Source organism: Variovorax sp. VaC1, from assembly GCF_043658315.1.
Lineage (GTDB): Bacteria > Pseudomonadota > Gammaproteobacteria > Burkholderiales > Burkholderiaceae_C > Variovorax.
Map to the genome: position 1 here is coordinate 1 of NZ_JBIGLT010000002.1, position 56,931 is coordinate 56,931.

Consider the following 56,931-nt stretch of genomic DNA (forward strand, 5'->3'; position numbering starts at 1 on the left):
GCTTGCGACCACGCTGGCACAGGCCGGCTGCAAGGGCGACCTATACGAAGCGGGCAGCGCCTGGCCCACATCGTGCCGGGTGCGTCGCGCGCCGGGCAGGAAGCCGCCCTGCGCCCTGGCGTGCCCGCGCTGTCGCACTTCCCCATGGCCGCATGGCGGCGCTCGCTCGACCGCGCGATGCGCGGCGCCAGCCCCGCCACGCTCGGCTATGGCGATCCGCTGGGCGAGCCGCCGTTGCGTGCCGCCATCGCGCGGCACCTGGCCATTGCACGCGGCGTGCGCTGCGAGCCGCACCAGGTCGTCATTGCCGAAGGCGCGCAAGAGGCCATCACGCTGTGCGTGCGGCTGCTGTCGAACCCCGGCGAGATCGGTTGGGTCGAAGACCCGGGCTACCGCGGCGCGAAGGCGGCCATGCACGCGGGCGACCTGCGCATCGTGCCGCTGCGGCTCGATGCCGAAGGCCTGTGCGTGAGCGAGCGCGACTGGCAGAAGCACCCGCCCCGGCTGATCTACACCACGCCCTCGCACCAGTACCCGGCCGGCACGGTGCTGAGCATCGCGCGCCGGCTGGCGCTGATCGCGCAGGCGCGCCACCACGGCGCCTGGATCATCGAGGACGACTACGACAGCGAGTTCCGCCACAACGGCGAGCCCATCGGCGCGATGCAGGGGCTGGTGCCGCAGGCGCCGGTGCTCTACGTCGGCACCTTCAGCAAGACCATGTTTCCGTCGCTGCGCCTGGGCTTCCTGGTGCTGCCCGAACAGCTCGCGGCCGCCGTGCGCGCGCCGCTGGAAGAAATGCTGCGCGGCGGCCACCGCCACGAGCAGCTGGCCATGGCCGACTTCATCGAAAGCGGCCAGTTCAGCCGGCACCTGGGCCGCATGCGGCGGCTGTACCGCGACCGGCAGCAGGCCTTGCGGCTCGCGCTGGGCAAGCACTTCAAGGTGCCGCACGAGATCGACGGCGGCCATTGCGGCCTGCACCTGACCGTGCGCCTGCCAGAGCGCTTCGACGACCGGCGGATCGCCGCCGATGCGCTGCGCCATCGCATCGCGCCATCGCCGCTGTCGGGCTTCGCGATGCAGCCCACACCATCGGACAACGGGCTGGTGCTGGGCTACGGCAACACGCCGGCCGAGCTGTTCGAGCCGCTGGTCAAGCGGCTGTCGCAGCTGGCGCGCGCGGCGGCCTCTTGAGGCAGGAATTTCTTCGTTCAGGGAAAGAAGAAGCCAGCCCATCGCTGACTGCAACCGTCGCGGCAGTACCCCTCGATCCGGCCGTAAAAAACTGCCGCGACGCAAAACCGTAACCCTTCCGACACGCGTCGGTCACGCCCGATCACTAACGTCCTCCCCGTGCAAAGACCTCCACGGGCAAAAGGATATTCATGAAGATGAAGGTTTGGTCTGCTTGCTTTGCGCTGTCGATCAGCGCATTGCTCGCTTCGTGCGGAGGCTCCGCAAGCAACGACTTCCGCCCGGGCCCGATTCCGGTCGTTCCAGACCCCACCCCGGCCCCGCCCCCGGCGGACCCGCATCCCAACAACCCCGTCAACGCATGTGGCGCCACCACGGCCGTCAAGATGAGTTGCCCGCCGACGGCCTCGTCGTCCTGAGTACCGCCCGATCATGATGAACAACCGTCGCAAATTCCTGAAGGTGTCCGCCAGCATGGCCGGCGCCGCCGCGGCCATGACCGTGTTTCCGGACGCCATTCGCAAGGCGCTGGCCGTCGAACCCAACTCGGTGACCGGCACGATCCAGGACGTCGAGCACATCGTGGTCTTCATGCAGGAGAACCGCTCCTTCGACCATTACCTGGGGCACCTGAAGGGCGTGCGCGGCTACAACGACCGCTTTCCGCTGGCCCTGCCCAATGGCCTGCCGGTGTGGTTCCAGCCGCGCAAGGAAGACCCGACCAAGACCGTGCTGCCGTTTCGCTACGACACCACCCAGCCCGGCGTCAACGCGCAATGCATCGGCGGCCTGCCGCACACCTGGGGCACGACGCAGGCAGCCCTGCACGGCGGGCGGGCGGACCAGTGGGCGGTACAGAAGACCAACATGACGATGGGCTACCACGTCCGCGAAGACATCCCCTTTCACTACGCGCTCGCCGACGCCTTCACCGTTTGCGACAACTACTTCTGCTCGATCCCGGGCAACACCCATCCGAATCGCATGTACCTGATGACGGGCATGGTCGATCCCAAGGGCACCGGCGGCGGGCCGCTGATGGACAACATCGACTACATCGACAACCAGTTCGATACCCAGAAGATGGCGCCCTTCACCTGGACGACCTACCCGGAGCGGCTCGAAGCCGCCGGGATTTCCTGGCAGATCTACCAGCAAGGCACGGACTTCGACGCGTTCACGGGCAACTACGGCACCAACATGCTGGCCTGCTTTGCCAACTTCGTGAATGCACCGGCAGGCTCTTCCCTGCAGCAGCGGGGCATGTCGACGCGGACCGTCCAGCAACTCAAGCTCGACGTGCAGGCCAATCAGCTGCCGCAGGTTTCGTGGCTGCTGCCGCCGGCGGCCTATTCGGAGCACCCCAAGTACACGCCGCTGTACGGTGCCGAATACATCGCGAGCATCCTGGATGCGCTGACGTCGAATCCGGCGGTGTGGAGCAAGACGGTGCTGTTCATCACGTACGACGAGAACGACGGCTTCTTCGATCACATCATGCCGCCGCAGGCGCCGACCGTGGCCGGCACCGGCATGAGCACGGTGAACATCGACCTGGAGCGCCACGACCTGGTGAATCAGTTCCAGACCTCGACCTACACCGCGGACAACCTGCCCTACGGCTTCGGCCCGCGGGTGCCGATGACGGTGGTGTCGCCGTGGAGCAAGGGTGGCTTCGTGTGTTCGCAGGTCTTCGATCACACGTCGGTGATCCGCTTCATCGAACAGCGATTCGGCGTGAAGGAACCTAACCTCTCGCCATGGCGCCGCGCCATCTCCGGCGACCTGACGTCGGCGTTCAATTTCGCGGCGTCCGACGCGGCGGTTCCCAAGCTGCCGAACACCTCGGGCTATATCGCGTCGGCCGATGCGCAGTGCGCGCGAACCACCGCGTAAGCGGCACCCGCGGCGGGCACGGCGCAAACACTGCTGGCGCAGGAGGCAGGCACGCGCCCGGCGCGGGCGCTGCCTTATGAATTGCACGTCAATGGCCAGCAGGACCCGAAGGGTGCGAGCTACGCGATCACCTTTGCCAACACCGGCACGCAGGGCGCGCACTTCTGGGTGTATTCGAGCGATGCCTCGGTCGCGCCGCGCAGCTACAGCGTCGAGGCCGGCAAGCAGTTGACGGACGCATGGCCCCTCAATGCGCAAACGCCCTACCAGCTGAGCGTTCATGGGCCGAACGGTTTCTTCCGGCGCTTTGCAGGTGCCGCGACCACCGACGGCACGGCCGGGCCGGAGGTTGTCACCTGCTATGACGTGTCCAACGGCAACGTCTACCTGACGCTGAAGAACAACCGGTCTACCGCCGTCACGCTCACGGTGACCGACCAGGCCTACGGGCTCGGTACCCGCACCTACACCCTGCAGGCCGGGGCGAGCCAGGACGACCGGTGGGATCTTTCATGCTGCGGCGGCTGGTACGACCTGGTGGTCGGCGTGAGCGATACCGCCAGCTACCAGCGCCGCATTGCGGGGCACGTCGAGACCGGACAGCCCAGCATCAGCGACCCCGCGGCGACCGCCCCTGTGCTCACGGTGACCTGAATCGACCCACGGCCTCACCCACCCCGGCAACGGCGAATCAGCCAGCCACGCCGAAGCCGGTGTCGAAGGTACTCTTCACATCGAGCGGCTGCCTGATGAGCCCGACCTGCCGATAGAAGTCCGCCGTGCCCTGCTGGTCGGCGATGACCTGCGCGTCGATGGCCACCCACTTCTGCTGGCGGCGCTCGAACTGCAGTTTGGCGGCTTCTGGCGGGATGCCGATGATGCGTGCGAGCGCGGCCGAGTAGGCATCGACGTTGCGGTACGACCAGAGCTGCGCCTTCACCACGCGCTGCAGAAAGTCCTGCAGCACCGGCCGCTTGGCGGCAATGGCCGCATCGGTCGCCGCAAGGTAGCTCAGCCCCGGCAGCAGGCCGCGCCCGCTGACCAGCACGCGCGCATGGTGGCTGACCTCGGCCAGCGCGGTGTAGGGCTCCCAGGTGGCCCACGCATCGACCGAGCCCTGCGTCAGCGCGAGCTTGGCATCGGCCGGCGCAAGAAAGCGGATGTTCACGTCCTCGGGCTTGAGCCCCGCTGCGGTGATGGCCTTGAGCGTGACGTAGTGGCCGATGGAGCCGCGGTTGGTCGCCACGCTCTTGCCCCTGAGGTCGGCCGCGCTCTTCAGCGGTGAATCGGGGCGCACCAGCACGGCCGTGCCGTACGAGTCGGACCGGTTCGCACCGATGGCCTTGACCCGCGTGCCCGCCGCGAGCGCGAAGATCAGCGGCGCGTCGCCGATGGGGCCGGAATCGACCGCCGCCGCATTCAGCGCCTCGGCCAATGGCGCGGCGGCGGGGAACTCGGACCACTGGATGTCGTAGCCCAGGCCTTCGAGTCCGTTGGCCGCTTCGAGCAGCGCGCGCAGGCCGCCTTTCTGGTCGCCGGCCTTGAGCACGGGCCGCGCCTGCGCACGAGCCTGCAGCGAGAAGGCGGGCAACGCTGCCGTGGCTGCGGCAAGGCCGTGGGTGATGAGTTGCCTGCGCGATCTGTCGAGGTGTTTGTTCATGGGTTCTCCGGTGTCGTTCGATGGAAAGAAAATCAGTGGATGAAGCCGCCCTTGACGAAGCGCACGGGCTCGGCGTCCATGCGGGCGATCAGTGCGCCCAGTCCGTCGCCGGTGCCGGCAATGGCCTTCGTCGATGGCACAGGCAGACGCTCGCTGCGGCACAGCAGGTCGTCGTCGGACCAGCCCGCCTTGCCGGGCTCGCCGCGCGCACGCAACCAGCCGTCGCGGTCGGCGATGAGTTGCGTGCCGTCGAGCTGGTCGGTGCCGGCGATCAGGGCCAACGCCTCCCATGCGGCGGACGAATCGGCCACGCAATCGGCAGAAGTGGATGCGTGTGATGACGGCGGCCTCAACATCACGGTGACCACCCTCGGGTCTTCCGGCGGTGCAAAGTTGCCGGCCACGATGCGCAGCCGCTGCCCGCGCCAGCTCGCGAGTTGACGCGGTGGCTTGATGCCGCATCGCACCGCCATGTCGGGCAGGCCGATGGGCTGCGGCCAGTTGCCCAGCGCACGCAGGCTCTGGCCCGCGCCCTGCGCCTTCATGAAATCGATCAGGGCCCAGGCGTCGGCTTCGTCCAGCTTGCCGCCGAAGCTGGGCATCGTGAACTTGCCTTGCTGCGCATCGCGCGTGCCGTGAAGAATGCGCCAGAGCAGATCGCCATCGGCACGCCGCCACAGCAGTGGGCCGCTGAGATTGGGCGGCCACATGGCCAGCGACGCTGCGAGCGGGCCTTCGCCCTTGCCATCTGCTCCGTGGCAGGCAACGCAATGCTGGTCGTAGAGCGCCCGGCCCTGCGCGATGGATGCTGCCGTGAAGCCCGTGGGCGATTGCTGAAAGCTCGTGGGCGTCGCGGGCACCAGCACCACGTTCGCGTCGGGCCAGGGCGCCGCGATCAACAGCATCGGCACCAGCGCAAAAAGGTAGTAGCGCGGGCGCCGCCAAAGCAGCGCAAGCAGCAACGCGACCACCGCCACGGCGACGAACACCAGCGTCCACGCGAGGCTGCGCGCCTGCCCCAGGTCGATCAGCAGGTTCTCGCCCGACAGCCGATGCGCCCACGGCCATGCGGGCTGGCCATGCACCCGCGTCGCAAGCCCCAGCGCATCGAGCACGCGCAGCAACTGCAGTTGAGCGCCCTGAAGCAGGCCGATCAGCAGGTTGAGCCAATCGGCCTCGGGCTTGCTGTTCATGTCACCAGGTCGCGTCGAGCCCCAGGTGGCGCAGCGCTTCGTGGCGCAACTCGGCCAGCCGCGCATGGCCGCGATGGCGCGGGTACGGCAGGTCGACCACGATCTCGGCCGCAATGCGTGCCGGCCGGTCGCTCAGCACGATCACGCGGTTGGCCAGGAACAGCGCCTCTTCCACATCGTGCGTGACCAGCAGCGCCGAGAAGCCCGCGCGCTGCCACAGGTTGACCAGCTCGCTCTGCATCGCGATGCGCGTGAGCGAGTCGAGCTTGCCGAGCGGCTCGTCGAGCACCAGCAGTTGCGGGTCGTTGACCAGCGCACGCGCCAGCGCCACGCGCTGCGCCATGCCGCCCGAGAGCTGGTGCGGAAAGGCCTTTGCGAAGTCGGTGAGGCCCACGAGCCTCAGCGCTTCGTCCACACGCCCGCGCTGCGCCTTGAGCACGCCGCGCGCCTGCAGGCCCAGCGCCACGTTGTCCCACACGCTGCGCCAGGGATAGAGCGTCGGGTCCTGGAAGACGACGATGCGCGACGGATCGGGCCGCGTGATCGGAGCGTCGTCCTGCGTGATGCGGCCGGCCGTGGCGGGCTCGAGACCGGCCACCAGCCGCAGCAAGGTCGATTTGCCGCAGCCGCTCGGGCCCAGGAGCGCGACGAACTCACCGGGCTTCACGGTGAGATCGATGTCGTCGAGCACCTGCAATGGCCCCGCCGGCACATCGAACCAGTGGCTCACGCCGCGAATGTCGATGTGCGCGCCGGGCTTGCGAACGCCCGGCTCGGCGGCGGCGGTGCTACTGGTGACGGCCTCTACCATTTCACAGTCCCTTTCTGCCACGACAGAACGCGGTCGCGCACCTTGAAGAGCAGCGTGATGAGACCCGAGCACAGCACAGCCATGACGATCAGCGCCGCGTACATGTTCGAGTACGAGGCCCAGCCCTGCGCCCACGACAGATAGAAGCCCAACCCGGCCTTCACGCCCATCATCTCGGCCGTGACCAACACCGAGAAGGCCGCGCCCAAGCCCATGAAGAGGCCGACGAACACTTGCGGCAGCGCGGCAGGAATCGCCACGCGCAGCACCAGGAAGCGCTCGCTCGCGCCCATGGTGCGCGCCACGTCGTAGTAGTTGCGGTTGACACCCGCCACGCCCGACCACGTGAGCACCGCCACCGGAAAGCCCGTGGCCAGCGCGATGAGGAACACGGCTGCCGCGTAGCTTGACGGAAAGAAGAAGAACGCCAGCGGCAGCAATGCCGATGCCGGCACCGGGCCGACGAAGCGCAGCACCGGATGCACCCAGTAGCCCGCGATGCGCGACCAGCCGATGGTCACGCCCGTGAGAAAGCCCGCGAGCGCGCCCAGCACAAAGCCGTGCGCGAGCAGCCGGGTCGAATGCAGCAGGCTTTCGCCGAGGCGGCGCCAGTCGTCGATGTAGGTTTCGACCAGGCTTTGCGGCGGTGCGAAGAAAGGCGTGGGCAGCAGAGCGAGCTTGGCGGTCGCGATCTCCCAGAGGGCGAACAGCAGCGGCAGCGCGACGAGCCACGGCCCGGCGGGCCGCAGCACGCGCCCGACGCGGCCGGCCCGAGAGCCGAGCAACGCCGCGGCCAGCAGCAATGCACCGGCGACGATGGCAGCGATGCCGAACTCGTCGGTGTAGGCCCAGTCGCTGAAGCCGACGGCCTTGTTGGGCCAGTAGACCGTGAGCAGGCCCAGTGCGAACCATGCGACGGCGGCGGCAAAGCCGCTGCGCCATGCGGGCGCGGCCGCAAAGGTGCGGTGCGGTGTCGACGCGGAGGCCTGTGCGCGTGCGGGCGCCGCTGCCCCCACCCCAGCCCTCCCCCGGAAGGGGAGGGAGTCGAAGCCCAGGGCCGGATCGGGGGTGCTCATGCCAGCGGGTCGTAGGAGACGTGCTCGGCGAAGCGCACCGGGTCGGTGGTCTTCTTCAACACGCCGACGCCACGGAAATCGCGCGCATAGAACTCCACCTCGTCGCGCAGGTTCCTGCCCAGCGGATGGTGGCTGTGCGTAAGCGTGCCCAGCAGCGCGCGCAGGTCTTCCACCGGCACGTTCGGCGAATACTTGGCGAAGAGCTTGGCCGATTCGTTCGGGTTCTCGGCCACGTAGTCCGAGGCCTGCGCGATGGCGCGCACGAGCGCGGCCACGGTCGCCTTGTCCTTGCGCACGAGTTCGCCGCGCGCGCCGACGATGCAGCAGACCTTGTCCTTGTACTCGCCCGAGAGGTTGCTCGCGACCTCGACGAACACGCCCTTGTTGCGCTTCTCGATCAAGTAGACGTTGGGGTCGCCGTCGGCAATGGCGTGGATCTCGCCCTTCTTCACCGCGATGTCGAGCAGGTCGGCCGGGTACTGGCGCCACGTCACGTCGCGGTCGGCATCGACGCCGTTCTTCGTCAGCAGGATCGAGAAGAAATTCTTGCCCGGGCTCGCGATGTCCGACACGCCGATGATCTTTCCCTTGAGGCTGGCGATGTCGGTCACGCCCGCGCTCTTTGCCCCCACCAGCCGCACGCAGCCGCCGTGCGAGCTGCCGACGATCTTCACGTCGAAGCCCGATTCCAGCGGCTTGAGCCAGCGGTGGATCATGCCCACCGCGGCGTCGGCCTTGGCCGTGGCCAGCGACTCCAGCAACTGGTCGGTCGAGCCGGTGTAGTTGATCAGGTCCACCTGCAGGCCATTGCGCTCGAAGTAGCCGCGCTCCTGCGCCACCACCACGGGCGAGAGGCAGAAGGCCGCCGCGTTCCAGGCAAAGGTGAGCTTGCGCGACTGCTGCGAGAAAGCCTGCGAGGCGATCAGCCCGCCCGAGGCGACCACGGCGGCGGCGCCGCCTGCGCGCAGCACGCTGCGGCGGGAAAGGGATGCGTTCATCGACAACTCCGAAAGTTTTTCTTGGGGGTTCAGAGCAGCAGCTCGGGCTCGGCTTCGACCAGGCCTTCGTACAGGCTGTCGAAGGAATGGATGGCCCCCTCCGGGCCGCCGATCTGGCTGTGCGTGTGGCGTGCGGTGGCTTCGTCGATGGGCTGCGGCTTGCCGGCGGCCTCGGCCAGCAGTTGCGTGTGGCAGGCGTTGTCGAGCGCGATGTACCACCACGCAGCGGCCTCCACCGTCGGGCCCGCCGTCAGGATGCCGTGGTTCTTGAGGATCGCGCCCTTCCTGTCGCCCAACGCCTGCGCGATGCGGTCGCCCTCGCTGCTGTCGACCACCATGCCGGTGAAGTCGTCGAACAGTGCCACGTCTTCGTGGAACACGCAGCTGTCCTGCGTGATGGTGTCGAGCTTGCGGCCGAGCGTGGACCAGGCCTTGCCGTAGGTCGAGTGCGTGTGGGCGGCGGCCACGATCTTCGGGTTGTGCTCGTGGATCGCGGCGTGGATGGCAAAGGCGGCCTTGTTGAGCGGCCTGTCGCCGATGACGGTCTCGCCCTTCGCGTTGACCAGCAGCAGGTCGGACACCTTGATGCGCGAGAAGTGGACGCCCAGCGGGTTGACCCAGAAGTGATCGGTCAGCTCGGGGTCGCGCGCGGTGATGTGGCCAGCCAGTCCTTGTGCGAAGCCGAAGCGCGCGAACAGGCGGAAGGCACCGGCCAGGCGCTCTTGCCGGTGACGGCGTTCGGCCTGCACGCTGGTGCGTGGGGGGATGGGGTCGAACCAGTACTTCTGTTGGGGGTTCGGGTTGAGCTTCAGCGATGGGGCGGCATTGCGGTCGATCGAAAGAACGGCACTCATGGGGATTCCTCGTGTTCGGTTTCTTGGTCTTGCTCCTTCCCCTTCCGGGGGAAGGTTGGGATGGGGGCACGCGCGGCCTTCGAAGCTGCGCGGCATTGATTGCCGCTTACCCCCACCCCTGCCCTCCCCCAGAGGGGGAGGGAGAAAGACAGCGTCAGGCTGCCTTACGAACGGAGGCCGCGCGCTGCGCGACCAGTTCGCGCGTGCGCGGAATCAGCTCGCGGCCGTAGTCCGTCGCGTCTTCCAACGGATCGAAGCCACGGATCAGGAAAGTCGTCACACCCAGGTCGTAGTAATCGAGCAGCGCATCGGCCACCTGCTCCGGTGTGCCGACCAGCGCGGTGCTGTTCGAGCGCCCGCCGATCTCTTGCGCCACGGCGGTCCAGAGCCGCTTGTCGAGGCGCGGCCCCTTGTCCGCAGCAGCCAGCAGGCGCTTGGCACCTTCGCTCTGCTGCGGCCCGCCCCGGTTGTAGCCCTGCACCACGCGCAGGCGCTTCGTCTCGGCCAGGATGCTGTCGGCGCGCGCCCATGCGGCCTCTTCGGTCTCGGCCAGGATCGGACGGAACGACACCGAGAAGCGCACGCTGCGCCCGTGCTTCGCCGCTTCGGCGCGCACGCGCGTGGTCAGCTCGCGCGCCTGGTCGAGCGACTCGCCCCACAGCGCGTACACGTCGGCGTACTTGCCGGCAACCGGAATGGCGGCCTCGGAGGCACCGCCGAAGTACACCGGCACATGCGGCTTGCCGTTGCGGGTCTGCACCGGCTTCACTTCGGAAAAGGCATTCTGGAAACGGTAGTGCGCGCCTTCGTGGTCGAAGGGCTTCTCGCTGGTCCACACCTTGTGCAGCACGTCGAGGTATTCGTCGGTGCGGGCATAGCGCTGGTCGTGGTCGAGCCAGTCGCCATCGCGCCGCTGCTCTTCATCGGAGCCGCCCGAGATGTAGTGCACGCCGAGCCGGCCGCCGCTGAACTGGTCGAGCGAAGCAAACTGCCGCGCCGCCAGCGTGGGCGCCACGAAGCCGGGGCGGTGCGCCAGCATGAAATGGATGCGCTCGGTGACCGACGCCGCATAGGCCACGGTGAGCGTGGCGTCGGGGCTGGTCGAATGGTGCGGCACCAGCACGCGGTCGAAGCCGGCGTTCTCGTGCGCCTGCGCAAAGGCGCGCACGTAGTCGCGGTCGATGGCCGGGCCCTTGGCGGCGTGGATCTCCGAGACCTTCTGGCCCTGGATCATGCCGATGAATTCAACGTCGTTCTGGCTCATGGTGTCCTCGTTTTTCGGGGTGGTGTGTGTGGAGGGGGAATCAGGCGGCGGGCAGGCGCAGCACGCTCTCGAAGCTGCGGTCCCACAGGGGCTTCACATCGGCCGGGCCATCGAGCACGCCGATCTTCAGGAAGGTGTCCGCCACGTCCTGGTGGCTGCGCACCACGGCGTCGCTGACGGGGCCCAGGCTGTAGTCGCCGCTGCGGCCGTTGAACAGCTCGACGATGTCGCCGACGGGCACGCGCGTTTCGGCCGACTGCGCACGCGCGTAGGCCAGGAAGTTGCCGTTGATCCATGCGAACGAACGCTGCAGGCGTTGCAGCAGGTCGGCGAGTGCCGCGCGGCGCAACGCGTCGTCGAGCGCGCGCGGGTTGGCGTAGATCGGGAAGTTGCCCGACAGGTACCCCACGCCGGTCTTGATGACCCGCGCGCCGTACTGCGTGCGCGCCAGCTGGCCGTTGTAGCCATAGATGGCCCAGGCATCGAGATCGCCCCGCGCAAAGGCCGAGAGGCCGTCCGAAGGCGTCAGGCTCACGGCCTGGATGTCGCTGAACGAAAGCCCCGCCTCGGCCAGCTGCTTGGCCAGGTAGTAGTGCGAGGTGGTGGCGCGCACGTAGCCCACGCGCTTGCCCTTGAAGTCGGCGATGCTGCGGATCGGCGAATCCTTGCGCGCCAGTGTGGCCTGATTGTTCAGATCTTCATGCGTGACGGCCACGAGCCGCACGCTGGACTTCTGGCGTGCCGCGAACACGGGCGGAATCTCGCTGCCAGAGCCCAGGTCGAGCGCGTCGCCGTTGATGGCCTCGATGTGCAGCACGCCGTTGTTGAGCTCGCGCCAGTCGATCTTGTAGGGCGTGTTCGCCTGCCCCGATGCCTGCAGCAACGGCCGCCAGAGCCCCTTGTAGGTACCCACACGCAGCGTCACGCCGGACAGGTCGCGCGATGGCGTGGCCGCACCGACCCACCCTGCGCTCGCTGTGGCGCCCCATGCGGCGGCGGCTTGCAGCAGGCGGCGTCGGTCCAGAGGGAAATCCTGTTTCATGCGGTGAGTTCTTTCTTCTTCCTGCTTCGGCAGTCACGAGACCGTAACGAGAGGGCCGCCGAAAGCGAACGCAGAAAACCGAATTTGGATATGCGGGATACATCGTTCTCCGGGCTCTGGCAGCCCGTTACCGTGCAGGAACCATGAGTGCACTCCCCTTGCGCCGCCCGTCGGCCACGCCTGAAGAACAACACCCGCCGCACCCGCCCGCCACCGTCGACGACGCGGTGCTGGCACAGCTGTCGGCCCAGTTCGCCGCCACCGCGGCCGACCACGACCGCAGCGGCGCCTTTCCCCACGACAACTTCGCGGCGCTGCAAGCCCACGGGCTGATCGGCCTGGTGGCGCCGGCCGCGCATGGCGGTGGCGGTGCCACGCTGGCCACGGCGCGGCGCGTGATTGCCGCTGTGGCGCGCGGCGAGCCGGCCACGGCGCTGATTCTCACCATGACCTACCTGCAGCACCACGGACTGGCGCGCAACGACAGCCGCTGGCCGTCGCACCTGCGCGAGCGGGTGACGCGCGATGCGGTGGAGCGCGGTGCGCTCATCAACTCGCTGCGCGTGGAGCCCGCGCTCGGTTCGCCCGCCCGGGGCGGTTTGCCCGGCACCGTCGCCCGGCGCGATGGCAACGGCTGGAAGATCGACGGCCACAAGCTCTACACCACCGGTATCGAAGGCCTGACCTGGCTCGCCGTGTGGGCCCGCACCGACGAGGCTTCGCCGCGCACCGGCGTGTTCCTGGTGCCGCGCCATGCACCCGGCGTGCGTGTGATCGCGAGCTGGGACCATCTGGGCCTGCGCGCCTCGGGCAGCCACGAGGTGGTGTTCGAGAACGTGGCCATCGACCTCGACCGTGCCGTCGACCTGCGCGCGCCGGCCGACTGGGCACCCGATGCCGGCAGCCAGACCGACATCGACGCGCACGCCACGCAGCAGGCGTGGATGGTCGTGCTGCTCGGCAGCCTCTACGACGCGGTGGCCCGTGCCGCACGCGATTGGCTGGTCGGCTTCCTGAACAGCCGTGCACCCGGCAGCCTGGGCGCGCCGCTCGCAAGCCTGCCGCGCGTGCAGGAACACGTGGGCGAAATCGAAGCGCTGCTGCGTACCAACCGTGTGCTGCTCGACGATGCGGCCAGCGCCGTCGATCACGGCCATGCCCAGCCTGCCGCCGACAGCGGCCTGCTGAAGTACAGCGTGACGGGCAACGCCATCCGCGTGGTCGAACTCGCGCTGCAACTGAGCGGCAATCACGGACTGACGCGGCAGAACCCGCTGGAGCGCCACTACCGCGACGTGCTGTGCAGCCGCATCCATACGCCGCAGAACGATGCGATCCTGATCGCGGCGGGCAAGCGTGCACTGCTGGCTGCGGGAGTGGCCGCATGACCGACCTGCTGTTTTCCAATGCTTCCCGCCGCAGTTGGCTGAAGCAAGGCGCCGCGCTGTCGCTGGCCGCCACCGCCTCGTTGCGCGCCTTCGCACAACCTCAGACCACGCTGATCCTCGGCGACCGGGCCGGTGGCCTGCGCTCGCTGTTCGAGGCATCGAAGACGCTCGAAGGCGCACCCTTCGCCTACCGCTGGGCCAACTTCCAGGGCGCCGCGCCGCTGTTCGAAGCACAGCGCAGCGCCGCCGTCGACACCGCGATGGCCGGCGACCTGCCGGTGCTGGCCGCGGCCGTCGGCAAGACGCCGCTGAAGATCGTGGCCACGCGCGTCGGCAAGGCCGATTCGCTGGGCATCGTGGTGCAGCCCAATTCGCCGCTGCGCAGCGTGAGCGACCTGCGCGGCAAGACGGTGATCGTCTCGTCGGCGCGCGGCAGCATCTCGCAGTACCAGCTTTACGGCGCACTCGAAGAAGCCGACGTGCGGCGCGACGAAGTGACGGTGAAGTTCGTGCTGCCGACCGATGCGGCCGCTGCCTTTGCATCGAAGCAGATCGACGCCTGGGCCATCTTCGATCCGTATTACACGATCGCACTGCAGCAGGGTGGCCGCATCCTGCGCGACGGGCGCGGCATCAACACCGCGCTGGGCTTCATCACGGCCAGCGAGCATTCGCTGGCCGACCCGGCCAAGCGCGCGGCCATCGTGCAGTTTCTCGACCGGCTGGGCCGCGCGGGCGATTGGGCGCTGGCCAACCCCGAAGCCTATGCGCAGGCCTACACCCAGCTCACGCGGCTGCCGATCGAGTCGTCGCGCATCATCACCGCGCGCGCCTCGGTGGCGGGCCGGCCGGTGAGCGAGGCAGACATCGTCGCGCTGCAGGCGGTGGCCGACCGCTCGGCACGCGACGGCATCCTGCCGGTGCGGGTGGACGTGCGCGCAATCACCGACACGCAGCTCTGGAAACGCGCGGCGTGACCGCGCCTTCCTTGATCGCGCCGTCTTCGATTGCGCCGCTGCGCGAATTCGTCGGCGCCTTCGGCCGGCTGCTCGACGGCGCGCCCGACGAGCCGCGCATCCTCGCCGAGGGCGGCGCATTGCTGCGCACGCTGGTCGCGCGCGACGACTGGCTGCCCGATGCCTTTGCCCAGCCCGACCCGGCGCGCTACCAGCAGTTCTTGCTGCATGCGGACAGCGCCGAGCGCTTTTCGGTCGTCAGCTTCGTCTGGGGTCCGGGGCAGGCCACGCCGGTGCACGACCACACGGTGTGGGGGCTGATCGGCATGCTGCGCGGCGCGGAATACAGCCAGGGCTTTGCCTTCGGTGCCGATGGGCTGGCACAGCCGCATGGCGAAGCGGTGCGGCTGGATGTGGGCGACGTCGAAGCCGTGTCGCCCACCGTCGGCGACCTGCACCGCGTGCACAACGCGCACGCGGACCGCGTGTCGATCAGCATCCACGTCTACGGCGCCAACATCGGGGCCGTGCGACGTCATACTTACCCGGCCGAGGGCGGTCGCAAGCCCTTTGTCTCCGGATACTCCAACAAGCTGCTCCCCAACCTGTGGGACCGCTCCGCCGAACTCAGACAGACACCCGCATGACGACTGCCGCATTTCCCCTTCTCTCTTTCGCCGCCGTGCGCGAGCGCCTCATTGCTCGCGAAGAAATCGCCCTGCTCGATGTGCGCGAAGAAGATCCGTTCGCGCAGGAACATCCGCTGTGGGCCGCGAACCTGGCGCTGTCGCGCATCGAGATCGAAGCCTGGCGGCGCATTCCGCGACGGGACACGCTGATCGTTCTGTATGGCGCGCATGACGGCATCGACCTTGCGCCGCTGGCTGCGAACACGCTCGCCTCGCTCGGCTACAGCAACGTGCACCTGCTCGAAGGCGGCCTCGAGGGTTGGCGCGCTGCGGGTGGTGAGCTGTTCCGCGACGTGAACGTGCCGAGCAAATCTTTCGGCGAACTGGTCGAGCACGAACGGCACACGCCATCGCTTTCCGCGCCCGAAGTGAAGGCGCTGGTCGACGGCAAGGCCAATGTGGTGGTGCTCGACGCGCGCCGCTTCGACGAATACCAGACGATGAGCATTCCTTCGGCCACCAGCGTGCCCGGTGCGGAACTGGTGCTGCGCGTGCGCGAGCTGGCGCCCGACCCGGCCACGCAGGTCATCGTCAATTGCGCGGGCCGCACGCGCAGCATCATCGGCACGCAGTCGCTGGTGAATGCGGGCATTCCGAATCCGGTCGCGGCGCTGCGCAACGGCACCATTGGCTGGAAGCTGGCGGGGCAGGTGCTCGACCACGGGGCCGACCGGCAGGCACCGGCGGCGGTGTCCGATGCGCACCGCGCGCAGGCACAGGCCGATGCGCGGCGCGTGGCCGATCGCGCCGGCGTGCGGCGCATTGCGCTCGATGCGCTGCAGACGCTCGAAGCACCGGGCCGCACGGTGTACCGCTTCGATGTGCGCACACCCGAGGAATACGCGGTGGGCCATCTGCCGGGCTTTGCCAGCGCACCCGGTGGGCAATTGGTGCAGGAGACCGATCACCAGGTACCGGTGCGCGGCGCGCGCATCGTGCTGGCCGATGACGACGGCGTGCGTGCGTCGATGAGCGCGTCGTGGCTCGCGCAGATGGGGTGGGAGGTCTATGTGCCGGATGCGGTTCCTGCGGCTTCGGCGTTGACCGAAACGGCCGCGCCTGCGTCTGCCTATCCGCCCGTTGCCGCCGTCGTGGGAGAGATCACGCCGATCGATCTGGCGGCGTTGCTGAAGCAACCCGGCACGGCCGTGATCGACGTGACCACCAGCGCCAACTACGTGAAGCGCCACATCCCGGGCGCGTGGTACCTGATCCGCGCGCAGCTCGGGCAGGCACTGGATGCCGTCATCCCTGCGGCACAGCGCTACGTGCTGACCTGCGGCAGCAGCCTGCTCGCACGCTATGCCGCGGCGGACCTTCGTGCGCTGCTCGATGCACGCGGCAAGGGCGATGCCGAAGTGCTGGTGCTGGCGGGCGGCAACACGGCATGGTTTGCCGCCGGCCTGGAAATCGAATCGGGCGAAACACGGCTCGCCACGCCACGCACCGATCGCTACCGCCGCCCCTACGAAGGCACCGACGCGCCGGCCGAGGCGATGCAGGCCTATCTGGATTGGGAGTACAGCCTCGTCGCGCAGTTGGGGCGCGACGGAACGCATCATTTCAACATGATCTAGCGGCCGCGTGAAAGCTGCTTGAAAGGCTTGGAAGACCTGCCCTTGCAACGGGCGGGTGACAGTGTTTCGCGCGGGTAAAGGCGGTCATCCACCGGGGAAACGGGGCGTTGCTTGAGGACATCGATAACAACTTGTCCCAGGAGCATTGCCATGAGATTTCCTGTCATCGCCGTTTCTGCCGCCGCGCTGGCGGCCGCACTTACCGGCTGCGTGGTAGCGCCCGCGCAACCTGTGTACGCAGCGCCTCCGGGCGTGGCGTATGTCGCGCCGACTTATGTGTCGCCTGGTGTGGGCTTCGTGTGGGCCTATCACCCGCGCTATGGCTGGGGCTGGCACCACCCGCAATACGGTTGGCACCGCGGCTGGAGGTAAGGCTCGCCTCTCGCCAGGCTGCGCGTACTTCGTGTCGCTACGCCACGCCTCTACCGGAGGCAGCACCTGAGGTCCGGCGAAGCCGGTTCCTCGGTGTTTCTGGAGGGGATGAAGGAATGGATGCCGCGGCTTCGCGCGGCATCGGTGGAGCCGATCAGCTCGGCTCTGCGCTCTTGAAGAGCGCCGCGACCTTGCGCTTGCTCTTGATGTTGCTCGAAATGCCACGTGCGGGCGCTGCCTTGGCGGCGGCTTCCCAGGCTGGCGTGGTGTCGGGCTGGCCCGGTTCGTAGGGCTTGTCGAAGAACGGATCGCGCGGTGCCGATGGCGCACGGTGCGGGCGTCCGCCCCCACCACGGCGCGCGTCGCTGCCGCTCAGGCTGCTGCTGCGTTCGCGCGGCTGGTCGAGCACGTCGCGCGAGTCGCCGGCTTCGCCTTCTTCGCGCCAATGACGGCGTCCGTCGTTGATGCGGCCGCGCGGGCGGTCTTCTTCGAACTCGACGGGTTCGAGCTCGATCTTCTTCTTGATGAGCTTCTCGATGTCGGCCACCAAGCGCGCATCGTTGCCACCGCTCGCAAAGCTCACGGCCAGGCCGGAAGCGCCGGCACGGCCCGTGCGGCCGATGCGGTGCACGTAGTCTTCGGCGTTGAACGGGATGTCGAAGTTGAACACCGCCGGCACGTCCTTGATGTCGAGGCCGCGGGCCGCGACGTCGGTGCACACCAGCAGGTCGACTTCGCCGGCCTTGAACGAGGCGAGCGCCTTCAGGCGTTCGTCCTGGCTCTTGTCGCCATGCAGTGCGGTGGTACGCAGACCGTCGCGCTCCAGCGAGCGTGCGAGGCGCGCGCAGCCGAGCTTGCTGTTGACGAACACGAAGGCCTGCGTGATGCCGCGCTGCTTGACGATCTGCTTGAGGGCGCGGCGCTTGTCGTCGTCGCTCACGCTGTAGAAGTGCTGCTCGACGGTGGACGCCGTTTCGTTCGGCCGCGCCACCTCGATGGTGATCGGGTTCTGCAGGTAGCTGCTGGCAAGCCGCTTGATTTCGGGCGAGAACGTGGCCGAGAACAGCAGCGTGGTGCGCTGCTTGGGCAGGTAGCTCAGGATGCGCTGCAGGTCGGGCAGGAAGCCGATGTCGAGCATGCGGTCGGCTTCGTCGAGCACCACGTACTCGACCTGGTTGAGCACCGCGTTCTTGGCTTCGATGTGATCGAGCAGACGGCCCGGCGTGGCGACCAGCACCTCGACGCCCTTCTTCAATTCCAGCGTCTGCGGCTTCATGTCGATGCCGCCGAACACGACCGTGCTGCGCAGGTTGGTGTACTTGGCGTACAGCTTGATCTGCTGCGCGACCTGGTCGGCCAACTCGCGCGTGGGCAGCAGCACCAAGGCCCGGACCGGGTGCCGCGCGGGCGAGGTCGAGGCGTTTTCGTGCTTGAGCATGCGCTGCAGCAACGGGAGCGAGAACGCCGCCGTCTTGCCGGTGCCGGTCTGGGCGGCGCCCATCACATCCTGCCCCGAAAGCACGACCGGAATGGCCTGCTCCTGGATCGGTGTCATGGTCTCGTAGCCCATTTCGGCCACGGCGCGCGCCAGCGGTTCAGCCAGCGAAAGATTGGAGAAGGAACTTGTCATTGAGCCGGCTATTGTCGCATTGCCGCAAAAAACGGCAGTGACGGCCGCATGACAACGCCCGCGCCAACGGAATTGCTATTTATTCAATAGCAATCAGCTCAATGAAAATGGGCCTTTCAGGCCCTCGATGCTCAGAGGCTGCGTGCGTTGAAGGTGTCGCAGGACTTCATGTCGCCGTTTTGATAACCCGCGCCGAACCACTTCTGGCGCTGTGCGCTGGAGCCGTGGGTGAAGCTGTCGGGCACCACTGCACGGCCTGCGGAACGCTGCAGGGCGTCGTCGCCGATCTTCTGCGCGGCGTTCATGGCGGACTCGATGTCGCCCGGGTCAAGCCACTTCTTCGACTCTTGCGAGTGGTGGGCCCACACGCCCGCGAAGCAGTCGGCCTGCAGCTCGACGCGCACGCTCATCGCGTTGTTCTGCGTCTGGCTCAGGCGGTTGCGCATGCCGTCGACCTTGGCGGTGATGCCCAGCTCGTCCTGCACGTGATGGCCGACCTCGTGCGCAATGACGTAGGCCTGCGCGAACTCGCCCGGTGCGCCGAGCTGGTTCTTGAGCGTGTCGTAGAAGCCGAGGTCGATGTAGACCTTCTGGTCGCCGGGGCAGTAGAACGGGCCCATGGCCGATTGCCCGGTGCCGCAAGCCGTGGGCGTGACGCCGCGGAACAGCACCAGCTTGGGCGCGTGGTACGTGCCGCCGTTCTGCTTGAAGATGTCCGTCCAGACCACTTCGGTGTTGCGCAGCACGGTCGAGACGAAGGCCGCCTCGCGGTCGCCCGAAGGCGGCTTGGGCGCCGGCCCTTGATGGGGTTGCTGCTGCACCTGGGCAGGCCCGCCGCCACCGCTGAGCAAGCCCAGCACGGTGAGCGGGTTGATGCCGAAGACCCAGCCCGCGATCAGCGCGACCGCGATGGTGCCGAGGCCGATGCCGCGGCCGCCGATGAAGCCGCCACCACCACCACCTTCGTCACGGCGGTCTTCGACGTTGTCCGATTGTTCGTTGCCTTCCCATCTCATCGCGATCTCCTTACCGGCTTTTGCAGGAGTAGTTGCCGGTGACGCAGGATGGTACTTGGGCCAGCGCCCGGCGGGGTAACCGGCCGTCAGCGCGCGGCCTGCGGGATCGTCAGGTTTTTGGCAATGTCACGCCGCGCTGACCCTGGTACTTGCCGCCACGGTCCTTGTAGCTGGTCTCGCAAACCTCGTCGCTCTCGAAGAACAGCACCTGCGCGCAGCCTTCGCCCGCGTAGATCTTGGCGGGCAGCGGCGTGGTGTTGCTGAATTCGAGCGTCACGTAGCCTTCCCATTCGGGCTCGAAGGGGGTCACGTTGACGATGATCCCGCAGCGCGCATACGTGCTCTTGCCCAGGCAGATGGTCAGCACGTTGCGCGGGATGCGGAAGTACTCGACGGTGCGCGCCAGCGCGAAGCTGTTGGGCGGGATGATGCAGTAGTCGCCGTGCATGTCGACGAAGCTCTTCTCGTCGAAATTCTTCGGGTCGACCACGGTGCTGTGGATGTTGGTGAAGACCTTGAATTCGGGCGCGCACCGGATGTCGTAGCCATAGCTCGAGGTGCCGTAGCTGATGATCTTGTGGCCGTCGCTCTCGCGCACCTGGCCGGGCTCGAAGGGCTCGATCATGCCGTTCTGCTCGGCCATGCGCCGGATCCATTTGTCGCTCTTGATGCTCATATGCGGTCGCTGCTGCTGCGGGGGAAATGGCGCGAATTGTGGCATGCCGGTTCGCGCGCGCGGCTTGAGGCTATCCTGCCCCGCACAACGACAAGACGGGCCCGCGGCAGCGCCGGCCACAGACCATGAACCCAGAAAACCAGCCACGCCCCGCCGGGCTTACCCCAGGCGCACCGGGCGATCGCATGTTGCGCATGTCGCGCAAGACCCAGGCGCTGCTCGGCCTGGCGCTGTTCCTGATCGGCCTTGTGACGATGGGCGTCGCGCTGGCCGGTGCGATCGGCGGCGCGATCGCGGGGGGATGCTGCGGCGGCCACGGTGGCGGCTCGTCCGTCTCGTCGTTCTGGACCGGCGCCGGTTTCGTTGCGAGCGGCTTCGGCCTTGCCTTGTTGCTGGCGGCGGCGCTGGCGTGGCGGACCCGAACGATTTCCATCGTGTATTTCGGCGCGGTGGGCCTGTTCATGGGCTTCGGCGCGGTGTCAGATTGGTCGCGTGAGCGCGAGGCGGCGCGCGAGGCAGCCAAGGGCGCCGTAGCCTTCGCGCCCTGGCGAAACTCTCACGACAAGAACCTGGCGGCAATTCGTGAAGCCATGGAAGCGGACGATCCCGTCGCGCTCGAAACCGCGGGCACGGCGTGCCTGGAATTCATCAAGACGGTGCCCCCCGAATTCCAGAGGCAGATCGACGCGTACACATGCGGCATGGCTGCGCTGGACTACTCCGGGCGACTCGACGATGCGTTCAAGGCCAACGCGTGGCGCATTCTTGACCGCTCGCTGGAACAAGCGCAGCAGCAGGCCAAGAAATCCGGGTCATGGCGCGGCGCCAGCATCGACCCCGCCCATACCGCCTGCTTTGTCGGCCTGGCGGAGCGCGACGACGACGCCCCCTGGCTCATGAAGGCGGAAGACGTGTCGGCCACCCTTGCGCTTCGCGAAGCCGGGGCCATCGCCAAGCCACAAGGCCCCGTTCCCACCGATATGCTGAGGGTGCTGGCCAGCCATCGCGCGCCGCCGCTGCGCGCAGGCGAAGGGGCGCTGCAGCGCCTTTTTGGCTACGCGCTCTCCCAGCGCCGCATGGACATCGTCGAGGCCATCTCCAGGCAGGTGAATGGCCGCTTCGCATGGTGCGCCGAAGGCGGCGCCTACGCTCGCAACCTCGTCAGCGCGATCAGCCCGTCCAGCCAGGGGCGCGTCTGGAAGGAAGGCGAGGCAGCGCTCTTCCAGGCCATCGCATCCTGGCCACAAGAGCCTTGGCGCGAAATAGCGAACACCTACCTCGGAGAATTCACCCGCAGCGACGACACACGACCGCGAAGCGAGGCGCTGGCTTCATGCCAGAGCGCGGCAGCACGCATCGCCGCCTTGCGGCCCGGCGCGGACCGTGGGTCGTTGATCGAGACCTGCCGGGCCTCGTAGGCCCTGCAAACGCTGCCCGTCAGCCCGCCTGCGAAATCACCGTGCGCTCGACCAGCCGGTCGTCGCCCAGCACGATCATCGCGAACAGCATCTCTTCGAGGTTGTTCGCCAGCGAGGTCTTGCGCGCCAGCAGCGGCGTGGCCGAAGGGTTGAGCACCAGGAAGTCGGCCTCGCAGCCGGGCTGCAGGTTGCCCACCACGCCATCGAGCCCCAGCGAACGCGCCGCGCCGCCGGTGTGGTGCCACCACAGCCGCGAGGGCGCGATGCTCAGGCCGGCCTTGGTCTGGCCTTCACGGCCCACGTAGTAGGCCGCCAGCATCGTGTGGAAGGGGCTGAAGCTGGTGCCGCCGCCCACGTCGCTTGCCAGCCCATAGGGCGACTCGATGCGGTCGGCCGCGCCGAAGTCGAAGAAGCCGCTGCCCAGGAACAGGTTGCTCGTGGGGCTCACTGCGGCTGCCGTCTTCGTTTCGCGCATCAGGCGGCGGTCTTCGTCGTCGATGTAGATGCAGTGCGCGTACACGGCACGCTCGCGCATCAGGCCGAAGCCCGCGTACACGTCGAGGTAAGAGCGCGACTTGGGGTACAGCTCGCGCGCCCATTGCACTTCGTCACGGTTCTCAGCCACGTGCGACTGGATCCAGGTGTCGCCGTACTTCGCCGCCAGTTCGCCCGCGCCGCGCATCTGCGCATCGGTGCTGGTGGGGGCAAAGCGCGGCGTGATGGCGTAGCCCAGGCGATCGACGTTGTGCCACTTGCGGATCAGCGCTTCGGAATCGATCAGGCTCTGCTCGGTCTGGTCGCGCACGCCGTCGGGCGAGTTGCGGTCCTGCAGCACCTTGCCGGTCACCATGCGCAGTTGGCGGCGCTGCGCGCTCTCGAAGAAAGCATCGACCGAGGCCACGTGCGAGGTCGCGAAGGTCAGCGACGTGGTCACGCCGTTGCGCAGCAGCTCGTCGAAGAACACGTCGGCCACTTCGCGCGAATGCGCAGGGTCGACGAACTTGCTTTCGGCCGGAAAGGTGTAGTTCTCCAGCCAGGGCAGCAGTCCCGGCGAAGGCGCGCCGATGATGTCGGTCTGCGGATAGTGGATGTGCATGTCCACGAAGCCCGGCGCAAGAATGCGCCCCGGCAGGTGGGTCACTTCGGCATCGGGATGGCGCGGCGCCACGGCGGCATGGCTCCCGGCATCGAGCACGCGCTGGCGGCCGGTGGCATCGGGGGCGACGACCAGCAGGCCGTCTTCATCGAAAACGGGCTGGCCTGCGGCGTCGAATCGCAGGAGGGAGGCGCGGTAGGCTTTTTTCATCGTGGCTGCGGAGGGTAATCCAGCCCCGCGCCGCCGCAATTTCCATGCGCATATGAGTGCTATATGCCGAACGCACTCACCGCGGCAGCGCGCGCGACTGGATGTCGAAGGGCACGCCGGACGGAATGGGCGGGTCGCTGTCCTTGTGCTTCGTCAGCAGCCCGTACTTCGATTCGATGAAATAAACCGTGTCCCCCAGCACCGCGCCCGAAGACGGATCGTTCAGGCCCGCCACCACGGTCTGCAGGCCCAGCTTCGTGCCGTCGATGCGCGCCGCGGTGATCTGCCCGCCATAGGGCCCGTCGCCGAAGGCATTGCTCTCGAACAGCACGAGATGGCTGGGCTTCCAGGCGCGGATCGCGTCGACGTTCTTCATCGTGCGCGGCGCCTCGATGCGCGTGACTTTGCCGGCCTTGCCATCGGCGCCGAGATCGATGCGCAACAAATAGGAAGCCGCTGCCACAAGGCTCACATACACATCGCGCCCACCATCGATGGCGATGCCGTTCAGCCCCTTGTAGGGCCCCTCCCCGGCCAGCGCCGGGTCTTCCTTCCAGACCGTCAGCGCCGTGGCGCCGGGCGCGAGCTTCAGCACGCGCGGGTGGTAGGAATCCGTCACGTAGAGATTGCCGCGTGCGTCCTGCGCGAGGTCGTTGCAATAGCCGTTGTCGGGCATCGCGTAGCTTGCGCGCGGCGCACCGGTGGCCAGGTCGTAGCGCTTGAGCGCGCTCGGCGTCTGCGGCACGGTGGTGAAGCCGCTGTTGCCCGAGCAGACCCACAGCGACCGATGTTTCGCATCGACCAGCACGCCCTGCCCGTTCGCCAGGCCATTGGCGCCGGGCTTGACCAGCACCTCGGCCTTCGGCGCGGCGCCCGGCTTCAACCGCGCGATCGCGCCCTGCCGCCAGCTGCCGACATAGAACGTGCCGTCCGGCCCGATGGCCATGCTTTCCGGATACCAGTCTTCGGGCAGCGCCTGCACGGCAGGCGGCGCCGCGATGGCCGCCGTCGCCGTGGCAAGCGCGAGCAGCGCGCCGATCAGCTGCATACGCCTGCTCATTGCCACACGCGAAACACGCGCCCCGTCAGCGGACCTTCGACGCTGCGCACATAGGCCAGCGCCACGCGCGCGGCCGGTACGGTTTCAACGCCCGGAAAGAGCGCGCCATACGCGGCCGCCGATTCGGTCAGCAGCGTCGGGCTCACCGCGTTGATGCGCAGGCCGCGCGGCAGCTCGATCGCCGCACCGCGCACAAAGCCCTCGACGCCTGCATTCACGGCCGCCGCATTGCCTCCGCCACGAACAGGGTCATCGGCCGCGACGCCCGTGGTCAGCGTGATCGAGCCACCATCGCGCAACACATGCTGGCCGAGCAGCGCGAGCCGCACCTGGCCCAGCAGCTTGTCCTGCAGGCCGACGTTGAAGTTCGCCGGCGTCATCTCCGCCACCGGCCCGAAGAACAGCCCACCCGCCGCCGACACGATGGCATCGACACGCCCCACCGCCGCATACAGCGCCTCGACGCTGGCATCGCTGGTGATGTCGACCTGCCGGTCGCCGCGCGTGCGGCCCGCACGCACCACCTCGTGCCCGCGCGCAGCCAGCACCTGTGCCACCGCGCTGCCAATGGCGCCTGTCGCGCCCACCACAAGAATCTTCATGAAGAACTCCGCCTAAGTGAATCAATGAAGCGGCCATTGTTTTGCGAACCATTGATTTGATAAATTGGCATTTAGTTCGGTCATTCAGAACCCAGAGTTATCAATATGGACAAGCTCCGCGCCATGGAAGTCTTCGTCGCCACGGTCGATGCGGGCAGCTTCGCGGCCGCCGCCGAGGCGCTCGACCTGTCGGCCGTGATGGTCGGCAAGCACATCCGCGCGCTCGAAGAGCAACTGGGCGCGCGGCTGCTCGAGCGCACCACCCGCCGCCACGCACTGACCGAGATCGGCGCCGCCTACCTGGAGCGCTGCCGCGACGTGCTGGCCAGCGTGCACACCGCCGACGGCGTGGCCGAATCGCTGCGCGCCATGCCGCAGGGCGTGCTGCGCGTTACCGCGCCCGTGGCCTATGGCGCGAACCGGCTCACGCCGGTGATCGGCGACTACATCGCTGCCTATCCGCAGGTGAAGGTGGACCTGAGCCTCAACGACCGCGTGGTCGATCTGGCGGAAGAAGGCTTCGACTGCGGCATTCGCTCGGGTGCGGCTGTGGACGAACGCCTGATCGCGCGGCCACTCGCGCTGGCGCGCATGTTCGCGGTCGCGAGCCCCGCATGGGTCGCGCGCCACGGCCGGCCCAAGCATCCGTCAGAGCTCGAAGCCTTCCCGCTGCTGGGCTTTGCCACCTGGGGCCCGAACCATTCATGGCGCTTCACGCGCGACGGCCAGACAGTGCACGTGCCCGTGCGCGGCCCGCTCACCACCAACAACGGACAGGCCCTGCTGGCAGCGGCGATGGCCGGCGTGGGCGTGATCGTGCAGGCCGATGCGCTGCTCGGCCCCGCGCTGGCCTCGGGGCAGGTGGTTCAGCTGCTGCCCGACTGGGAACTGCCGACGCGCAAGGTGCACATCCTGCGCTTGCCCGAGGCGCGGCCCAGCGCCAAGCTGCGCACCTTCGTCGACTTCGTGGTCGAGCGGCTGGGTTAGCGCGTCACGCGCCCCTGCACGCCTTCGACCAGCCAGTTCATCTTCAGGATCTGGTCGTCGCTCAGTTGCGCGCCCTTCGCGATGACGACGTGGCCTTCGTTGTCGCGCACGTCGGCCGCCACCGCACGGAACGGCTGCAGCTTGCCCGCCGCGATGTCCTTCTGCCGCGCCAGCACCTCGTCCTGCACGGCCTTGGGCACCTTGGTGCCGAAGTCGCCGACGCGGATCATTCCTTCCTTCACGCCGCCCCAGAGGTTGCCGCTCTTCCAGCTGCCGTCGAGCACCGCCCGCGCGCGCTGCGTGTAGTAGCCGCCCCATTGGTGCGTGACCGCGACGATCTGCGCGTCGGGCGCGATCTTGCGCATGTCGGAGTGGTACGCAATGGCCAGCTTGCCGCGCTCCTGCGCCGCCGACATCACGGCGGTCGAACCGGTGTGGAAGGCCACCACGTCGGCGTTCTGGTTGAACAGCGTCATGGCCGCATCGCGCTCCTTCGGCGGATCGAACCACTCGTTGAGCCACACCACGATCACCTTGGCGTTCGGGTTCACCGAGCGCATGCCCAGCGCGAAAGCGTTGATGCCCTGCAGCACTTCCGGAATCGGAAAGCCGGCGACGTAGCCCGCCACGTTCGTCTTCGTCATGCGGCCCGCGGCGATGCCGGCGAGATAGCGGCCCTCGTAGTAGCGCGCGTTGGCTGTCGCGACGTTCGGCGTGGTCTTGTAGCCGGTGATCGATTCGAACTTCACGTCGGGGAAGTCTCTCGCCACCTTGAGCGTCGGCTCCATGTAGCCGAAGCTCGGCGTGAAGATCAGCTTGTTGCCCTGCTGCGCGAGGTCGCGGATCACGCGTTCGGCATCGGCGCCTTCGGCCACGTTCTCGACGAAGGTGGTCTTTACCTTTGCGCCCAGCGCCGCCTCGACGGCCTTGCGGCCCTCTTCATGCTGGCGCACCCAGCCGGCATCGGTGACCGGCGTGACGTAGACAAAGCCGATCTTCAAAGGCTCCTTGAGCGCCTGTGTTTGAGAAAAAACGGGAGATAAAAAGCAAGCGGCTGCCAGCGCCAGAACGGCGCGGCCCGCGAGGTTTTTGTACATGGTGGTCCTCTACATGGCCCCGGAAAAGCAAAAACCCGCAGCCGGCCGGGACGCCCGGCTGCGGGGTGCGGATTTTAGTGCGGGGCTTTCTCAGGCCTGCAGAGCCACCTCCGCACGTGCACCCGCCACGCCATAGCGAGGCGCGGGCGCCGAGCTGGAAAGCCGGGCCGACATGGCACGGCGCGCCGCCTCGAAGGCATCCCACTCGGCCTGGCTCGGCAACGCGGGAATGGTGACCTGCTCGCCCAGGTCGAGCCCGGCCAGGGCCGCGTCGACCATGTCTTCGGCGCTCATGACGATCTCCGTCGGAAGGTGCTGCACCGGCAGGCCGGCAATGTCCCAGAACTCGGTGGCCGTGGCGCCCGGCAACACCGCCTGCACGCGCACGCCCTTGTCGCCTAACTCATGCTGCAGCGACTGGCTCAAGGCCAGCACGAAGGCCTTGCTGCCGCCGTACACGCCGTTGAGCGTTTCGGGCGAGACCGCCACGATGGACGAGATGTTCACGATGGTTCCCCCGCCACGGGCCACGAAGCCCGGCGCGGCCGCGTAGGTCAGCCGCGTGAGCGCGTTCACGTTGATCGCGAGCATCTCTTCCATCTTCTCGATGTCCGAAGCCAGCAGCGGCGCGGTGGCGCCCACGCCGGCGTTGTTCACCAGCAGCGTCAGGTCGCGGTTGGTGCGGATGGCGGCCTCGACGCGCGCGATGTCCTGCTTGTTCGTCAAGTCGGCGGCGATGGTTTCGATCTTGCGTCCCGTCTGCGCCGCCAGCCGGTCGGCCAGCGCCTGCAGGCGGGCCTGGTTGCGCGCAACCAGAACAAGATCGAAGCCACGGCGCGCCAGCCGGTCGGCATAAACGGCGCCGATGCCCGAAGAAGCGCCGGTGATGAGGGCTGTGCCCTGTTGTGTCGAAGTCATGATGAAGCTTTCCTTTTGTCGCCACGTTGTTGTGGGCGTGAAGGAAGTTTCTTCTTTCAAGGCAATGGCGTAAATGCCATATAAGCCTCCTTTTATGCCACTTCGGCCGCCTGCTTCGCCACGCGGCGCACGGCCTGCGGCGGCTGGCCCAGCGTGCGCAGAAAGGCGCGCCGCATGCGCTCGGGATCGCCGAAGCCCGTCTCGCTGGCAACCACGTTGAGCGCGAGCCCGCCTGCATCGATCAGCAGGCGCGCCGCTTCCACGCGCAAGGTCTCGACGGCATGCGCTGGCGACTGGCCGGTCTCGGACTTGAAGGCGCGGCTGAACTGGCGCGGGCTCAGGTGCGCCACTTCGGCCAGGTCTTCCACCGACAGCGGATCGCGCAGGTTGGCCCGCGCATGCGCCAGCGCCTGCTGGATGCGGTCCGACTTGGGCGCCAGTTCCAGCAGCGCCGAATACTGCGATTGCCCGCCCGCCCTGCGGTGGTACACGACGAGCTTCTTTGCCGCCATGCGCGCGACTTCGACGCCCAGGTCCTGCTCCACCAGCGCCAGCATGAGGTCGATGCCCGCCGTCATGCCGGCCGAGGTCCAGAGCGTGCCGTCGTTGATGAAGATGCGATCCGGCTGCACCTTGGCGAGCGGATGGCGCTTTTGCAGCTCCTGCGCAAAGGCCCAGTGCGTGGTGACGCGCCGCCCGTCGAGCAGGCCCGCGTCAGCCAGCCCGAAGGCGCCGGTGCAGATGCTCGCCAGCCGGCGCGAACTGCGCCCGCCCGCCCGCAGCATCTTGCACAGGGTGGCCGACGTGGGCTCGATGGTCAGCGCGCCGGTCATCACCAGCGTGTCGAACTTCGAGGCCGTGAACCGCCTGGTTTCGACGCTGATGCCCGACGAGCTGGGCGTGAGCCCGCCGGTCTCGGAAAGCAGCTCCACGCCATAGATCGGCTGACCCATGTGCTGGTTCGCCAGCTCGAAGACGGCAAGGGCGGCCAGGTCGAGGATCTGGAAACCCGGAAAGACGACGACGGCGATGCGCTTCATCACGATGTCCTGAAAAGAGGGGATTTTGATATTCAGGACAAAAGCTTACGGAGCATCCAGGGTTCGGTCAAACAGCGTCCATGCGCCGCTCGCGATGGGTGACGCCGCCAATCGGCAGGCGCCAGATCGGCTGCATCGCCACACAATGAGTTCTCGCCCCATGACGAACTCGACAACCCACGCCTCGCGCAGCGCATCCGCGCCCGACCCCACCAGCAGTGCCAACGAACACTGGCAGCGCAATCTCTTCGTCTGCATGTTCGGCTCTTTCACCACCATCGTGGCGATGACGCTGCTGCTGCCCTTCCTGCCGCTCTACGTCGAGCAACTGGGCGTGAAGGACCATGCGGCCATCGTGCAGTGGTCCGGCGTGGCCTACGGTGCGACCTTCTTCACCGCCGCGCTGGTGGCGCCACTGTGGGGCCGGCTGGCCGACCGCTACGGGCGCAAGCCGATGCTGATCCGCGCCAGCCTGGGCATGGCGGTGGCGATGGCGCTGATCGGCATGGCGGGCAATGTCTGGCAGCTCGTCGGGCTGCGGCTGCTCGCGGGGCTGCTGGGCGGTTATGCCTCGGGCTCGATGGTGCTGGTCGCCACGCAGACGCCCAAGGCGCGCACCGGCTGGGCGCTGGGCACGATGTCGTCGGCCATCATGGCGGGCAACCTCGTGGGCCCGCTGGTCGGCGGCGCGCTGCCGCCACTCATCGGCATCCGCGCGACCTTCTTCGCGGCGGGCGCGATGATCTTCGTGGCCTTTCTCGCCACCGCCTTCCTCATTCGCGAAGAGAAGAAGGCGCCTTCGACCGCGAAGCAGCGCGACGACGCCGGCAGCGGCTGGGCCGCCGTTCCCGACAAGCGCCCGTTGGTCGCCATGCTCTTCACCGGCATGCTGCTGATGCTCGCCAACATGTCGATCGAGCCGATCATCACGGTCTACGTGGCCACGCTGGTCGAAGACCCGAATCGCGTGACGATGATGGCCGGGCTCGTGATGTCGGCCGCGGCGCTGGGCAGCATCCTGTCGGCCTCGCGGCTGGGCAAGCTGGCCGACCGCGTGGGGCACTGGAACGTGATCGTGGGCTGCCTTGCGGTGTCGGCGGTGCTGCTGATTCCGCAGGCCTTCGTCACCTCGGGCTGGCAGCTGGTGGTGCTGCGCTTCCTGATGGGGCTGTCGCTCGGCGGGCTGCTGCCCTGCATCGCGAGCGTGATCCGCCACAACGTGCCTGAGCGTGTGGCGGGCAACATGCTGGGCTACTCGACCTCGGCGCAGTACACGGGCCAGGTCACGGGGCCACTGCTTGGCGGCTTCGTGGGCGGGCACATCGGCATGCGTGCCGTGTTCCTCGGCACCTGCGTGCTGATGGCCGCGGGTGCCGGGTGGAACTGGCTGGCGAAGCGGCGGCAGCCTTCCTGAACCACCGCCGCTTCGCGTTGCACCGATGCGGCGCTCTTACTCGCTGATGACCGCGCTGCTGTAGGCCGCGTCGCCCTTGATCTCCGACTCCGAGAACGGCACCTTCAGCCACTGCCCGGCGCTGTAGGCGCGGGTGTAGTCGGCGTTGTGCGCCGATGCGGGGTCGTCCGACAGCGAGAAGGTCAGGAAGGTGTGGGCCTCCACGCCGCCTTCAGGGAACCGCACGATCTGCATGTAGCTGTTGCCGTTGGGGTTGGCGTCCATCGTGTAGCCGCCCTTGTCGAGGCGGTTTTCTGAACACGAGATGGTGAAGTAGCCCGGCCCCCCGCAGCCGCCGTACAGCGGAATCTTCTTGTCGCCGCGCGTGGCGAACAGGTAGTCGCCGCGTTGTGCGTCGGGTGCGTAGCCGCTGGCCTCGACGCGCACGATGGCCGCACCGAAGGCCTGCGCCAGCGCGGTGGCCTCGCTGGTGTTCAGGTCGCGCGGCGTGTGGACCGGGTCCTTCGCATCGAAGGGCTTGTCGTAGGCCGTCGCCGGCAGCTTCACGCGGCTCCAGAACTCGTCCCACAGGTGCGCGCCCCGCGCGGTGGCAACGCCGGTGTTGTCCCACGCGCGCAGCGCGGCGCAGGCCGCGCCGGTGTTGACGGTGTGCCCGGCGACCGTCGGATCGATCGGGTCCTTGGCGACGGTGATCGTCGGCGACGCGCACACCATGTCCAGCGCCTTGTCCTTGAAAAGCTCGGCCGTCAGCACGCGGCTGTTGAGCACCATGCGCTTGACGGTGTCGACGGTCGCGCCCTTGGCGCCGTAGCTGTCGGTGCCGCCAAGGCGGCTCTGCGCCAGCACGTTGCCCATGCGCGTGCGGAAGCTCACGGCCTCGGTGCCGGCCGGTCCCATGATGTCGGGGTAGCCCGTCAGCGGCGCGTTCGGATTGGCGAGCCAGTAGCTGTCGTTCATGTTGGCGACGTAGTCGTCGCGCATCAGGCTGGGCATGCGCGAGGGGCCGATGGCGCCCTTCTGCGCCGAGTCGGCGTCGGTCTGCCAGTCGCAGGCGCTGCGCGAACCGTCGAAGACCGGCACGCGCGCAAGCGCCGCCCTGAGCGTCTGGCCAGCCGTGCTCGTGCTGGAGCACTTCGCCATCTGGTCGGCCGACACGTTGGGCACGGCGCCGATGTCGGCATACCAGGCCTTGGCGCTGCCGCGGCCCACGGCCACGGTGTTGACCCACGGAATGGCCGCTTCCTCGCGCTGGATGGCGGTGAACTCGTCGAGCGACTTCGCCTGGTTCCAGCGCAGCCAGTTGCGGAAGGTGCGGTAGTTCTCGCCGTTGATGTCGCGGATGGCGTAGGCGGTGCTCTGGCTCCAAAGCGGCAGCTTGTCGCTGAGGTACGTGAGGTTGAGCATCGGCCCGTACTCCGACTTGTAGAGCGTGCGCGTCACGGTCGTCGTGCTGCCGTCGGCCTGCTTCACCTTGACGGTGATTTCATGCGCCTGCATCTTCACGGCGTTGCCGTCGCGCATGTAGCTGGTCGGGTCGCCCGCGGCGAGCGTCAGCTCGTAGACCCCGAAGCGCTTGGCGGTCGACACGGTGTGGCTCCACGCGATGTTGTCGTTGAAGCCGATGAGCATCACCGGAATGCCCAGGAACGACGTGCCGCTGATGTTGAGCTGGCCCGGAATCGTGAGCTGCGCCTGGTAGAAGCGATCGGGCCCGCGCCAGTACCAGTGGGGGTTGCCGAACAGCAGCGGGCTGGCGTCGCCGGTGGCAGCCGTGCCGAAGCCGATCATGTTGCTGCCCACGCCTTCCTTGCCGCCCACCTGCATCTCGGGCTCGGGAATGTCGCGCAGGGCAAGCTGCAATGCGTGCTTCTTGTTGTTGTGGCCGTGGTTGCGGCTGTGTGCCGCGACCTTCGCGGGCGCAGTTGGCGAAGGCGGCATCGCATTGGCGATGTGCGCCAGGAAATTGCTGTAGCCGCCCGCAAGATTGGCCGCGTACATGCGGCGATAGATGTCGTCGGTCGTGATCGGCTGGACCCACGCCTCGCTGCGGCAGGCCGCATGCGCGGTGCCGCTGGCCTTGGCATCGCGCACGTAGCGGTTGTAGCCCGCTGCAAAACCCTCGACCAGCTTCTTCAGGTTGTCGGGTTGCGCGTCGATCATCTTCTTCAGCACATCGGGCGAGATCACGTGCCGGTGGAAGAAGTCGGAGTCGATGTTCTTCGGCCGGCCGATGGTGCTGCCGGCCACCAGCAGCGCGTCGCCGCCCAGGTACTGCGAGCGCTCGCCGCGGTAGGTCAGGAACGAGTCGGCCATCGTGCAGAGGTTGTCTTGCGCCTGCGCATAGCCGTAGCCGTAACCCGCGCCGGCCCAGTTGTCGGCCTTGATGTGCGGCACGCCCATCGCGGTGCGGCGGATCTCGGCCTTGTAGGTGCTTGCGGCGGGCGGTGGGCTGCCCGGGTCTGGTGGCGGCAGGAACGAAAAGCCGTTGCCTCCGCCACCACCGCATGCGGTCAGGGTGGCGGCTGCGGCGAGCGCGAGCAAAGACAGCGGCATGGCGCCGCGACGTGTGATTGTTCTCATGGAGTCTCCAGTTGATGCTCTCTTGATGGAGCACCGAGGAGCTTAGGCAGCGGCTGCCGCGGCCTCTTGAACGCAGCCGCTGCGATGCCTAGGGTTGGCCCTAGGCCGACCCCGGGCCGACTCCGGGCCGGGCCTAGGCCAGTGCCCCGCCACGCCCCCACGCGTGCGAAGCCTGCTCGTCGGCGGTCACGCGCACCTGGTTCGCCAGAAAGGACGGTGCCAGGCCGAAGTAGCGCTGGAAGGTGCGGCTCATGTGCGCCGCGTCGGTGAAGCCGCTGACCAGCGCAACGTCGGTCAGCGGACGATGCCCGGTGAACTGCTGCACCGTGCGGCGCACCTTGGTCCACAACGCATAGCGCTTGACCGACACGCCCACCTGCTCCGCGAACAGGTGCGTCAGCCGGTCGGGCGACAGACAGGCCACGGTCGACAGCTCGCGCAACGGGATCTGCCCCGCATGCACGCGGATGGCCTCCAGCACGCGTTCGATGCGCTTGTCGATGGGTGCTTGCAGCTCCGGGTGCTCGGTGATGGCTTCGACCAACCGGGCACTCAGCATCTGCAACCTGCGGTCTGACAGCAGGCCGCGCTGCGCCGGATCGAAGTCGTCGCGCAGCCGGCCGAAGCGGCGCGCGTCGATGGGCTGGATGCCGTGGCCGCCCATGTGCCTGGCGAGCATGCGGTAGGCGCTCGATGCCGGATCGAGATTGAGAGACAGCAGCCCGCAGCCATCGACATCGAGCCGGCGCGACACATGCGGCGCCACCAGCGCGGCGGTGCAGCGCACGCGCGTGCCGTCGACGGCTTCGAGCACGAAAGGATGGCCGCTGACCGACGCCAGCAACGTGGCCGACGAGCGCGCCGTCAGCCCTGACTGGATCGCCGGCGTGATGTAGAGAAACCTGTCATCCCACAGGTGCAGAAAATTCTGTTGCGTGGCCATGCCGTGTCACTTTTGTTTTGTCTCCAGCGGCGGATTCTCACGCATTGCCGCTGCCGTCCGACAACGGTTTGTGCACACCGGTCTTCAGCATTCCTTCAGAGTGCGGCCACCAATGCATCGGTCTGTACGTGCTGGCGCACCGCCTCCAGCAGCAGCGTCGCCAGCCGGCTTGCCGGGGCCTCGGCGCGGGCCTGCGCGCGATAGAGCACCAGCGATATCTGCGGCAATGCCGGCAGCGACAGCATCGCGCGGTCGATGGTGCGCACGTGCGCGGGCAGTCCGAAAGGCGTGCGCACCGTGAGGCCCAGCCCGGCCGATGTGGCGGCCCACAACGCCGACAGGCTGGCGCTGGCGAACGAGCGGCGCCACGGCACGCCCGCGCGGTCGAGCGCGGTGATGACGATCTCGCGCAACGGGCACGGTGCGTCGAGCATGACCAGCGGCAGCGGCTCGCGGCTCTTGCGTGCGCCGGGGCCGCGGCGCTCGCGCTCGGTCCACCAGGGGGCATCGACCCTGTCGGGCGCCTTGGGGCCGATCCACAGCAGCGGCAGCCGCGCCACGCGCTCGGCATGAGGCGACAGGGGCTGGTCGCCCGCGTCCCATGCCAGTGCCAGGTCGAGCTGGCCGAGTTCGAGCCGCTCGCGCAGATCAGCGCTGCGTGCCACGCAGGCCTCGATGCGCACCTTGGGATGCGCCCGCGCGAAGCGGCCCAGCACGGTGGGCAGCAGCGTCTCGCCGAAGTCTTCCTGCAGGCCCAGCCGCACCGCGCCCTGCAGGTCGACACCGCGCATGGCGGCGCTGGCCTCGTCGTTGAGCTCGAGCATGCGATGGGCGTAGGTCAGCAGCGTTTCGCCAGCATCCGTCAGCTCCAGCCCACGGCCCGCTTTGCGGAACAGCACCGTGCCGGCCTGCGCCTCCAGCTTCTTGAGTTGCGCGCTCACAGCAGAGGTCGAGCGGCCCAGCCGGTCGGCCGCGCGGGCATAGCTGCCGAGCGCGATGCCGGTGGAAAAACTGCGCAGCACATCGAGATCGAACATCACCTGGGACATGGTTTCTTTCTTTTTCAACCATCCATATTTTCAGGACGATTCACTCATTATTTTCTGATTTTCAAAACCTTTGCAACGGCGGACACTGCACCTCAACATGACCCATTCATCGCACTCCCCTTCGTTCGCGCCCCGCCATCGCTGGAAAGTCCTGGCCGCGGGCGTGGCCGCCAACGCGGCGTTTTCCGTGGCCTTCAGCGGCATCCCGATGACCGCCGTGCTGATGCGCACCGGCTACCAGCTCGACAACGCCACGCTCGGGCTGGTGCTCGGCCTCATGGGCCTGGGCATCGCGGTGAGCGAGCTGCCCTGGGGCCTGCTGACCGACCGCTGGGGCGACCGGCCCGTGCTGCTGACCGGACTGGGCAGCACCGCCGTCGCGCTGGTGGCGATGGCGCTGTGGGCGGCACCGAACGCGCAGCACATCCCCGGCCTCGGCTGGCTGGCCGCCGGCCTGCTGCTGGTCGGCCTGCTGGGTGGCAGCGTCAACGGCGCCAGCGGCCGTGCGGTGATGACCTGGTTCGACGCCGGCGAGCGCGGCCTTGCCATGAGCATCCGGCAAACGGCCGTACCGTTGGGCGGTGGCATCGGTGCGCTGGTGCTGCCCTTCGTCACCTTGCACTTCGGCTTTGCCGCGCTCTACGGCCTGCTGGCCTTGCTGTGTGCGTTGAGCGCGGCCATGAGCTGGGCCTGGGTGCACGAGCCGCCCATTGCGCCCCGCAGTACCAAGGCCGCCGCCACGACCGAAGTGCGCGCCGCGCCGAAGAGCGGCCCGCTGCGCGACGCCCGCGTGTGGCGCATCGTGCTGGGCATCGGCATTCTTTGCGCGCCGCAGTTCGCGGTGCTGTCCTTCGGCACCGTGTTCCTGCACGACTTCGGCCATGCGGGCTTCGCGACGATCACCGCCACCATGGTCTTCACGCAGGTCGGCGCGATGGTGACGCGCGTCTGGAGCGGCCGCTGGACCGACCGCCGCCGCAACCGGCCGGCCTACCTGCGCGCCTGCAGTGCACTCAGCGTGCTGCTGTTCGCCGCACTGGCGGTGCTGGTGATGGCCGCCGGCACGCATGTCGCCGATTCATCGGCGCTGCGCATCGCGCTGGTCGTGCTGCTGGGCGTGAGCGGTGTCTGCGTGTCGGCATGGCACGGCGTGGCCTACACCGAACTCGCCACGCTGGCCGGCGCGGCCCGCGCCGGCACCGCGCTGGGCATGGCGAACACCAGCGTCTTCCTGGTGTGCTTCGTCACGCCCTTCTCGATTCCGCACCTGCTGGCGCTGCAGGGCTGGTCGCTGGTGTGGCTCGCGGCCAGCGCCTGTGCGTTGGTGGCGATGCCGCTGCTGGTGCCGCGGCCCGATACCGCCGCCGCTGTCGATCAGAACGTCGCGAAGACGGCGTTGAGCCGGTCGACGTAAGCCCGCTTGGCGGCCGCGTCGATGAAGCTGCCTTCGAAGCTGTTCGCCGCGAGCTGCCAGGCCTGCTGCACATTGAGCCCGGTGGCCGCGAAAGTCTGCGTGAAGTTCTGGTTCATGTAGCCGCCGAAGTAGGCCGGGTCGTCCGAGTTGACGGTGGCGACCAGACCCGCATCGAGCAGCGTGCCCAGGTTGTGCTGTGCCAGGTCGGGGAACACGCAGAGCTTGAGGTTAGACAGTGGGCACACGGTGAGCGGAATGCGGTCTTGCGCGAGCCGCTTCATCAGCGCCGGATCTTTGGCGCTTTGCACGCCGTGGTCGACACGCTCGACCTTCAGCACGTCGAGCGCGCTCCACACGTAGGCCGGCGGGCCTTCTTCGCCCGCATGCGCGACGAGGTGAAAGCCCAGCTCACGGCAGCGCGCGAACACGCGGGCGAATTTTTCGGGCGGATGGCCGAGTTCGCTCGAATCGAGGCCGATGCCGATGAACTTGTCGCGGAACGGCAGCGCCTGCTCCAGCGTCTCGAAAGCCTCTTCCTCGCTCAGGTGGCGCAAGAAGCACAGGATGAGCGCGGCGCTCACGCCCAGCTTCGCCTGCGCGTCGGTGCACGCCCGGTGCAGGCCGTTGACCACCGTCTCCATCGACACGCCGCGCGCCGTGTGCGTCTGCGGGTCGAAGAACATCTCGGTGTGCACCACGTTGTCGGCCGCGGCGCGCTCCAGGTACGCCCAGGCCATGTCGTAGAAATCCTGCTCCTTCAGCAGCACGCTCGCGCCGGCGTAGTAGATGTCCAGAAAGCTCTGCAGGTTGGTGAAGGCGTAGGCGCGGCGCAGGTCTTCGACGCTGGCGTAGGGAATGGCCACGCCGTTGCGCTGCGCGAGCGCGAAGATCAGCTCGGGTTCGAGCGAGCCTTCGATGTGCATGTGCAGCTCGGCCTTGGGCATGGCGCGCAGCAGCTCGGGCAGGCGGTCGGCGGGAATCCGGTCGAAGCTCTTGTCGAAGGCGGGGCGAAAGTCGGTCATGGTGGGGAACTCGGCGTTGTGATCCCGCAAAGCATAAGCGCAGCCGTCGCGCAGGCGATCATGGCAAACGTATACGTTCGATAGACTGGGTTTTCCTTCCATTCCACAGCAACAGGAGACAACGCATGCCGATCGACACCCTTGCCACCTGGCACCGGCTCGTCAAGGAACGCGACCTGGCGGGGCTGGACGCCCTGCTCGACGAAGAAGCCGTCTTCCATTCGCCGGTGGTGCACAAGCCGCAGGTCGGCAAGAGCATCACCAAGAAGTACCTGTCGGCGGCCTTCCAGGTGTTCTTCAACGAGAGCTTTCGCTATGTGCGCGAACTCAAGAGCGCAAACGATGCGGTGCTGGAGTTCGAGCTTGAACTGGACGGCATCGTCATCAACGGCGTCGACATGATCAAGTGGAACGAAGCCGGAAGGATCGTCGAGTTCAAGGTGATGCTGCGCCCCCTGAAGGCGGTGAACCTGATCCATCAGAAGATGGGGGCGCAGCTTCTTCAGGCGGCGCAGCCGTAGAGGCGACTGCGATCAGCGACGGCGCGCCTCGAGACTCACGCGGTCACTTCAGGGTTCCAGCCTCGCTGAGCCTTGCGAGCAAGGCCTCGTCGCAGGTCGGCTCGACGTCGTAGCCGAAGTGCATGTAGAGATGCGCCTGCGGTTCGCCACCGCTGCCCAGTTGCAGAAGATGCGCGCCTTCGCTGCTGGTGCAGACCTGCGGGATCGTCTTGTCCGCCGCACCACCCAGCAGTGCGCGTTCAGCCGCGACCGAATCGCGCTCACCGGCCTTGAACACCAGCGCCCCGCCCACGAAGGGCACCGCATCCGCTGCCTTCAGCGGCGGCAGGGCATACGCCCTCACCTGCCGGCCCTTCAGCTCGTCCGAGACGTCTGTCCGCCGCCTTTGCGTTCCGGTGATTCGCAGGGAGACGCAACACTTCGCGCCGCCCTGTGCCCCGGCTTGTTGCGCCACGACGTGATCGCTGCGGCTCAACCGCTCGGTCGTGAACACGGTCCGCCGGCCGTCAGGACGGACTTCGATCAATCCGGCAGACGGCTGCGCGGCCGATGCGACAAGGGCTGAGGCGAACAACGCCGTCGCCAAGAGGTATTTTTCAAAAACCATTGTCTGACCAGTGCGGTGGATCGCTGACAAGCTTCTTGACGCCATATGTCGCGCCAACGGCATGAAGATCGCTGTCCTTCTGGATCAGCACCTCGACGCCCGAGGCGTTCTTGATCTTCTTGTTCTTCACGCCCGAAATCGTCATGTCGATGGCGCTTCGCTCCGTATGGCGGGATGCCAATGCGGGTGGATACACGATGTCGTAGCCCGAAGCCATTTCACGGGCTGCGGCTCGGGACTTCTCGGCCGAGCCGTGGTCCCACTCGATGTCGACGCCGGGCATTGCGGGAACACGATCCGCGGCAGTGGAGCCATTTGCGATGGCGGCGGCGTAGTGCATCAGGTAGGCCCTCTCCTTGGGTCGAAAGGTGGCGGAAATCCTCACCGAACCTCCGGCGCTTTCAATTGCGGCAATGAAATCGTTGGTGTTCCGCCTGAACACCGGCGTCAGGTCGTTGGTGGATGTTCCGGTCGGAAATCTTGAAACCCATTTCCGTCCGCTCAATTCGAGCCGCGAATTGACGCTTGCCGCGGATGCGGGCGCAGGCCCGGCTTGAGGCGTTGTAGCCATGTTGATCTCTCCCTGAAAGTCTTATTGATGAATTCGCATGGCCGGCGAAGGTGCGCGCCGGCCATGCGAATTCATCGTAGACCCACAAGGCCCTGCACAATTTAAAACGGGCCACCCCTTTGCAGGGGTGGCCCGTGAATTAATCAGCCTGTGGCTGCTTTACTTCTTGTCGCCGCCCGGCACCTTGCCTTCCACGCCCTTGACGTAGAAGTTCACGCCCGACAGAAACTTGTCGTCGGCCACGGCGTCCTTGGCGACCACTTCCTTGCCGTCCTGGCCCAGGATCGGGCCCTTCCAGATCACGAAGCTGCCGTCCTTCAGGCCCTTCTTCACTTCATCGACCTTGGCCTTGGCTTCGGCCGGCACGTCGTCGGCGATCGACACGAGGTCGATGGCGCCTTCCTTCACGCCCCACCAGCTCTGGCCGGTGGTCCACTTGCCGTCCAGGGCTTCCTGGGTAGCCTTGATGTAGTACGGGGTCCAGTTGATGACGGCCGATGCCAGGTGGGCCTTGGGGCCGTAGGCGGTCATGTCCGAATCCCAGCCGAAGGCGCGCTTGCCCTTTTCTTGCGCCGTCTTGAGCACGGCGGGCGAGTCGGTGTTCTGGAACAGCACGTCGGCGCCGCCGTTGATGAGGGCGGTGGCGGCTTCGGTTTCCTTGGGCGGGCTGAACCATTCGTTTACCCACACGACCTTGGTCGTGATCTTCGGATTGACCGACTGCGCACCCAGCGTGAAGCTGTTGATGTTGCGCAGCACTTCGGGGATCGGCACCGAGCCGACCACGCCAAGCGTGTTGCTCTTGGTCATCGAGCCGGCGATCACGCCGGCCATGTATGCGCCTTCGTACGTGCGGCTGTCGTAGGTGCGCATGTTCTCGGAGGTCTTGTAGCCGGTGGCGTGCTCGAACTTCACGTCCTTGGCGTCGGCTGCGACCTTGAGCATGGGCTCCATGTAGCCGAAGGTGGTGCCGAAGACCAGCTTGTTGCCCTGGCTCACGAAGTCGCGGAACACGCGCTCGGCGTCGGCGCCCTCGGGCACGCTTTCGACGAAGGTGGTCTTGATCTTGTCGCCGAATTCCTTCTCGAGCGCCTTGCGGGCGTTGTCATGCGCGAACGACCAGCCGCCGTCGCCCACCGGGCCGACATAGGCGAATGCGATGTTCAGCGGCGCGGTGGTGGCCGGAGCCGGTGCGGCTGCCACGGGCGCGGGGGCCGCGGGTGCCGCGGCCGGTGCTGCCGCTTCTTCTTTCTTGCCGCAGCCCATGAGGGCCGCCGAAGCCACCGCGGTGAAGGCGGCGAGCTTGAGCAGGGAGCGCTTGTTCAGATCATTCATTGTCGGAAATCCTCAAAAAGGACAGGTTGGCAAAAAAACGAGAACGGGATTATGAGCCGGGGTAGAACGGTTTTCCTATGGAAGCCGGCATGTTGATGCGAATGAACGCCGGGTTGCGCGAGATCAGCGCCAGCACCACGATGGGCGCGATGTACTGCAGCATGCTGAGGAACTGGGGTGGTACGTCGACACCGCTGCTCTGCAGGTGAAAGCCCAGCATCGAGACGCCGCCGAACAGGTAGGCGCCCAGCAGCACGCGAATGGGCCGCCAGGTGGCGAAGGTGGTGAGCGCCAGCGCGATCCAGCCGCGGCCCGCGACCATGCCCTCGACCCACAGCGGCGTGTACACCGTCGAGAGGTACGCGCCCGCCAGGCCGCACAGCGCACCGCCGGCAATCACGGCCATGAAGCGGATGCGCCGCACCGGGTAGCCCAGCGCATGCGCCGACTCGGGCGATTCGCCCACCGAGCGCAGCACCAGCCCGGCGCGCGTGCGGTACAGGAACCAGATCAGCGCGAAGGTCAGCAGCACCGCGAAGTACACCATCGGGTGATGGCGAAACAGCGCCGGGCCCACGAGCGGAATGTCGCCCAGCACGGGGATCGCGTACGAGGCGCTTTCCGGCAGCTTGGCCTGCACGAAGTTGATGCCCGCGAAAGCCGAGAAGCCGACGCCGAACAGGCTCAGCGCCAGCCCGGTCGCGTACTGGTTGGTGTTGAGCCAGATCACCAGCACGCCGAAGAAAGCCGCGAGCAAGGCGCCCGCAGCCATGCCGGCGAGAAAGCCGAGCCAGGGGTTGTGCGTGGTCACCACCGTCGCGAAGCCGGCGATGGCGGCGCACAGCATCATGCCCTCGGCACCGAGGTTGACGATGCCGGCCTTCTCGTTGATGAGCAGGCCCAGTGCCGCGATCGCGAGCACGGTGCCCGCGCTCAGGGTGGAGCCGAGCAGGAGTGCGTAGCTGTCCATGTCAGAGGGCTCCCTCGGTCGGGCGCGCAACGGGCGCGGTGATGGGCGTGCTGGCTTGCAGCGAAGCGGTGGTCATGCCGGCGGCCGCGGCCTTCAGGGCCGCCTTGCGCCGGATGCGGTAGGCGATGAGCGTGTCGCACGCCAGCAGCGTGAACAGCAGCAGCCCCTGGAACACGCCGGTCAGCGACTTCGGCAGCCCGAGCCGCGACTGCGCCAGCTCACCGCCGATATAGAACATGCTCATGAGGATGGCCGAGAACACCATGCCCACCGGATGCAGCCGCCCGACGAAGGCCACGATGATGGCCGCGAAGCCATAGCCCGCCGGCACGTACGGCGTGAGCTGCCCGAGCGGCCCGGCCACTTCGAGCGCACCGGCCAGGCCGGCCGCGCCGCCCGAGGTCAGCAGTGCGATCCACACCGCGCGCCGCGCCGAAAAGCCCGCATAGCGTGCGGCCGCGGGCGCAAGCCCGCCGACCTGCTGCGCAAAGCCGGCCCGCGTGCGGAACAAGAACACCCAGAGCGCGCCCGCACCCACCAGCGCGATGACCAGCCCGATGCTCACGCGCGAGCCCTTGAAGAGCCGGGGAATCTGCGTGACCGCCTCGAAGGTCTTGGTCTGCGGAAAGTTGTAGCCGTGCGGGTCTTTCCACGGGCCGAAGACCATGTAGCCCAGCAGCAGCGTGGCGACATAGACCAGCATCAGGCTCACAAGAATCTCGTTGGCGTTGAACTTGTCGCGCAGGAACGCGACGATGCCCGCCCACACCATGCCGCCGACGATGCCCGCGACCAGGATGGCCGCGACGATCCACTGACCGGTGTTCTTGTCGGCCAGCAGCGCGACGCCGCCCGCCGCGATGGCACCGAACACGAACTGCCCTTCGGCGCCGATGTTCCAGACGTTGGAGCGAAAGCACACGGCCAGCCCCAGCGCGATGATGAGCAGCGGCGTGGCCTTGACCATCAGTTCGCCAATCGCATAGCCGCTCTTGATGGGCTCGTAGAAAAACACCAGCAGGCCCTTGACCGGGTCCTTGCCGAGCGCGGCGAACAGCGCCACGCCGATCAGCACGGTGATGAGCAACGCCAGGATCGGCGAGGCATAGGTCCAGAAGCGCGACAGCTCCGGGCGGGGTTCGAGCTTAAGCATGGGCCGCCTCCTTCGCCTGCGCCTGCCACAGGCCGCTCATCCATTCGCCGATCTGCGGCAGCGTGGCCGCGGCACGGTCGATCGAGGGCGAGAGCCGGCCCTTGGCGATCACATGCAGCCGGTCGCTGATGTCGAAGAGCTCGTCCAGCTCTTCGCTGACCACCAGCACGGCACAGCCGGCATCGCGCAGCGCAAGAATTTCGCCGCGGATCAGCGCGGCCGCGCCCACGTCCACGCCCCAGGTCGGCTGCGAGACGATGAAGAGCTTGGGGTTGGCGTCGATCTCGCGGCCGACGATGAATTTCTGCAGGTTGCCGCCCGACAGCGAGCGTGCCGCCGCATGCGGGCCACCGGCCTTGACGTTGAAGCGCTCGATGATGGAACGCGCATGGCGGTCGAGCGCGGCGGTGTTGATCCAGCCGCCCTTGCCCACCGCGTTGCCGCGCGTGAGCAGCAGGTTGTGCGCCAGGCCCAGCGTGGGCACGGCGCCGCGGCCCAGCCGCTCTTCGGGCACGAAGTGCAGGCCCAGCGCGCGCCGCGCGCGCGGGCGCAGCCGCCCGGCCGGCTTGTCGAACACCTGCACCATCGCGGGCTCGGCACGCACGTCTTCGCCCGACAGCGCATAGAGCAATTCTTTCTGGCCGTTGCCCGAGACACCGGCAACGCCGACCACCTCGCCGGCCCGCACCTCGAAGGACACACCCTCGAGATCGACACCGAACTGGTCTTCCCGCGCCAGCGACAAACCCTTGACGCGCAATGCCACCGCGCCCGCATGCACCGGCCGGTGCTTCAACGGCGGCGGCTCGCTGCCGATCATCAGCCGCGAGAGCGATTCGTTGCTCTCGTTCTGCGGATTGCACACGCCCGTCACCTTGCCGCCGCGCAGCACGGTGCAGGCGGTGCACAGCTCGCGAATCTCGTGCAGCTTGTGGCTGATGTACAGGATGCTGCAGCCTTCCGAGGCCAGCTTGTTCAGCACCGTGAAGAGCTTGATGACCGCCTGCGGCGTGAGCACCGAGGTCGGCTCGTCGAGGATCAGCAGCTTGGGGTTGGTGAGCAGCGCGCGGATGATTTCGACGCGCTGCATCTCGCCCACCGACAGCGTGTGCACCGGCCGCGAGGGGTCGATGTCCAGCCCGTACTCGCTCGCCTTGGCCGTGATGCTGCGCGCCACCTCGGCCAGCTGCAGCGATTTGTCGAGCCCCAGCCACACGTTCTCGGCCACCGTGAGCGTGTCGAACAGGCTGAAATGCTGGAACACCATGCTGATGCCCAGCGCCCTGGCCTGCTGCGGGTTGCGCAGGTTGACGGGCTGGCCGTCGAAGGTGACGGTGCCTTCGTCGGGCTTGACCGACCCGTAGATGATCTTCATCAGGGTCGACTTGCCGGCGCCGTTCTCGCCGAGCACGGCGTGGATTTCGCCGGGCTGCACGGCCAGGGAGATGTCGCTGTTGGCCACCACCGCGGGGTACCGCTTGGTGATGTGCGCGAGCTGGAGTCTGGGGGTTGTCATGCCGGGTTTCGTGGGTTTGTCTCGTTCAACAGCAACAAAGCGGAAGCAGCTATAAGTTTAATAGCGGCTCCCGCGACCATCGGCGCCCGACGGCGCTTTGCTCAGTTCACGGCATCAATGACCGCCGACGTAGGCGAACTTGAACAGGAACACGGCGGCGATGACCCAGACCATCGCATGCACTTCCCGTGCCCGGCCGGTGCACAGCTTCAGCACGGCATAGGTGATGAAGCCGAACGCCAGGCCGTTGGCGATCGAGTAGGTGAAAGGCATCGCCAGCGCGGTCACTGCCGCCGGGATCACCTCGGTGGTGTCTTCCCAGTCGAGCTCGACCAGGTCGCGCAGCATCAGGCAACCCACGAAGAGCAGCGCCGGCGCGGTGGCATAGGCCGGCACCGAGCCCGCCAGCGGCGAGATCATCAGGCAGGCCAGGAACAGCACCGCCACCACCACGGCCGTAAGGCCGGTACGGCCGCCCGCCTGCACGCCCGCCGCGCTTTCCACGTAGGCCGTGGTGCTCGAGGTACCGAGCAGCGAGCCCGCGAAGATCGCGCCGCTGTCGGCCAGCAGCGCCTTGTTCATGCGCTCCATCTTGCCGGGCACCAGCAGGCCGGCGCGCTTGGCCACGCCCATCAGCGTGCCGGTGGCGTCGAACATCTCGACCAGGAAGAACACCAGCACCACGTTCAGGATGCCGCCCTTGAGCGCGCCCAGGATGTCGAGCTGCATGAAGGTCGGCGCGATGGACGGCGGTGCGTCGAACACGCCGTGGAACTTGTTGCCGCCGAAGAAGAACGACAGCACGGTCACGGTGATGATGCCGATCAGGATGGCGCCGCGCACCTTGAGCCTGTCCAGCGTCACGATGATGAGAAAGCCCAGCGTGGCCAGCACCACCGGTGGCGAGTGCAGGTCGCCCAGCGTGACGAAGGTGGCCGGCGATGCCGCGACCACGCCCGCGCCCTTGAGCGCGACCAGCGCCAGGAACATGCCGATGCCCACCGTGATCGCCGTTCGCAATGACTGCGGTATGCCCGCGATGAAAAGCTCCCGCAACCCGGTGACCGTCACGATCAAGAAGAGGCACCCCGAGATGAACACCGCGCCCAGCGCGACCTGCCACGTGTAGCCCATGCCCAGCACCACGACGTAGGCGAAGTAGGCGTTCAGGCCCATGCCCGGCGCCATCGCGATCGGGTAGTTGGCATACAGGCCCATGATGAGCGTGCCCAGCGCCGCGATCAGGCAGGTGGCCACGAAGACCGCGCCCTTCGGCATGCCCGCGTCGCCGAGGATCGACGGGTTCACGAAGATGATGTAGGCCATCGTCAGGAAGGTGGTGAGCCCCGCGATGACTTCCGTGCGCACGGTGGTGTTGTGCGCGCTGAGCTTGAACACGCGTTCAAGCAGACCTGAGCCGCTTGCGCTGCCCACAGCCGCACGCGGACGCGCGGACTCGACATGCCCCGACGCGCGGGGCTCGGCGTCTTTCGGCGCCTGTTCAAACGTACTCATTTAGCTTGTCTCCAGCTGTTGTTGTGGCGGTTTTCATCGTTGCCCCGCTCACGACGCCGGCGCGAACGGGAAGCTCTCAGGGATCGGATGTCTCAGGGGTGGCGGGCGGCCGCGCGACGGCGGAATGCGGTGGCCGCAGCGACGCCGCCACGTCCTTGATGCATTCGCGCAGCCAGCGCGCCGAACTCGACGAATGGGTGCGCTCGTGCCAGAGCTGGTAGTACATGAGGCGCGGCAGCGCCACCGGGCAATCGAGGATCTTCACCGGCAGCCGCGCCGCGAAGCGCTCGCAGTACTGGCGGCCGGTGGTCAGCACCAGCAGGCTCGACGCCACCATGTCGGGAATGAGGCTGAAGTGCGCGCAGCGCGCGGTGATGTTGCGCTGCCGCCCCAGCTCGTCGAGCATCTGGTCGATGATGCCGCGCCCGCCCGGGTGCATGGGCGTGGGCGCGATGTGCTCGGCCGTGAGCCAGGTCTCCAGGTCCCAGCCGCGGCGCACCGCCGGATGGTCCTGGTTGACCAGCGACACCACCTCGTCGCCGAACAGGCGCGCCATGTGCAGGTCTTCCGGCGGCTTGAGCCAATTGCCGATCACCAGGTCGACCTGCCCCAGCGCCAGATGGCCGTGGTAGTCGGAGTCGGGCGACAGCGCATGGATCTCGATCTGGCACAGCGGCGCCTCGCGCTTGACCTGCGCCACCAGCATCGGCAGGAACAGCGGGTCCATGTAGTCGCTGGCCGCAATGCGAAAGGTGGTGGCCGCCGACTGCGGCTCGAAGCCGCGCGCATCCGAGAACAGCATCTCGGCCGCACGCAGGATGCTGGCCGCGGGCTCGATCATGCGCAGCCCCGCATCGGTCGGCACCATGCCCGAGCCCGAGCGCACCAGCAGCGGGTCGCCCGACAACTCGCGCAGGCGCTTCAGCGCGGCCGAGACGGCCGGCTGGTACATGCCCAGGCGAATGGCGGCGCGCGAGACGCTGCGGTCGGTCAGCACGGTGTGAAGCACCCGGATGAGGTGTAAGTCGATCTTGTCGAAAAGCGCCTGGTCTCTCATGGCTGTTCACACCTTTCTTGTCTGTGCGAACAGTTATACAGCGCGGCATTTGGATGAAGTAAGAACGCTCGGACCGTGCGAGCACGGCCCGTTTTCATTCGACCGATGCGGATGGCGCTGCCTGGACAGCGGTCACGGCACGAAGAATCGACTCGCTCGTGGCCGGCGCCTTCAGCGGCGGATCGACCCTGTGGTCGCCGGCCGCCGACACCGCATCGCGGATCGCGAAGAACACCGAGAACGGCAGCAGCAGCGGCGGCTCGCCCACCGCCTTGCTGCGGTGGATCGAGTCCTCGAAGTTCTGGCCTTCGAACAGGCGCACGTTGAAGACGGGCGGGCAGTCGTTGGCGGTCGGGATCTTGTAGGTGCTGGGCGCGTGCGTGGTGAGCTTGCCGCTTTGCGGATGCCACACCAGCTCTTCGGTGGTGAGCCAGCCCATGCCCTGGATGAAGGCGCCTTCGACCTGGCCGATGTCCACGGCAGGGTTCAGCGACTTGCCTGCGTCGTGCAGGATGTCGGCGCGCAGCAGCTTCCATTCGCCGGTGAGCGTGTCGACGATCACCTCGCTCACTGCCGCGCCGTAAGCGAAGTAGTAGAACGGGCGGCCCTGCATCTTGTCCTTGTCCCAGCTCAGGCCCGGCGTGGCATAGAAGCCGTCGGACCACAGCTGCTTGCGGTCGAGGTAAGCCTCGCCCACCACGGTGCTGAAGGCCAGCGACTTGCCATTGACCTCGACCTTGTCGTTCGCAAAGCGCACCTCGCCGGCCTTGCCGCCGTGACGCTCGGCCGCGCAATCGGCCAGCCGCTCGCGGATCTGGCGGGCCGCGTCCTGCGCGGCCTTGCCGTTCAGGTCGGCGCCGGTCGATGCGGCGGTGGCCGAGGTGTTGGCCACCTTGGTGGTGTCGGTCGCGGTCACGCGCACGCGCTCGAAGCTCACGCCCAGTTCGTGCGCCACCACCTGCGCCACCTTGGTGTTCAGGCCCTGCCCCATCTCGGTTCCGCCGTGGTTCACGAGGATCGAGCCGTCGGTGTACACATGCACCAGCGCGCCGGCCTGGTTGAAGTGCTTCACGTTGAACGAGATGCCGAACTTCAGCGGCGCCAGCGCCAGGCCGCGCTTGAGCACGACGCTCTTCTTGTTGAAGGCCGCGATCTCTTCGCGCCGCGCGCGGTAGTCGCTGCTGGCTTCCAGCTCGGCCACCAGCTCGTGGACGATGTTGTCGGTCACGGTCTGGCGGTAAGGCGTGACGTTGTTCTCGGCCTTGCCGTAGAAGTTGACGCGCCGCACGTCGAGCGGATCGCGCTTCAGTTCGCGCGCCACCGAATCCATGATGTTCTCGATGGCGATCGCGCCCTGCGGGCCGCCGAAGCCGCGGAAGGCCGTATTGCTCTGCGTGTTGGTCTTGCCCGAGTAGCCGTGCATGCTCACGTTCGGCAGCCAGTAGGCGTTGTCGAAGTGGCACAGCGCGCGCGTCATCACCGGGCCCGAGAGATCGGCCGAGTGGCCGGCGCGCGAGACCATGGTGATCTCGGCGCCGAGGATGCGGCCTTCGTCGTCGTAGCCGACTTCGTATTCGTACCAGAAGCAGTGGCGACGGCCGGTGACCATGAAGTCGTCGTCGCGGTCCAGCCGCAACTTCACCGGGCGCTGCAGCTGGCGCGCTGCCACGGCGGCCACGCAGGCGAACAGCGCCGACTGCGATTCCTTGCCGCCGAAGCCGCCGCCCATGCGCCGGCATTCGACGTGCACTTCGTTCGACTGCAGGTGCAGCGCATGCGCCACCAGGTGCTGCATTTCGCTCGGGTGTTGCGTCGAGCAATGGATGTGCAGCGCGCCGCCTTCCTTCGGAATGGCGTAGCTGATCTGGCCTTCGAGGTAGAACTGCTCCTGCCCGCCCACGTCCAGCGTGGCCTTGTGGCGACGCGGTGCCTTGGCGATGGCGGCGCGCACGGCGGCCTCGTCGCCTTCGTTGGCAACGCCGCCGCTGCGCACGATGTGCATCGGCGGCACCACGTACTGACCGCGTTCGTGCGCGGCCTGCGGCGTGAGCACGGGCGGCTGCGCCTCGATGGTCATGGCGTCCTTGGCCTTGGCGGCCGCGCGGCGCGCGGCCTCGCGCGTTTCGGCGATCACCGCGAACACCGGCTGGCCGAGGTAGCGGATCTCGCCGCCGTCGTTCACGGGCAGCAGGATCGGGTCGTCGTGAATGATCGAGCCGCAGTCGTTGACGCCGGGAATGTCGTCGGCCGTCAGCACCGTGACCACGCCGGGCATCGCGCGGATGGCGTCGAGCGACAGCGCCGTGACGCGGCCGTTGGCGGCTGGCGACAGCCCCAGCGCGCAGTGCAGCGTGCCGGTGAGTTCGGGAATGTCGTCGATGTAGGTGGCCTCGCCGGCCACGTGCAGGTGCGCCGACTCGTGCGGCCGGCTGATGCCGACGCGCATGCCGCGCTCGTGCGCGAGTGCTTCGGCGCCGACGTCGATGCGGGCTTTGGCGTTGGTGAGGTAGTCGGCAAAGGCCTCGGCGGGCTGCAGCAGGCGGGCGTCGATGGGTTTGTTCATGGTCAGACTCCTTCGGCCGCTGTCTTGGGCGCATGGGGCATCACGCTCCAGACGCTGGTTTCCTCGATGGACAAGGCATCTTCGTTGCGGGTTTCGAGCCAGAGGCGCTGGATCAGGTTCTGCGCCACCTGCAGCCGGTAGTCCGCCGAGGCACGCATGTCCGACAGCGGCTTGAAGTCTTGCGCGAGCGCCAGCTTGGCGGTGCTCACGCTGGCCTGCGTCCAGGGCTTGCCGACCAATGCCGCTTCGGCGTTTACGGCACGCTTGACGGTGGCGGCCATGCCGCCGAAGGCCAGGCGCACGGCCTTGACGGTGTCGCTGCCTTCTTCGAGTTCGATGGCAAAGCCCGCGCACAGCGCCGAGATGTCGCAGTCGAAGCGCTTGCTGATCTTGTAGGCGCGAACCTGGCGGCGCATGGCGGCCAGCGGAACCGCCAGCCCCTGCACGAACTCGCCGGGCTGCAGCTGGTTCTTCATGTAGTCGATGTAGAAGTCGGGCAGCGGCATGCGGCGCACCACGTCGCCACGGCGCAGTTCGATCTGCGTGTCGAGCGACATCAGCACCGGCGGCGAGTCGCCGATGGGCGAGCCGTTGGCCACGTTGCCGCCCATGGTGCCGGCATGGCGGATGGGGGGCGAGGCAAAGCGCAGCCACACGTCCGACAAGCTGGGCACGCGCGCCACGAGCGCGGCAAAGGCGGATTCGAGCGAAGCGCCGGCGCCGATGTACAGCTCGCCGCCGTCGGCGTTCTGGCGGGTTTCGATGGTCTTCATTTCGGCCACGTCGCCCACGTAGATGATGTCGCCCAGGTCGCGGAACTGCTTGTTGACCCAGAGGCCGACGTCGGTTGAACCAGCGAGCAGCTGGGCGCGCGGCTTCTGCTCGCGCAGTGCCGCGAGCTGGGCCAGCGTTCTGGGGGCGTGGAAGTGGTCCATGCGGGCGCCCAGCGGCGCGGCGTAGTTCAGGTCATGGCCGTCGTTCTGCAGCGCGGTAAGGGCAGCCACCACGGGCTGCGTGTCGAGGCGCACCGAAGGCAGGTCGAACATGCGCTGGCCGGCATCGAGGATCGGGCGGTAGCCGGTGCAGCGGCACAGGTTGCCCGACAGCTCGTCGGCCAGTTGCTGGCGCGTGGGCTGGGTGCCGTCGGCCTGGTGGTGTTCGTAGCTGGACCACAGCGACATCACGAAGCCCGGCGTGCAGAAGCCGCACTGGGAGCCGTGGCAATCGACCATCGCCTGCTGGACCGGGTGCAGCGTGTGCACGGCGTGCTTCTTGTCGCCGGCCTTGCCGTGGCTGGCGCACTGGCCCTTGAGGTCTTCGACCGTGAACAGCGCCTTGCCGTGCAGCGTGGGCAAGAACTGGATGCATGCATTGACCGTCTGCAGGTTCAGGCCACCGACGGCGCCCGGCGCATCGGCGTCGGAGGCCAGCTCGCCGATGACGACGGTGCAGGCGCCGCAGTCGCCTTCGTTGCAGCCTTCCTTGGTGCCGGTGCAGCGCGCGTCTTCGCGCAGCCAGTCGAGGACCGAGCGCGTCGGATGGACGCCGCTGACGTCGACGATCTTTCCGCGATGGAAAAAGCGGACGGGTTGGATCTTGCTGTTGCTGCTGCTCTCGGTACTCATGCTTTTCAGGCTCGTGGGGTGGCCCTTTGTGGGCCAGTCATGGACGTTAGCGGCTTGTGGCGGGCCGTGCATACCGGCGGGGCCATATTGCGTATGTGGGGTCCGGTATGGCACATACGGGGAAACCCTTGCGTCGTCGGAGCAATTCCCGGGCCATGGCGCGGGACGGTGCCCGCTCAGGTGGGTGCGATGCGAAGGTAGGCCGCTTCCAGGTCGCGCACATAGCGCGTCGTGTCGAACAAGGGGCTGGCGCCACGCGCCCTGGCCAGGTGCTCGCGCAGGGCCTGCCGCCGCGGGGCGTCGGCGCACAGGGCCCGCGCGCGGTCGAGGTAGTCGGCGGCGCTGTGCGTCACCAGCTCGGGCAGGCCCACCGCATGCAGCAGGCTGCCCGCCACGCGCGAGGCGAAGGTGTCGCCCATGCGCGTGAGCACCGGCGTGCCGGCCCAGAGCGCATCGCTGGTCAGCGTGTGGCCGCCATAGGGAAAGGTGTCGAGCACGAGGTCGACGCAATGGCGCAGGCGCCCGAGATGGGCACGCATGGGAATGCTTTTTCCGAAGCCGATGCGATGCGCGGCCACGCCCTGCAGTACCGCCTGGGCGCGCAGGTTTTGCTGCGCCTCGGGCGATTCCCCGAGCAGCCACAGCACGGCGTCGGGGCGCTCGCGCAGCAGGCTGCACCACAGTGCAAAGACCTCGGGCGTGATCTTGTAGGACTGGTTGAAATTGGCCAGCACGAGCGCATCGGCCGGCACGTTGAAATCGGCCCGCGTCAGGGCGGACGGCTCGACGCGGCGATGGTCGTGCGGCTGGTAGGCGTTCGGCATGCGCAGGATGCGCTCGCTATAGAAGCGCTCCGACCCGGGCGGAACGACCACAGGGTCGGCCACCAGGTAGTCGATGAACGGTGCGCCGGTGGTTGCGGGGTAGTAGAGGTAGGCCACCTGGACCGGCGCGGGCCGCAGGGCCAGCATGGCGAAGACGTCGTCGACGGGCCGGCTGGTGTAGACGGCGATGTCGATCTCCGCCTCGCGGATGCGCCGCGCCGATTCGGCCGCATCCAGCCCGTGCAGGCTCACGATGCGATCGAAGCAGCGCTCCAGCCGCGCGCGGAATGACCGGCGCTCCACGCGGACGTCCTCGGCCATGCCGGGTACGTCGGTGTCGTCGGGCGAAAAATCGAAGCAGACCAGCTCGAAGCGCTCGCGGTCATGCTGCTCCAGCACGCCTGCCATCAGGTAGCTCGTGGCCTGGAAGCAGAAATCGCGGCCGATATAGCCGATGCGCAGGCGTCGGTGGTCCGGGTAGCGGTGCCCCGGCGGCACCAGCGGCGGCGCCGCCGGGTGTGCGCTCATGAGCCAGCGGGCGTGGCGCCGCGCGCTTTCGAGCTGCAGGGCCGGGGTCATTCGCGGGGTGGCCAGGACCAGTTCGCCGACCAGCCGGGTGTCGGCCTGGTGCGCCAGGCTCTCGGCCACCACCGTCTGCAGGAACTCGTGGCGCGTCCAGTCGCACAGGTGGGTGCTGTCGAGCAGCGCGTTCCAGGCGCCCTCGAAGTCATAGGGCTGCGCGTCGTGCCAGGCCCGGCTGAGCCGACACGCGGCCGCCATGTCGTTCCGCTCGCGCAGCACCGCCAACTCGGCGCTGGCGGCGCTCGCGTCGAAGGGGGCGGCAGGGGTGTCGTTCGGCATCGGGGCGATTCTATGAACGGCCCGGTGCGGCGCGGGCAACGGTGTGCGCGTGCCCCCGGCGCCTTCAGCGCACGAGGTCCCAGCCCATCATCACGGCGGCAAAGCCCATGAGCGCCGTGCCGCCCCAGCCGAGCCAGCGGGTGCGCCGGCCCGAGGTGAACACGCCCATGACCTTCTCGCGCGTGACCAGGATCATCATCGCCGCCATGATCGGCACCGCGACCACCCCGTTGATGACCGCGCTCCAGTACAGCGCCTTCATGGGGTCGATGGGCGTGAAGTCGAGCGCTGTGCCGACCAGCGTGGCCACGGCGATGATTCCGTAGAACTCCTTGGCCTCGCGCCAGTGCCGCTCCAGGCCTTCTTCCCACCCGAAGGCCTCGGCCACCGCATAGGCCGCGGAAGACGCCAGCACGGGCACGGCCAGCAGCCCGGTGGCGATGATGCCGCCGGCGAACAGCCAGAAGGCGAAATCGCCCGCCAGCGGACGCAGGGCCTCGGCCGCCTGCGCCGCCGAGGTCACGTCGTGCACGCCCGCCGTGAACAGTACCGACGCCCCCACCACCATCACGAAAAACGCGATCAGGTTCGAGAAGGTCATGCCGACCCAGGTGTCCAGCCGCACGCGCCGCAGGTCGTGCCGCACCTGCTTGTCGGTGCCGCGCCGGCCGCCCTTGAGCCGCAGTTCCTCGACCTCCTGAGAGGCCTGCCAGAAGAACAGGTACGGCGAGATGGTGGTGCCCAGCAGCGCCACCAGCATCATCCAGTAGTCGCTGCTCCACTGCAGCTTCGGCACGACCAGGTCGTGCAGCACCCGGCTCCATTCGACCTGCACCACGAACACCGCCGCCACGTAGGCGAACAGCGTGAGCGTGAGCCACTTGAGGATGTGAGCCAGCTTGCGATACGGCACGAACACCTGCAGCAGCACGGTGACCACCCCGAAGATCAGCGAATGGAAGTGCGCCCCGCCGCCCACCACGAGCTGCAGCGCCTCGCCCATGGCGGCGATGTCGGCCGCGATGTTGATGGTGTTGGCCACCACCAGCAGCGCCACCAGCGCGACGAGAAAGCCGCGCGGCATGTGCTCGCGCAGGTTGGCCGCCACGCCCTTGCCCGTGACGCGCCCGATGCGCGCCGACACCAGCTGGATCGCCACCATGAAGGGCAGCGACAGGAACACGGTCCAGAGCAGGCCGGTGCCGAACTGGGCGCCGGCCTGGGTGTAGGTGGCAATGCCCGACGGGTCGTCGTCGGCCGCGCCGGTCACCACGCCGGGCCCGACGTGGCGCAAAAAGGAGGGGATGCGTTTCTTCATGTCGGCCGATGGTGGCATGCCGAGACTGACCTCCACATGAATCCTGCGTGTCAAAAGACGCGGATCAGGCCCTTTCGGAGAACAGCGTCACGATCACCTGCCGCAGCCAGCGGTTGCCCGGGTCGGCCTCGAAGCGCTTGCTCCAGTGCAGCGACACGCTGAAGTCGCGCAGCGGAAACGGCGGCTCGACGATGGCGTAGTGCCCCTCCTCGGCAAAGCCGCGCGCGATATTGCGCGGCATCACCACCGCCAGGTCGGTGGCGCGCACGATGGCCGGCAGCACCATGAAGTGCTCGGTCGTCAGGCGCAGGCGGTCTTCGAGGTTCAGCAACTGCAGGATGCGCAGGGTGTCGGCATGCGTGCGCACGGCCACGTAGTCGAGCTCCTGCAGGGCTTCGAGCAGCGCCTGCCCGCTGCGGCGGCGCCTGACGAAGGGGTGGTCCTTGCGCAGCAGCACGATGTAGCGGTCTTTCAGCAACTGGGCGCGCTGGGTGTCCTTCACCTTGGGCAGGAATCCGAAGGCGAAGTCGACCCGGCCGCTGTCGAGCGCATCGGCAATGTCGCCGGCGGCCAGCGGCATGGTCTCGACCCGCACGCCCGGCGATAGCTCGCGCAGCCGCGCCATCAACGCCGGCAGGAAGCGGCCTTCGCCGATGTCGCTCATGTGGATGCGAAACAGCTTGCGCGAAGCCGCCGGGTCGAAGCGCTCGGGCTCGGCCAGCGCCTGCTGCAGCAAGGTCAGCGCCGACTGCACCGACACCGCCAGCCGCTCCGCCCGCGGCGTGGGCGCCACCCCGCCGGGCGCGCGTGTGAAGAGCGCGTCGCCCAGCAGCAGGCGCAGCCGGGTCAGGCCATGGCTGGCCGCCGGCTGCGTCAGGCCCAGGGCCTCGGCCGCGCGGCTCACGTTGCGGGTCCGGTAGACCGCGTCGAAGAGCCGCAGCAGGTTGAGGTCCACCGCGTCGATATGCACTGAATTCATGTTGGATAGCCGTCTTATTTTATTGAAGTATGGCGGCACGCCCACCACACTGCGGCACCCCAGAAAAAAGAGACACGATGGAAGTTTCATTCAGCAAGGAAGTCGAGATGCTGCGTCTCGGCGCAGGCGACACTTTTCACGGCGAGGGCATCCTCGCGATCACCAAGGGGCTGCTGCAATCGGGCGTGGCCTATGTCGGCGGCTACCAGGGGGCGCCTGTGTCGCACCTGCTGGACGTGATGGTCCAGGGCAAGACCTACATGGACGAGCTGGGCGTGCACGTGGAGGCCTGCTCCAACGAAGCCTCGGCCGCCGCGATGCTCGGCGCCTCCATCCACTACCCGCTGCGCGGCGCGGTCACCTGGAAATCGATCGTCGGCACCAACGTGGCGGCCGATGCGCTGTCCAACCTGTCGTCGCCCGGCGTGACCGGCGGCGTGCTGGTGGTGGTGGGCGAAGACTACGGCGAAGGCGCCAGCGTGATCCAGGAGCGCACGCACGCCTATGCGCTCAAGTCGAGCATGTGCCTGCTCGATCCGCGGCCCGACCTCGGCGTGATGGTGCGCATGGTGGAAGAAGGCTTTCGCCTCTCCGAAGCCTCGAACATGCCCTGCCTGATGGAACTGCGCATCCGCACCTGCCATGTGCGCGGCAGCTTCGAGTGCAAGGACAACGTGGCGCCCGCCGTCTCGACCCGCGCGCTGATGACCGAGCCGGCCGGCTTCGACTACATGCGCCTGGCGCACCCGCCCGTCACCTTCCGCCACGAGAAGCTCAAGGGCGACGCGCGCATTCCGGCCGCGCGGCGCTACATCGTCGAGCATCAGCTCAACGAGCTGATTCCGGGCCGGCGCCATGCGGACCTCGGCATCGTGGTGCAGGGCGGCCTGTACAACGCGCTCATCCGCAGCCTGCAGCAGCAGGGTCTGGCCGATGCCTTCGGCGACACCGACATCCCGATCCTCGTGCTCAACGTCACCTACCCGCTGGTGCCCGAGCAGGTGGCCGACTTCTGCGTGGGCAAGCGCGCAGTGTTGGTGGTGGAAGAAGGCCAGCCCGAGTACATCGAGCAGGACATCGCCACGCTGCTGCGCCGGCGCGACATCCAGACGCCGCTGCACGGAAAAGACATGCTGCCCTCGGCCGGCGAGTACGGCGTCGAAGTGCTGTCGGGCGGCGTCGGCGCCTTTGCCGCGAAGTACATCGAGAACAGCGAGGCCTCGTCGTCGGCGCAAGCGTGGCTCGCCGGCAACCGCGAGCGCCGCGAAGCCGTGGCGCGCCGCCTGAGCGCGCCGCTGCCCAACCGGCCGCCGAGCTTCTGCATCGGCTGCCCCGAGCGGCCGGTGTTCTCGGCCCTCAAGCTGGCGCAGCAGGAGACGGGGCCGGTGCACATCGCGGCCGACATCGGCTGCCACGCCTTCGGCACCTTCGAGCCCTTCTCGATGGGCCATTCGATCCTGGGCTACGGCATGAGCCTGGCCAGCCGCGCGGGCGTGGCGCCGATGATGAACCGCCGCACGCTGTCGATCATGGGCGACGGCGGCTTCTGGCACAACGGCCTGCTGACCGGCGTGCAGAGCGCGCTCTTCAATGAAGACGACGCGGTGCTGCTGATCTTCAAGAACGGCTACACCTCGGCCACCGGCACGCAGGACATCATCTCCACGCCCGACGACGAGATCAAGGAACGCGCGGAAGACAAGCAGCAAAGCCTGGTCGACAAGAACCAGACCATCGAAGCCACGCTGACGGGCCTGGGCGTGAAGTGGATGCGCACCGTGACCACCTACGACGTGGAGCGCATGCGCAAGACGCTGACCGAGGCCCTCACCAGCGACTTCAACGGCCTGAAGGTGGTGATCGCCGAGGGCGAATGCCAGCTGGAGCGCCAGCGCCGCATCAAGCCCTGGATTGCCGGGCTGCTGAAAAAGGGCGAGCGCGTGGTGCGCGTGAAGTACGGCGTCGATGAAGACGTGTGCAACGGCGACCACGCCTGCATCCGCCTGTCGGGCTGCCCCACCCTCACGCTCAAGGACAACCCCGATCCGCTGAAGGTCGACCCGGTGGCCACCGTGATCGACGGCTGCGTCGGCTGCGGCCTGTGCGGCGCCAACGCCCATGCGGCCACGCTGTGCCCGAGCTTCTACCGGGCCGAGGTGGTGCAGAACCCCAAGTGGCATGAACGGCTGCTGCACGGCCTGCGCGGTGCGGTCGTGCGCGCACTGCAACCCGCGTAAAGGGGCAAGGACATGGAAAACAACCGCCCCATCACCCTGCTCGTCTGCGCCCTCGGCGGCGAAGGCGGCGGCGTGCTCACCGAATGGCTGGTGGACATCGCCCGCCATGCCGGCTACGCCGCACAGAGCACGTC

At 67.7% G+C, this 56,931-nt stretch carries 47 protein-coding genes and 1 pseudogene (1 of these 48 only partly in view); 14 read left to right on the forward strand and 34 right to left on the reverse strand.

The window, feature by feature from the left end; genetic code table 11:
• Together ACGLHS_RS07010 and ACGLHS_RS07015 are read left to right on the forward strand one after the other, a co-directional pair.
• A partial coding sequence (locus ACGLHS_RS07010; RefSeq protein ID WP_394478210.1) for a PLP-dependent aminotransferase family protein occupies nt 1–1,197 on the forward strand: 1,197 nt, incomplete at its 5' end.
• Nucleotides 1,198–1,629: 432 nt separating this feature from the next.
• A pseudogene (locus tag ACGLHS_RS07015) lies at nt 1,630–3,747 on the forward strand (phosphocholine-specific phospholipase C).
• A 37-nt stretch (nt 3,748–3,784) separates the two neighbouring features.
• Here ACGLHS_RS07015 and ACGLHS_RS07020 read toward each other — a convergent pair.
• From ACGLHS_RS07020 to ACGLHS_RS07055, 8 genes are all read right to left on the reverse strand, one after another.
• Nucleotides 3,785–4,753, reverse strand: a complete 969-nt coding sequence (locus ACGLHS_RS07020; protein WP_394478212.1) for an ABC transporter substrate-binding protein — start codon at nt 4,751–4,753, stop codon at nt 3,785–3,787.
• 32 nt (nt 4,754–4,785) lie between these two features.
• A complete protein-coding gene (locus tag ACGLHS_RS07025; RefSeq protein WP_394478214.1) occupies nt 4,786–5,946 on the reverse strand; it encodes a c-type cytochrome in 1,161 nt (386 codons plus the stop codon).
• Between the two features lies 1 nt (nt 5,947).
• Nucleotides 5,948–6,757, reverse strand: a complete 810-nt coding sequence (locus ACGLHS_RS07030; protein ID WP_394478216.1) for an ABC transporter ATP-binding protein — start codon at nt 6,755–6,757, stop codon at nt 5,948–5,950.
• Nucleotides 6,751–7,833, reverse strand: coding sequence for an ABC transporter permease (locus tag ACGLHS_RS07035; RefSeq protein WP_394478218.1), 1,083 nt, complete (start codon nt 7,831–7,833; stop codon nt 6,751–6,753). The genes ACGLHS_RS07030 and ACGLHS_RS07035 overlap by 7 nt, the downstream gene beginning before the upstream one ends.
• Nucleotides 7,830–8,831, reverse strand: a complete 1,002-nt coding sequence (locus ACGLHS_RS07040; RefSeq protein WP_093238634.1) for an ABC transporter substrate-binding protein — start codon at nt 8,829–8,831, stop codon at nt 7,830–7,832. The genes ACGLHS_RS07035 and ACGLHS_RS07040 overlap by 4 nt, the downstream gene beginning before the upstream one ends.
• A gap of 29 nt (nt 8,832–8,860) precedes the next feature.
• Complete coding sequence (locus tag ACGLHS_RS07045) at nt 8,861–9,685, reverse strand: class II aldolase/adducin family protein (RefSeq protein ID WP_394478220.1); 825 nt, start codon at nt 9,683–9,685, stop codon at nt 8,861–8,863.
• A gap of 154 nt (nt 9,686–9,839) precedes the next feature.
• Nucleotides 9,840–10,949, reverse strand: a complete 1,110-nt coding sequence (locus ACGLHS_RS07050; RefSeq protein WP_394478222.1) for an LLM class flavin-dependent oxidoreductase — start codon at nt 10,947–10,949, stop codon at nt 9,840–9,842.
• A 40-nt stretch (nt 10,950–10,989) separates the two neighbouring features.
• The gene (locus tag ACGLHS_RS07055) at nt 10,990–11,991 is read right to left on the reverse strand and encodes an ABC transporter substrate-binding protein (RefSeq protein WP_394478224.1); all 1,002 of its coding nucleotides are present in this window, start codon (nt 11,989–11,991) and stop codon (nt 10,990–10,992) included.
• Nucleotides 11,992–12,134: 143 nt separating this feature from the next.
• On the opposite strand from ACGLHS_RS07055, the gene ACGLHS_RS07060 reads away from it, so the two are divergent.
• The 5 genes from ACGLHS_RS07060 (at nt 12,135) to ACGLHS_RS07080 (ending at nt 16,973) form a co-directional block, all read left to right on the forward strand.
• Nucleotides 12,135–13,379, forward strand: coding sequence for an acyl-CoA dehydrogenase family protein (locus ACGLHS_RS07060; RefSeq protein WP_394478226.1), 1,245 nt, complete (start codon nt 12,135–12,137; stop codon nt 13,377–13,379).
• A complete protein-coding gene (locus ACGLHS_RS07065) occupies nt 13,376–14,356 on the forward strand; it encodes an ABC transporter substrate-binding protein (protein WP_394478228.1) in 981 nt (326 codons plus the stop codon). The genes ACGLHS_RS07060 and ACGLHS_RS07065 overlap by 4 nt, the downstream gene beginning before the upstream one ends.
• Nucleotides 14,353–14,982: a cysteine dioxygenase gene (locus ACGLHS_RS07070; RefSeq protein ID WP_394478230.1), complete on the forward strand. Its 630-nt coding sequence runs from the start codon at nt 14,353–14,355 to the stop codon at nt 14,980–14,982. The genes ACGLHS_RS07065 and ACGLHS_RS07070 overlap by 4 nt, the downstream gene beginning before the upstream one ends.
• On the forward strand, nt 14,979–16,601 hold the full coding sequence (locus ACGLHS_RS07075) for a rhodanese-related sulfurtransferase (RefSeq protein WP_394478232.1): 1,623 nt from the start codon (nt 14,979–14,981) through the stop codon (nt 16,599–16,601). Before ACGLHS_RS07070 ends, ACGLHS_RS07075 begins: the two co-directional genes overlap by 4 nt.
• Nucleotides 16,602–16,751: 150 nt before the next feature.
• Complete coding sequence (locus ACGLHS_RS07080; protein ID WP_093239422.1) at nt 16,752–16,973, forward strand: hypothetical protein; 222 nt, start codon at nt 16,752–16,754, stop codon at nt 16,971–16,973.
• A gap of 154 nt (nt 16,974–17,127) precedes the next feature.
• Here ACGLHS_RS07080 and ACGLHS_RS07085 read toward each other — a convergent pair whose 3' ends face one another.
• From ACGLHS_RS07085 to dcd, 3 genes are all read right to left on the reverse strand, one after another.
• Nucleotides 17,128–18,603 (reverse strand): DEAD/DEAH box helicase, encoded by a 1,476-nt coding sequence (locus tag ACGLHS_RS07085; RefSeq protein ID WP_093238622.1) that lies wholly within the window; start codon nt 18,601–18,603, stop codon nt 17,128–17,130.
• Between the two features lie 131 nt (nt 18,604–18,734).
• Nucleotides 18,735–19,619, reverse strand: coding sequence for a neutral zinc metallopeptidase (locus ACGLHS_RS07090; RefSeq protein ID WP_394478234.1), 885 nt, complete (start codon nt 19,617–19,619; stop codon nt 18,735–18,737).
• Nucleotides 19,620–19,728: 109 nt separating this feature from the next.
• Nucleotides 19,729–20,295, reverse strand: coding sequence for a dCTP deaminase (gene dcd / locus ACGLHS_RS07095; RefSeq protein ID WP_093058509.1), 567 nt, complete (start codon nt 20,293–20,295; stop codon nt 19,729–19,731).
• A 125-nt stretch (nt 20,296–20,420) separates the two neighbouring features.
• On the opposite strand from dcd, the gene ACGLHS_RS07100 reads away from it, so the two are divergent.
• On the forward strand, nt 20,421–21,713 hold the full coding sequence (locus ACGLHS_RS07100; RefSeq protein ID WP_394478237.1) for a hypothetical protein: 1,293 nt from the start codon (nt 20,421–20,423) through the stop codon (nt 21,711–21,713).
• A gap of 19 nt (nt 21,714–21,732) precedes the next feature.
• On the opposite strand, the gene guaD is transcribed toward ACGLHS_RS07100, so the two are convergent.
• The 3 genes from guaD to ACGLHS_RS07115 form a co-directional block, all read right to left on the reverse strand.
• Nucleotides 21,733–23,019 carry a guanine deaminase gene (gene guaD / locus ACGLHS_RS07105; protein WP_394478239.1) on the reverse strand — a complete coding sequence of 429 codons (1,287 nt, stop codon included), beginning with the start codon at nt 23,017–23,019 and terminating at the stop codon, nt 21,733–21,735.
• Nucleotides 23,020–23,095: 76 nt separating this feature from the next.
• Nucleotides 23,096–24,067, reverse strand: coding sequence for an SMP-30/gluconolactonase/LRE family protein (locus ACGLHS_RS07110; protein WP_394478241.1), 972 nt, complete (start codon nt 24,065–24,067; stop codon nt 23,096–23,098).
• 8 nt (nt 24,068–24,075) lie between these two features.
• Nucleotides 24,076–24,681, reverse strand: a complete 606-nt coding sequence (locus ACGLHS_RS07115; protein WP_394478243.1) for a short chain dehydrogenase — start codon at nt 24,679–24,681, stop codon at nt 24,076–24,078.
• Nucleotides 24,682–24,786: 105 nt separating this feature from the next.
• On the opposite strand from ACGLHS_RS07115, the gene ACGLHS_RS07120 reads away from it, so the two are divergent.
• Entirely contained in the window at nt 24,787–25,668 is an 882-nt protein-coding gene (locus ACGLHS_RS07120) for a LysR family transcriptional regulator (RefSeq protein ID WP_394478245.1), read from the forward strand.
• Here ACGLHS_RS07120 and ACGLHS_RS07125 read toward each other — a convergent pair.
• The 3 genes from ACGLHS_RS07125 to ACGLHS_RS07135 all read right to left on the reverse strand — a co-directional run bounded on the left by ACGLHS_RS07125 (nt 25,665) and on the right by ACGLHS_RS07135 (nt 28,723).
• On the reverse strand, nt 25,665–26,765 hold the full coding sequence (locus ACGLHS_RS07125; protein WP_394478247.1) for a BMP family ABC transporter substrate-binding protein: 1,101 nt from the start codon (nt 26,763–26,765) through the stop codon (nt 25,665–25,667). The genes ACGLHS_RS07120 and ACGLHS_RS07125 overlap by 4 nt on opposite strands.
• A 90-nt stretch (nt 26,766–26,855) precedes the next feature.
• The gene (locus tag ACGLHS_RS07130) at nt 26,856–27,683 is read right to left on the reverse strand and encodes an SDR family NAD(P)-dependent oxidoreductase (protein WP_394478249.1); all 828 of its coding nucleotides are present in this window, start codon (nt 27,681–27,683) and stop codon (nt 26,856–26,858) included.
• A 92-nt stretch (nt 27,684–27,775) separates the two neighbouring features.
• Entirely contained in the window at nt 27,776–28,723 is a 948-nt protein-coding gene (locus tag ACGLHS_RS07135; RefSeq protein WP_093238609.1) for a GlxA family transcriptional regulator, read from the reverse strand.
• 160 nt (nt 28,724–28,883) lie between these two features.
• On the opposite strand from ACGLHS_RS07135, the gene ACGLHS_RS07140 reads away from it, so the two are divergent.
• Nucleotides 28,884–30,137: an MFS transporter gene (locus ACGLHS_RS07140; protein ID WP_394478252.1), complete on the forward strand. Its 1,254-nt coding sequence runs from the start codon at nt 28,884–28,886 to the stop codon at nt 30,135–30,137.
• Between the two features lie 36 nt (nt 30,138–30,173).
• On the opposite strand, the gene ACGLHS_RS07145 is transcribed toward ACGLHS_RS07140, so the two are convergent.
• The 3 genes from ACGLHS_RS07145 to ACGLHS_RS07155 form a co-directional block, all read right to left on the reverse strand.
• Complete coding sequence (locus ACGLHS_RS07145) at nt 30,174–32,717, reverse strand: penicillin acylase family protein (RefSeq protein ID WP_394478254.1); 2,544 nt, start codon at nt 32,715–32,717, stop codon at nt 30,174–30,176.
• A 133-nt stretch (nt 32,718–32,850) separates the two neighbouring features.
• Nucleotides 32,851–33,660, reverse strand: coding sequence for a helix-turn-helix domain-containing protein (locus tag ACGLHS_RS07150; protein ID WP_093238606.1), 810 nt, complete (start codon nt 33,658–33,660; stop codon nt 32,851–32,853).
• Between the two features lie 95 nt (nt 33,661–33,755).
• Nucleotides 33,756–34,709 (reverse strand): LysR substrate-binding domain-containing protein, encoded by a 954-nt coding sequence (locus ACGLHS_RS07155; protein ID WP_394478256.1) that lies wholly within the window; start codon nt 34,707–34,709, stop codon nt 33,756–33,758.
• 97 nt (nt 34,710–34,806) lie between these two features.
• Between ACGLHS_RS07155 and ACGLHS_RS07160 the strand changes: the two genes are divergently transcribed.
• Nucleotides 34,807–36,123 (forward strand): MFS transporter, encoded by a 1,317-nt coding sequence (locus ACGLHS_RS07160; protein ID WP_394478258.1) that lies wholly within the window; start codon nt 34,807–34,809, stop codon nt 36,121–36,123.
• On the opposite strand, the gene ACGLHS_RS07165 is transcribed toward ACGLHS_RS07160, so the two are convergent.
• Nucleotides 36,084–37,145: an adenosine deaminase gene (locus tag ACGLHS_RS07165; RefSeq protein WP_394478260.1), complete on the reverse strand. Its 1,062-nt coding sequence runs from the start codon at nt 37,143–37,145 to the stop codon at nt 36,084–36,086. The two genes, ACGLHS_RS07160 and ACGLHS_RS07165, sit on opposite strands and share 40 nt — an antisense overlap.
• A gap of 125 nt (nt 37,146–37,270) precedes the next feature.
• Here ACGLHS_RS07165 and ACGLHS_RS07170 point away from each other — a divergent pair, with 125 nt between their 5' ends.
• Nucleotides 37,271–37,666, forward strand: a complete 396-nt coding sequence (locus tag ACGLHS_RS07170; RefSeq protein ID WP_394478262.1) for a nuclear transport factor 2 family protein — start codon at nt 37,271–37,273, stop codon at nt 37,664–37,666.
• Between the two features lie 43 nt (nt 37,667–37,709).
• Here the strand turns inward: ACGLHS_RS07170 and ACGLHS_RS07175 are convergent, their stop codons facing one another.
• The 13 genes from ACGLHS_RS07175 to ACGLHS_RS07235 form a co-directional block, all read right to left on the reverse strand.
• Nucleotides 37,710–38,273 carry a hypothetical protein gene (locus ACGLHS_RS07175; protein ID WP_394478264.1) on the reverse strand — a complete coding sequence of 188 codons (564 nt, stop codon included), beginning with the start codon at nt 38,271–38,273 and terminating at the stop codon, nt 37,710–37,712.
• Complete coding sequence (locus tag ACGLHS_RS07180; RefSeq protein WP_394478266.1) at nt 38,263–38,844, reverse strand: hypothetical protein; 582 nt, start codon at nt 38,842–38,844, stop codon at nt 38,263–38,265. Before ACGLHS_RS07180 ends, ACGLHS_RS07175 begins: the two co-directional genes overlap by 11 nt.
• A gap of 159 nt (nt 38,845–39,003) precedes the next feature.
• The gene (locus ACGLHS_RS07185) at nt 39,004–40,179 is read right to left on the reverse strand and encodes a BMP family ABC transporter substrate-binding protein (protein WP_093238598.1); all 1,176 of its coding nucleotides are present in this window, start codon (nt 40,177–40,179) and stop codon (nt 39,004–39,006) included.
• 49 nt (nt 40,180–40,228) lie between these two features.
• Entirely contained in the window at nt 40,229–41,149 is a 921-nt protein-coding gene (locus ACGLHS_RS07190; protein WP_394478274.1) for an ABC transporter permease, read from the reverse strand.
• Nucleotide 41,150: 1 nt separating this feature from the next.
• Nucleotides 41,151–42,302, reverse strand: a complete 1,152-nt coding sequence (locus ACGLHS_RS07195; protein ID WP_093238595.1) for an ABC transporter permease — start codon at nt 42,300–42,302, stop codon at nt 41,151–41,153.
• Nucleotides 42,295–43,818 carry an ABC transporter ATP-binding protein gene (locus ACGLHS_RS07200; protein ID WP_093238594.1) on the reverse strand — a complete coding sequence of 508 codons (1,524 nt, stop codon included), beginning with the start codon at nt 43,816–43,818 and terminating at the stop codon, nt 42,295–42,297. Before ACGLHS_RS07200 ends, ACGLHS_RS07195 begins: the two co-directional genes overlap by 8 nt.
• 114 nt (nt 43,819–43,932) lie before the next feature.
• Nucleotides 43,933–45,333 (reverse strand): NCS2 family permease, encoded by a 1,401-nt coding sequence (locus ACGLHS_RS07205; RefSeq protein WP_093238592.1) that lies wholly within the window; start codon nt 45,331–45,333, stop codon nt 43,933–43,935.
• Nucleotides 45,334–45,409: 76 nt separating this feature from the next.
• Nucleotides 45,410–46,390: a LysR family transcriptional regulator gene (locus ACGLHS_RS07210; protein WP_093238591.1), complete on the reverse strand. Its 981-nt coding sequence runs from the start codon at nt 46,388–46,390 to the stop codon at nt 45,410–45,412.
• Between the two features lie 94 nt (nt 46,391–46,484).
• Nucleotides 46,485–48,953 carry a xanthine dehydrogenase molybdopterin binding subunit gene (xdhB, locus tag ACGLHS_RS07215; RefSeq protein WP_394478279.1) on the reverse strand — a complete coding sequence of 823 codons (2,469 nt, stop codon included), beginning with the start codon at nt 48,951–48,953 and terminating at the stop codon, nt 46,485–46,487.
• Nucleotides 48,954–48,955: 2 nt separating this feature from the next.
• Nucleotides 48,956–50,578 (reverse strand): xanthine dehydrogenase small subunit, encoded by a 1,623-nt coding sequence (gene xdhA / locus ACGLHS_RS07220; RefSeq protein ID WP_394478282.1) that lies wholly within the window; start codon nt 50,576–50,578, stop codon nt 48,956–48,958.
• A 176-nt stretch (nt 50,579–50,754) separates the two neighbouring features.
• Complete coding sequence (locus ACGLHS_RS07225) at nt 50,755–52,263, reverse strand: UDP-N-acetylglucosamine-peptide N-acetylglucosaminyltransferase (protein ID WP_394478284.1); 1,509 nt, start codon at nt 52,261–52,263, stop codon at nt 50,755–50,757.
• A gap of 64 nt (nt 52,264–52,327) precedes the next feature.
• Nucleotides 52,328–53,581, reverse strand: a complete 1,254-nt coding sequence (locus ACGLHS_RS07230) for an Nramp family divalent metal transporter (RefSeq protein WP_256327235.1) — start codon at nt 53,579–53,581, stop codon at nt 52,328–52,330.
• A 64-nt stretch (nt 53,582–53,645) separates the two neighbouring features.
• On the reverse strand, nt 53,646–54,560 hold the full coding sequence (locus tag ACGLHS_RS07235; RefSeq protein ID WP_394478287.1) for a LysR family transcriptional regulator: 915 nt from the start codon (nt 54,558–54,560) through the stop codon (nt 53,646–53,648).
• A 77-nt stretch (nt 54,561–54,637) separates the two neighbouring features.
• Between ACGLHS_RS07235 and ACGLHS_RS07240 the strand changes: the two genes are divergently transcribed.
• On the forward strand, nt 54,638–56,797 hold the full coding sequence (locus tag ACGLHS_RS07240) for a thiamine pyrophosphate-dependent enzyme (protein ID WP_394478290.1): 2,160 nt from the start codon (nt 54,638–54,640) through the stop codon (nt 56,795–56,797).
• Between the two features lie 12 nt (nt 56,798–56,809).
• On the forward strand, nt 56,810–56,931 hold the beginning of the coding sequence (locus tag ACGLHS_RS07245) for an indolepyruvate oxidoreductase subunit beta family protein (RefSeq protein ID WP_394478296.1). The gene runs 1,495 nt beyond the window's last position; 122 of the gene's 1,617 nt are visible here — the first part of the coding sequence; the start codon lies at nt 56,810–56,812; the stop codon falls past the right edge of the window.

Coding starts and splice junctions, on each gene's coding strand:
- ACGLHS_RS07020 (WP_394478212.1), bottom strand. CDS start 4,753: ATGAACAAACACCTCGACAGATCGCGCAGGCAACTCATCACCCACGGC.
- ACGLHS_RS07025 (WP_394478214.1), bottom strand. CDS start 5,946: ATGAACAGCAAGCCCGAGGCCGATTGGCTCAACCTGCTGATCGGCCTG.
- ACGLHS_RS07030 (WP_394478216.1), bottom strand. CDS start 6,757: ATGGTAGAGGCCGTCACCAGTAGCACCGCCGCCGCCGAGCCGGGCGTT.
- ACGLHS_RS07035 (WP_394478218.1), bottom strand. CDS start 7,833: ATGAGCACCCCCGATCCGGCCCTGGGCTTCGACTCCCTCCCCTTCCGG.
- ACGLHS_RS07040 (WP_093238634.1), bottom strand. CDS start 8,831: ATGAACGCATCCCTTTCCCGCCGCAGCGTGCTGCGCGCAGGCGGCGCC.
- ACGLHS_RS07045 (WP_394478220.1), bottom strand. CDS start 9,685: ATGAGTGCCGTTCTTTCGATCGACCGCAATGCCGCCCCATCGCTGAAG.
- ACGLHS_RS07050 (WP_394478222.1), bottom strand. CDS start 10,949: ATGAGCCAGAACGACGTTGAATTCATCGGCATGATCCAGGGCCAGAAG.
- ACGLHS_RS07055 (WP_394478224.1), bottom strand. CDS start 11,991: ATGAAACAGGATTTCCCTCTGGACCGACGCCGCCTGCTGCAAGCCGCC.
- ACGLHS_RS07060 (WP_394478226.1), top strand. CDS start 12,135: ATGAGTGCACTCCCCTTGCGCCGCCCGTCGGCCACGCCTGAAGAACAA.
- ACGLHS_RS07065 (WP_394478228.1), top strand. CDS start 13,376: ATGACCGACCTGCTGTTTTCCAATGCTTCCCGCCGCAGTTGGCTGAAG.
- ACGLHS_RS07075 (WP_394478232.1), top strand. CDS start 14,979: ATGACGACTGCCGCATTTCCCCTTCTCTCTTTCGCCGCCGTGCGCGAG.
- ACGLHS_RS07080 (WP_093239422.1), top strand. CDS start 16,752: ATGAGATTTCCTGTCATCGCCGTTTCTGCCGCCGCGCTGGCGGCCGCA.
- ACGLHS_RS07085 (WP_093238622.1), bottom strand. CDS start 18,603: ATGACAAGTTCCTTCTCCAATCTTTCGCTGGCTGAACCGCTGGCGCGC.
- ACGLHS_RS07090 (WP_394478234.1), bottom strand. CDS start 19,619: ATGAGATGGGAAGGCAACGAACAATCGGACAACGTCGAAGACCGCCGT.
- dcd (WP_093058509.1), bottom strand. CDS start 20,295: ATGAGCATCAAGAGCGACAAATGGATCCGGCGCATGGCCGAGCAGAAC.
- ACGLHS_RS07100 (WP_394478237.1), top strand. CDS start 20,421: ATGAACCCAGAAAACCAGCCACGCCCCGCCGGGCTTACCCCAGGCGCA.
- guaD (WP_394478239.1), bottom strand. CDS start 23,019: ATGAAAAAAGCCTACCGCGCCTCCCTCCTGCGATTCGACGCCGCAGGC.
- ACGLHS_RS07110 (WP_394478241.1), bottom strand. CDS start 24,067: ATGCAGCTGATCGGCGCGCTGCTCGCGCTTGCCACGGCGACGGCGGCC.
- ACGLHS_RS07115 (WP_394478243.1), bottom strand. CDS start 24,681: ATGAAGATTCTTGTGGTGGGCGCGACAGGCGCCATTGGCAGCGCGGTG.
- ACGLHS_RS07120 (WP_394478245.1), top strand. CDS start 24,787: ATGGACAAGCTCCGCGCCATGGAAGTCTTCGTCGCCACGGTCGATGCG.
- ACGLHS_RS07125 (WP_394478247.1), bottom strand. CDS start 26,765: ATGTACAAAAACCTCGCGGGCCGCGCCGTTCTGGCGCTGGCAGCCGCT.
- ACGLHS_RS07130 (WP_394478249.1), bottom strand. CDS start 27,683: ATGACTTCGACACAACAGGGCACAGCCCTCATCACCGGCGCTTCTTCG.
- ACGLHS_RS07135 (WP_093238609.1), bottom strand. CDS start 28,723: ATGAAGCGCATCGCCGTCGTCGTCTTTCCGGGTTTCCAGATCCTCGAC.
- ACGLHS_RS07140 (WP_394478252.1), top strand. CDS start 28,884: ATGACGAACTCGACAACCCACGCCTCGCGCAGCGCATCCGCGCCCGAC.
- ACGLHS_RS07145 (WP_394478254.1), bottom strand. CDS start 32,717: ATGAGAACAATCACACGTCGCGGCGCCATGCCGCTGTCTTTGCTCGCG.
- ACGLHS_RS07150 (WP_093238606.1), bottom strand. CDS start 33,660: ATGGCCACGCAACAGAATTTTCTGCACCTGTGGGATGACAGGTTTCTC.
- ACGLHS_RS07155 (WP_394478256.1), bottom strand. CDS start 34,709: ATGTCCCAGGTGATGTTCGATCTCGATGTGCTGCGCAGTTTTTCCACC.
- ACGLHS_RS07160 (WP_394478258.1), top strand. CDS start 34,807: ATGACCCATTCATCGCACTCCCCTTCGTTCGCGCCCCGCCATCGCTGG.
- ACGLHS_RS07165 (WP_394478260.1), bottom strand. CDS start 37,145: ATGACCGACTTTCGCCCCGCCTTCGACAAGAGCTTCGACCGGATTCCC.
- ACGLHS_RS07170 (WP_394478262.1), top strand. CDS start 37,271: ATGCCGATCGACACCCTTGCCACCTGGCACCGGCTCGTCAAGGAACGC.
- ACGLHS_RS07175 (WP_394478264.1), bottom strand. CDS start 38,273: ATGGTTTTTGAAAAATACCTCTTGGCGACGGCGTTGTTCGCCTCAGCC.
- ACGLHS_RS07180 (WP_394478266.1), bottom strand. CDS start 38,844: ATGGCTACAACGCCTCAAGCCGGGCCTGCGCCCGCATCCGCGGCAAGC.
- ACGLHS_RS07185 (WP_093238598.1), bottom strand. CDS start 40,179: ATGAATGATCTGAACAAGCGCTCCCTGCTCAAGCTCGCCGCCTTCACC.
- ACGLHS_RS07190 (WP_394478274.1), bottom strand. CDS start 41,149: ATGGACAGCTACGCACTCCTGCTCGGCTCCACCCTGAGCGCGGGCACC.
- ACGLHS_RS07195 (WP_093238595.1), bottom strand. CDS start 42,302: ATGCTTAAGCTCGAACCCCGCCCGGAGCTGTCGCGCTTCTGGACCTAT.
- ACGLHS_RS07200 (WP_093238594.1), bottom strand. CDS start 43,818: ATGACAACCCCCAGACTCCAGCTCGCGCACATCACCAAGCGGTACCCC.
- ACGLHS_RS07205 (WP_093238592.1), bottom strand. CDS start 45,333: ATGAGTACGTTTGAACAGGCGCCGAAAGACGCCGAGCCCCGCGCGTCG.
- ACGLHS_RS07210 (WP_093238591.1), bottom strand. CDS start 46,390: ATGAGAGACCAGGCGCTTTTCGACAAGATCGACTTACACCTCATCCGG.
- xdhB (WP_394478279.1), bottom strand. CDS start 48,953: ATGAACAAACCCATCGACGCCCGCCTGCTGCAGCCCGCCGAGGCCTTT.
- xdhA (WP_394478282.1), bottom strand. CDS start 50,578: ATGAGTACCGAGAGCAGCAGCAACAGCAAGATCCAACCCGTCCGCTTT.
- ACGLHS_RS07225 (WP_394478284.1), bottom strand. CDS start 52,263: ATGCCGAACGACACCCCTGCCGCCCCCTTCGACGCGAGCGCCGCCAGC.
- ACGLHS_RS07230 (WP_256327235.1), bottom strand. CDS start 53,581: ATGAAGAAACGCATCCCCTCCTTTTTGCGCCACGTCGGGCCCGGCGTG.
- ACGLHS_RS07235 (WP_394478287.1), bottom strand. CDS start 54,560: ATGAATTCAGTGCATATCGACGCGGTGGACCTCAACCTGCTGCGGCTC.
- ACGLHS_RS07240 (WP_394478290.1), top strand. CDS start 54,638: ATGGAAGTTTCATTCAGCAAGGAAGTCGAGATGCTGCGTCTCGGCGCA.